57 protein-coding genes (2 of these 57 running past the window's edge) are annotated in these 55,671 nt (G+C 70.3%); 20 read left to right on the top strand and 37 right to left on the bottom strand.

The window, feature by feature from the left end; translation table 11 throughout:
- A protein-coding gene (locus tag ACFZBU_RS28520) for a DUF4232 domain-containing protein (protein WP_391586526.1) crosses the window boundary here: on the bottom strand, positions 1-698 show its 5' portion. Its footprint begins 13 nt before the window's first position; only the first 698 of its 711 coding nucleotides appear in the window; its start codon is at positions 696-698; its stop codon lies beyond the left edge, outside the window.
- Between the two features lie 535 nt (positions 699-1,233).
- On the opposite strand from ACFZBU_RS28520, the gene ACFZBU_RS28515 reads away from it, so the two are divergent.
- Complete coding sequence (locus tag ACFZBU_RS28515) at positions 1,234-1,617, top strand: VOC family protein (RefSeq protein ID WP_391586525.1); 384 nt, start codon at positions 1,234-1,236, stop codon at positions 1,615-1,617.
- Here ACFZBU_RS28515 and ACFZBU_RS28510 read toward each other — a convergent pair.
- The 10 genes from ACFZBU_RS28510 to ACFZBU_RS28465 all read right to left on the bottom strand — a co-directional run bounded on the left by ACFZBU_RS28510 (position 1,512) and on the right by ACFZBU_RS28465 (position 11,480).
- A complete protein-coding gene (locus tag ACFZBU_RS28510) occupies positions 1,512-2,375 on the bottom strand; it encodes an IS5 family transposase (RefSeq protein WP_391586524.1) in 864 nt (287 codons plus the stop codon). The two genes, ACFZBU_RS28515 and ACFZBU_RS28510, sit on opposite strands and share 106 nt — an antisense overlap.
- A gap of 23 nt (positions 2,376-2,398) precedes the next feature.
- Entirely contained in the window at positions 2,399-3,100 is a 702-nt protein-coding gene (locus ACFZBU_RS28505; RefSeq protein ID WP_391586523.1) for a hypothetical protein, read from the bottom strand.
- Positions 3,101-3,259: 159 nt separating this feature from the next.
- Positions 3,260-4,324 carry a hypothetical protein gene (locus tag ACFZBU_RS28500; RefSeq protein WP_391586522.1) on the bottom strand — a complete coding sequence of 355 codons (1,065 nt, stop codon included), beginning with the start codon at positions 4,322-4,324 and terminating at the stop codon, positions 3,260-3,262.
- Between the two features lie 223 nt (positions 4,325-4,547).
- A complete protein-coding gene (locus tag ACFZBU_RS28495; protein ID WP_391586521.1) occupies positions 4,548-5,060 on the bottom strand; it encodes a hypothetical protein in 513 nt (170 codons plus the stop codon).
- 23 nt (positions 5,061-5,083) lie between these two features.
- Positions 5,084-5,335 carry a hypothetical protein gene (locus ACFZBU_RS28490; protein ID WP_391586520.1) on the bottom strand — a complete coding sequence of 84 codons (252 nt, stop codon included), beginning with the start codon at positions 5,333-5,335 and terminating at the stop codon, positions 5,084-5,086.
- A 169-nt stretch (positions 5,336-5,504) separates the two neighbouring features.
- Positions 5,505-6,572: a Zn-dependent alcohol dehydrogenase gene (locus tag ACFZBU_RS28485; protein WP_391586519.1), complete on the bottom strand. Its 1,068-nt coding sequence runs from the start codon at positions 6,570-6,572 to the stop codon at positions 5,505-5,507.
- A 241-nt stretch (positions 6,573-6,813) separates the two neighbouring features.
- Positions 6,814-8,244 carry a hypothetical protein gene (locus ACFZBU_RS28480; protein ID WP_391586518.1) on the bottom strand — a complete coding sequence of 477 codons (1,431 nt, stop codon included), beginning with the start codon at positions 8,242-8,244 and terminating at the stop codon, positions 6,814-6,816.
- Between the two features lie 6 nt (positions 8,245-8,250).
- A complete protein-coding gene (locus tag ACFZBU_RS28475; RefSeq protein ID WP_391586517.1) occupies positions 8,251-9,660 on the bottom strand; it encodes a hypothetical protein in 1,410 nt (469 codons plus the stop codon).
- 84 nt (positions 9,661-9,744) lie between these two features.
- Positions 9,745-10,077 carry a helix-turn-helix transcriptional regulator gene (locus ACFZBU_RS28470; protein WP_391586516.1) on the bottom strand — a complete coding sequence of 111 codons (333 nt, stop codon included), beginning with the start codon at positions 10,075-10,077 and terminating at the stop codon, positions 9,745-9,747.
- 476 nt (positions 10,078-10,553) lie between these two features.
- Positions 10,554-11,480, bottom strand: a complete 927-nt coding sequence (locus ACFZBU_RS28465) for a cyclase family protein (RefSeq protein ID WP_391586515.1) — start codon at positions 11,478-11,480, stop codon at positions 10,554-10,556.
- A 393-nt stretch (positions 11,481-11,873) separates the two neighbouring features.
- Between ACFZBU_RS28465 and ACFZBU_RS28460 the strand changes: the two genes are divergently transcribed.
- The 3 genes from ACFZBU_RS28460 (at position 11,874) to ACFZBU_RS28450 (ending at position 14,860) form a co-directional block, all read left to right on the top strand.
- Complete coding sequence (locus tag ACFZBU_RS28460) at positions 11,874-12,800, top strand: SDR family oxidoreductase (RefSeq protein WP_391586514.1); 927 nt, start codon at positions 11,874-11,876, stop codon at positions 12,798-12,800.
- A 93-nt stretch (positions 12,801-12,893) separates the two neighbouring features.
- A complete protein-coding gene (locus ACFZBU_RS28455) occupies positions 12,894-14,078 on the top strand; it encodes an acyl-CoA dehydrogenase family protein (RefSeq protein ID WP_391586513.1) in 1,185 nt (394 codons plus the stop codon).
- Positions 14,075-14,860 (top strand): SDR family oxidoreductase, encoded by a 786-nt coding sequence (locus ACFZBU_RS28450; RefSeq protein ID WP_391586512.1) that lies wholly within the window; start codon positions 14,075-14,077, stop codon positions 14,858-14,860. Before ACFZBU_RS28455 ends, ACFZBU_RS28450 begins: the two co-directional genes overlap by 4 nt.
- Positions 14,861-15,001: 141 nt before the next feature.
- Here ACFZBU_RS28450 and ACFZBU_RS28445 read toward each other — a convergent pair whose 3' ends face one another.
- Complete coding sequence (locus ACFZBU_RS28445; protein WP_391586511.1) at positions 15,002-15,289, bottom strand: hypothetical protein; 288 nt, start codon at positions 15,287-15,289, stop codon at positions 15,002-15,004.
- A gap of 276 nt (positions 15,290-15,565) precedes the next feature.
- Between ACFZBU_RS28445 and ACFZBU_RS28440 the strand changes: the two genes are divergently transcribed.
- The 6 genes from ACFZBU_RS28440 to ACFZBU_RS28415 all read left to right on the top strand — a co-directional run bounded on the left by ACFZBU_RS28440 (position 15,566) and on the right by ACFZBU_RS28415 (position 21,877).
- A complete protein-coding gene (locus ACFZBU_RS28440) occupies positions 15,566-16,747 on the top strand; it encodes an acyl-CoA dehydrogenase family protein (RefSeq protein WP_391586510.1) in 1,182 nt (393 codons plus the stop codon).
- 13 nt (positions 16,748-16,760) lie between these two features.
- The gene (locus tag ACFZBU_RS28435) at positions 16,761-17,927 is read left to right on the top strand and encodes a CaiB/BaiF CoA transferase family protein (protein WP_391586509.1); all 1,167 of its coding nucleotides are present in this window, start codon (positions 16,761-16,763) and stop codon (positions 17,925-17,927) included.
- Entirely contained in the window at positions 17,924-18,451 is a 528-nt protein-coding gene (locus ACFZBU_RS28430; RefSeq protein ID WP_391586508.1) for a MaoC family dehydratase N-terminal domain-containing protein, read from the top strand. The genes ACFZBU_RS28435 and ACFZBU_RS28430 overlap by 4 nt, the downstream gene beginning before the upstream one ends.
- Complete coding sequence (locus ACFZBU_RS28425) at positions 18,448-18,921, top strand: hypothetical protein (RefSeq protein WP_391586507.1); 474 nt, start codon at positions 18,448-18,450, stop codon at positions 18,919-18,921. The genes ACFZBU_RS28430 and ACFZBU_RS28425 overlap by 4 nt, the downstream gene beginning before the upstream one ends.
- A 12-nt stretch (positions 18,922-18,933) precedes the next feature.
- Positions 18,934-20,073 (top strand): acyl-CoA dehydrogenase family protein, encoded by a 1,140-nt coding sequence (locus tag ACFZBU_RS28420; RefSeq protein WP_391586506.1) that lies wholly within the window; start codon positions 18,934-18,936, stop codon positions 20,071-20,073.
- A 1,057-nt stretch (positions 20,074-21,130) separates the two neighbouring features.
- The gene (locus tag ACFZBU_RS28415; protein ID WP_391586505.1) at positions 21,131-21,877 is read left to right on the top strand and encodes a hypothetical protein; all 747 of its coding nucleotides are present in this window, start codon (positions 21,131-21,133) and stop codon (positions 21,875-21,877) included.
- A 40-nt stretch (positions 21,878-21,917) separates the two neighbouring features.
- On the opposite strand, the gene ACFZBU_RS28410 is transcribed toward ACFZBU_RS28415, so the two are convergent.
- Positions 21,918-22,481, bottom strand: a complete 564-nt coding sequence (locus tag ACFZBU_RS28410; RefSeq protein ID WP_391586504.1) for a dihydrofolate reductase family protein — start codon at positions 22,479-22,481, stop codon at positions 21,918-21,920.
- 264 nt (positions 22,482-22,745) lie between these two features.
- Here ACFZBU_RS28410 and ACFZBU_RS28405 point away from each other — a divergent pair, with 264 nt between their 5' ends.
- The 3 genes from ACFZBU_RS28405 to ACFZBU_RS28395 all read left to right on the top strand — a co-directional run bounded on the left by ACFZBU_RS28405 (position 22,746) and on the right by ACFZBU_RS28395 (position 25,436).
- A complete protein-coding gene (locus tag ACFZBU_RS28405) occupies positions 22,746-23,618 on the top strand; it encodes a GyrI-like domain-containing protein (protein WP_391586503.1) in 873 nt (290 codons plus the stop codon).
- Positions 23,619-24,031: 413 nt separating this feature from the next.
- Positions 24,032-24,763, top strand: coding sequence for a DUF4232 domain-containing protein (locus tag ACFZBU_RS28400; RefSeq protein ID WP_391586502.1), 732 nt, complete (start codon positions 24,032-24,034; stop codon positions 24,761-24,763).
- 100 nt (positions 24,764-24,863) lie between these two features.
- The gene (locus ACFZBU_RS28395) at positions 24,864-25,436 is read left to right on the top strand and encodes a hypothetical protein (RefSeq protein WP_391586501.1); all 573 of its coding nucleotides are present in this window, start codon (positions 24,864-24,866) and stop codon (positions 25,434-25,436) included.
- Between the two features lie 166 nt (positions 25,437-25,602).
- Here the strand turns inward: ACFZBU_RS28395 and ACFZBU_RS28390 are convergent, their stop codons facing one another.
- Both ACFZBU_RS28390 and ACFZBU_RS28385 read right to left on the bottom strand, forming a co-directional pair.
- Positions 25,603-26,172, bottom strand: a complete 570-nt coding sequence (locus tag ACFZBU_RS28390) for a GNAT family N-acetyltransferase (protein ID WP_391586500.1) — start codon at positions 26,170-26,172, stop codon at positions 25,603-25,605.
- A 57-nt stretch (positions 26,173-26,229) separates the two neighbouring features.
- The gene (locus tag ACFZBU_RS28385; protein ID WP_391586499.1) at positions 26,230-27,009 is read right to left on the bottom strand and encodes an SDR family NAD(P)-dependent oxidoreductase; all 780 of its coding nucleotides are present in this window, start codon (positions 27,007-27,009) and stop codon (positions 26,230-26,232) included.
- Between the two features lie 308 nt (positions 27,010-27,317).
- Here ACFZBU_RS28385 and ACFZBU_RS28380 point away from each other — a divergent pair, with 308 nt between their 5' ends.
- On the top strand, positions 27,318-28,103 hold the full coding sequence (locus tag ACFZBU_RS28380) for a hypothetical protein (RefSeq protein ID WP_391586498.1): 786 nt from the start codon (positions 27,318-27,320) through the stop codon (positions 28,101-28,103).
- Between the two features lie 216 nt (positions 28,104-28,319).
- On the opposite strand, the gene ACFZBU_RS28375 is transcribed toward ACFZBU_RS28380, so the two are convergent.
- The 5 genes from ACFZBU_RS28375 to ACFZBU_RS28355 all read right to left on the bottom strand — a co-directional run bounded on the left by ACFZBU_RS28375 (position 28,320) and on the right by ACFZBU_RS28355 (position 34,044).
- Positions 28,320-28,724: a MarR family winged helix-turn-helix transcriptional regulator gene (locus ACFZBU_RS28375; protein WP_391586570.1), complete on the bottom strand. Its 405-nt coding sequence runs from the start codon at positions 28,722-28,724 to the stop codon at positions 28,320-28,322.
- A gap of 473 nt (positions 28,725-29,197) precedes the next feature.
- Positions 29,198-30,184, bottom strand: coding sequence for an acyl-CoA dehydrogenase family protein (locus ACFZBU_RS28370; RefSeq protein WP_391586497.1), 987 nt, complete (start codon positions 30,182-30,184; stop codon positions 29,198-29,200).
- 6 nt (positions 30,185-30,190) lie between these two features.
- On the bottom strand, positions 30,191-31,378 hold the full coding sequence (locus ACFZBU_RS28365) for an acyl-CoA dehydrogenase (RefSeq protein ID WP_391586496.1): 1,188 nt from the start codon (positions 31,376-31,378) through the stop codon (positions 30,191-30,193).
- A gap of 273 nt (positions 31,379-31,651) precedes the next feature.
- The gene (locus ACFZBU_RS28360) at positions 31,652-32,560 is read right to left on the bottom strand and encodes an SDR family oxidoreductase (protein WP_391586495.1); all 909 of its coding nucleotides are present in this window, start codon (positions 32,558-32,560) and stop codon (positions 31,652-31,654) included.
- Between the two features lie 218 nt (positions 32,561-32,778).
- Positions 32,779-34,044, bottom strand: coding sequence for an amidohydrolase family protein (locus ACFZBU_RS28355; RefSeq protein WP_391586494.1), 1,266 nt, complete (start codon positions 34,042-34,044; stop codon positions 32,779-32,781).
- A 99-nt stretch (positions 34,045-34,143) separates the two neighbouring features.
- On the opposite strand from ACFZBU_RS28355, the gene ACFZBU_RS28350 reads away from it, so the two are divergent.
- On the top strand, positions 34,144-34,758 hold the full coding sequence (locus ACFZBU_RS28350; RefSeq protein WP_391586493.1) for an isochorismatase family protein: 615 nt from the start codon (positions 34,144-34,146) through the stop codon (positions 34,756-34,758).
- Between the two features lie 193 nt (positions 34,759-34,951).
- On the opposite strand, the gene ACFZBU_RS28345 is transcribed toward ACFZBU_RS28350, so the two are convergent.
- The gene (locus ACFZBU_RS28345) at positions 34,952-36,514 is read right to left on the bottom strand and encodes a class I adenylate-forming enzyme family protein (RefSeq protein ID WP_391586492.1); all 1,563 of its coding nucleotides are present in this window, start codon (positions 36,512-36,514) and stop codon (positions 34,952-34,954) included.
- Between the two features lie 219 nt (positions 36,515-36,733).
- On the opposite strand from ACFZBU_RS28345, the gene ACFZBU_RS28340 reads away from it, so the two are divergent.
- Positions 36,734-37,126, top strand: a complete 393-nt coding sequence (locus tag ACFZBU_RS28340; RefSeq protein WP_391586491.1) for a Rieske (2Fe-2S) protein — start codon at positions 36,734-36,736, stop codon at positions 37,124-37,126.
- A 203-nt stretch (positions 37,127-37,329) separates the two neighbouring features.
- Here the strand turns inward: ACFZBU_RS28340 and ACFZBU_RS28335 are convergent, their stop codons facing one another.
- The 3 genes from ACFZBU_RS28335 to ACFZBU_RS28325 form a co-directional block, all read right to left on the bottom strand.
- Positions 37,330-37,935, bottom strand: a complete 606-nt coding sequence (locus tag ACFZBU_RS28335) for a TetR/AcrR family transcriptional regulator (RefSeq protein ID WP_391586490.1) — start codon at positions 37,933-37,935, stop codon at positions 37,330-37,332.
- Positions 37,928-38,359, bottom strand: a complete 432-nt coding sequence (locus tag ACFZBU_RS28330) for a DUF4260 family protein (protein ID WP_391586489.1) — start codon at positions 38,357-38,359, stop codon at positions 37,928-37,930. The genes ACFZBU_RS28335 and ACFZBU_RS28330 overlap by 8 nt, the downstream gene beginning before the upstream one ends.
- A 384-nt stretch (positions 38,360-38,743) precedes the next feature.
- Complete coding sequence (locus tag ACFZBU_RS28325; protein ID WP_391586488.1) at positions 38,744-39,589, bottom strand: alpha/beta fold hydrolase; 846 nt, start codon at positions 39,587-39,589, stop codon at positions 38,744-38,746.
- Positions 39,590-39,811: 222 nt separating this feature from the next.
- On the opposite strand from ACFZBU_RS28325, the gene ACFZBU_RS28320 reads away from it, so the two are divergent.
- Entirely contained in the window at positions 39,812-40,315 is a 504-nt protein-coding gene (locus ACFZBU_RS28320) for a MarR family transcriptional regulator (protein ID WP_391586487.1), read from the top strand.
- Between the two features lie 7 nt (positions 40,316-40,322).
- Here ACFZBU_RS28320 and ACFZBU_RS28315 read toward each other — a convergent pair whose 3' ends face one another.
- From ACFZBU_RS28315 to ACFZBU_RS28285, 7 genes are all read right to left on the bottom strand, one after another.
- Positions 40,323-40,943 carry a Uma2 family endonuclease gene (locus tag ACFZBU_RS28315; protein ID WP_391586486.1) on the bottom strand — a complete coding sequence of 207 codons (621 nt, stop codon included), beginning with the start codon at positions 40,941-40,943 and terminating at the stop codon, positions 40,323-40,325.
- Between the two features lie 142 nt (positions 40,944-41,085).
- Positions 41,086-42,084, bottom strand: a complete 999-nt coding sequence (gene hemB, locus ACFZBU_RS28310; RefSeq protein ID WP_391586485.1) for a porphobilinogen synthase — start codon at positions 42,082-42,084, stop codon at positions 41,086-41,088.
- A gap of 212 nt (positions 42,085-42,296) precedes the next feature.
- Positions 42,297-43,904 carry a uroporphyrinogen-III synthase gene (locus ACFZBU_RS28305; protein ID WP_391586484.1) on the bottom strand — a complete coding sequence of 536 codons (1,608 nt, stop codon included), beginning with the start codon at positions 43,902-43,904 and terminating at the stop codon, positions 42,297-42,299.
- Complete coding sequence (gene hemC / locus ACFZBU_RS28300; protein WP_391586483.1) at positions 43,901-44,833, bottom strand: hydroxymethylbilane synthase; 933 nt, start codon at positions 44,831-44,833, stop codon at positions 43,901-43,903. The genes ACFZBU_RS28305 and hemC overlap by 4 nt, the downstream gene beginning before the upstream one ends.
- Positions 44,830-46,158, bottom strand: coding sequence for a glutamyl-tRNA reductase (locus ACFZBU_RS28295; protein WP_391586482.1), 1,329 nt, complete (start codon positions 46,156-46,158; stop codon positions 44,830-44,832). Before ACFZBU_RS28295 ends, hemC begins: the two co-directional genes overlap by 4 nt.
- Positions 46,159-46,216: 58 nt before the next feature.
- A complete protein-coding gene (locus tag ACFZBU_RS28290; protein WP_391586481.1) occupies positions 46,217-46,960 on the bottom strand; it encodes a redox-sensing transcriptional repressor Rex in 744 nt (247 codons plus the stop codon).
- A gap of 278 nt (positions 46,961-47,238) precedes the next feature.
- Positions 47,239-47,508: a glutaredoxin family protein gene (locus tag ACFZBU_RS28285; RefSeq protein ID WP_391586480.1), complete on the bottom strand. Its 270-nt coding sequence runs from the start codon at positions 47,506-47,508 to the stop codon at positions 47,239-47,241.
- A gap of 164 nt (positions 47,509-47,672) precedes the next feature.
- Here ACFZBU_RS28285 and ACFZBU_RS28280 point away from each other — a divergent pair, with 164 nt between their 5' ends.
- From ACFZBU_RS28280 to ACFZBU_RS28270, 3 genes are all read left to right on the top strand, one after another.
- Positions 47,673-48,578: an HAD family hydrolase gene (locus tag ACFZBU_RS28280; RefSeq protein WP_391586479.1), complete on the top strand. Its 906-nt coding sequence runs from the start codon at positions 47,673-47,675 to the stop codon at positions 48,576-48,578.
- Positions 48,579-48,888: 310 nt separating this feature from the next.
- Positions 48,889-49,674, top strand: coding sequence for an ECF subfamily RNA polymerase sigma factor, BldN family (locus ACFZBU_RS28275; protein ID WP_391586478.1), 786 nt, complete (start codon positions 48,889-48,891; stop codon positions 49,672-49,674).
- Positions 49,675-49,819: 145 nt separating this feature from the next.
- On the top strand, positions 49,820-51,061 hold the full coding sequence (locus ACFZBU_RS28270) for a DUF5667 domain-containing protein (protein WP_391586477.1): 1,242 nt from the start codon (positions 49,820-49,822) through the stop codon (positions 51,059-51,061).
- Between the two features lie 118 nt (positions 51,062-51,179).
- On the opposite strand, the gene ACFZBU_RS28265 is transcribed toward ACFZBU_RS28270, so the two are convergent.
- The 6 genes from ACFZBU_RS28265 to ACFZBU_RS28240 all read right to left on the bottom strand — a co-directional run.
- Positions 51,180-52,361, bottom strand: coding sequence for a lysophospholipid acyltransferase family protein (locus tag ACFZBU_RS28265; RefSeq protein ID WP_391586476.1), 1,182 nt, complete (start codon positions 52,359-52,361; stop codon positions 51,180-51,182).
- Entirely contained in the window at positions 52,354-53,388 is a 1,035-nt protein-coding gene (locus ACFZBU_RS28260; protein WP_391586475.1) for an NAD-dependent epimerase/dehydratase family protein, read from the bottom strand. The genes ACFZBU_RS28265 and ACFZBU_RS28260 overlap by 8 nt, the downstream gene beginning before the upstream one ends.
- A 275-nt stretch (positions 53,389-53,663) precedes the next feature.
- Positions 53,664-53,762, bottom strand: a complete 99-nt coding sequence (locus ACFZBU_RS28255) for a 30S ribosomal protein bS22 (protein WP_012854759.1) — start codon at positions 53,760-53,762, stop codon at positions 53,664-53,666.
- 119 nt (positions 53,763-53,881) lie between these two features.
- Positions 53,882-54,085: a helix-turn-helix domain-containing protein gene (locus ACFZBU_RS28250; RefSeq protein ID WP_020549639.1), complete on the bottom strand. Its 204-nt coding sequence runs from the start codon at positions 54,083-54,085 to the stop codon at positions 53,882-53,884.
- Between the two features lie 146 nt (positions 54,086-54,231).
- Positions 54,232-55,050, bottom strand: a complete 819-nt coding sequence (locus tag ACFZBU_RS28245) for a phosphatase (protein WP_391586474.1) — start codon at positions 55,048-55,050, stop codon at positions 54,232-54,234.
- A 54-nt stretch (positions 55,051-55,104) separates the two neighbouring features.
- Positions 55,105-55,671, bottom strand: partial view of an acetoin utilization protein AcuC gene (locus tag ACFZBU_RS28240; protein ID WP_391586473.1) — the final stretch only. 636 nt of this gene lie beyond the right edge of the window; the window shows 567 of its 1,203 coding nt (coding positions 637-1,203); the start codon falls outside the window, past its right edge — the gene reads right to left on this strand; its stop codon occupies positions 55,105-55,107.

Here is a 55,671-nt window from a genome sequence, read left to right as displayed (position 1 = left end):
CCGGCGCTGCCGATCGGGCCGACCTTGACCGGGGAGCCGGCGCCGTCCGTGACGGGCAGCGTGGCGGCGCCCGGCCAGCGCACGGTGATCGACTTGGTCTCTCCGGGCGGGGTCACCAGCAGGCCGGTGATCCGGACGCCGGAGCCGCCGGTGTCGTTGCTCGGGTAGGTGACGCCGAAGGACACCGACGTGTCGCTCTTGAGCGTGAACGGGTCCGCCGGCCGGCCGGTGCGCTTCGCGGACAGCGGCCCCTGGTTGGTCTCCAGGTCGACGCCGGCGAATCCGGACATCGTGCAGTTGTGGCCGATGTTCTTGAACGTCACCGCGACGGTGCGTTCGGCGTCGCCGGTGATGGTGGCGTCCTGCGCGGTGGCCCTGAGGTCGTCGGAGCGGCACTTGCCGATCGAGCCGTTGTCGCCCGCACCCCCGCCACCGCCGCCGGCGGCGGTCGTGCCCTGCCCGCCGGAGCTCTTCCCGGCGGGGGGCTGCGCGGCCGTCCCGCCGCCCTGGTTGCCGCCCGTGGTCGCGGACCCGGGCACTGCGGGCGGAGCGGCTTGGGTGTTGGCCGCCGGAGCAGCGGGCGAGGTGCCTTGACCGGCCTTCGAGTTCGAGTCCGACTCCTGGCACGCCGTCGTCAGCATGGCGCCGCCGACGATGGCTGCGGAGACGAGGAGGGCGGTGCGACGGTTGCCGAACATGAAGAACCCCTTGGTATCAGGTGATTGGAGCCGAAGCGGTTCCGGCTCGTCGGTGCCTGCGTGATCACTATGAAGGGGCTGCGAGCCGATGCGATACGGGAGTCGATGCTCCACGACGCCGCTGTCGCAGTTCGGTGACATGGTCACGAGAAGGAACGAGGACGGGCCCGGCACCCCCCGCTCGACGCCCCGGCGACGCCACGTTTGCCCTGGTCACAGCGTTTCCAGCCCGGCTCGGCGGACAGTGTTACAGGAGTTTCGCCGTCCCACGGTGCACCCCCTGCGCCCACCCCACCGTCGGCGCGGTGTCACGCGGCCCCATCGCACGTGTTTCCCCGCAACCGTCGGCCCGACCGCCGCCAAGCCGCCATGCGGGACCAACACCTCGACGCGTAACAGCCATTCGCTGATCGGATGATCCGAGGGAAGCGACCTGCGGCGCGTATCGGACAGGCCGCCGGAAGACCGAGCCGTGTGCGCGAAGATCGGCGCGACTCGGTGGTGTCGGGCGTGCAGATCGGGAAGGCTCACGCGCATGGTCTCGGTATTGCAGAACGTGGCGATCGACTGTGCGAATGCCTACGAGTTGGCTCGGTTCTGGAGCGGTGTGACGGGCCGTCCGCTGCATCCGGAGGACAGACCGGGTGACCGGGAAACTCAGGTGATGCTTGCGGAGGGCCCGGTGCTGTACTTCAACCAGGTGCCCGAGCCCAAGACGATCAAGAACCGGATCCACCTGTGTTTGCGCCCCGAGACCTCGCGCGATCAGGAGGTGGACCGGCTGCTGGGCCTCGGGGCCACCTTTGTCGCCGATCACCGCAACCCCGACGGTTCGGGCTGGGCAATCCTCGCCGATCCCGAAGGCAACGAATTCTGCGTTCTGCGCAGCGAATCCGACCGAGCGACGATGGAATCCTGAGCTCCCACCACCCCGATCGGTAGCGCATGGCAGCTTGTCACGGCCCGCCTCCGCGGGCCGTGAACACCCGGCCTGGTGCCGCGCCCGGCACCAGGGTCTGTTTGAAAGCAGGTCTTGGTCACAGCCATTCGCCGATGGCGGCGATGGTGACGGTGTTTCCTGCGGTTCCGGATCTGGTCGGCAGGTTCGGGGATGGTGCAGGCGATCCCGCGTCTGCGCAGCAGTGCGCGGTTCGCGCGGGAGCTGTAGGCCTTGTCGTCGCGCACCCGCCCCGGGCGGGTGCGCGGCCTCCCGGGTCCGATCCTGGGGATCCGGATCGCGTCCGGGAGGTTCGCGAACCGCGGTGAGTCGCCGCGCTGTCCGGCGGTGATCAGCAGGGCCGGCGGACGCCGGCCCTGCTCGCAGACCAGGTGGATCTTCGTGGTCGGCCCGCCGCGGGACCGTCCGAGCGCGTGGTCGGACGGCTCGTCGACCACGCCGCCGGGCGGCTCGCGCTGCAGATCCCCCTTTTGCGGGCACCGGCCGCGTGCTGATGCGCCCGCGCGATCGTGGAGTCCCCGTGCGTCCGCGCGGGCCTGCAACTGCTCCAGGACCCGCGCCCGTGTCCCGTCGCGCCGCCGGCGCCGGAACAGGCTGTACGCGGATTCCCACGGCCCGTACCGCTCGGGTATGTCCCGCCACGGCGCACCCGTCCGGGTGCGCCACCGGATCGCGTTCAGCTGGTCCCGCCGCGTGAACGCGGTCGGCCGGGCCGACACAACAGCGCGCCTGGGCAGGGTCCTTAACGCAGGACGGACCTGCCCTCGAACACCGCCTCCCGGATCTTCATGTCGTCGCAAGTGCCGTCCTCTTCGAGGAACTCAGGGAGGACCACCTCCGCCAAGATGTCGACCTTGCCTTCCCCACCGAGGTAGACACCGGCGTTGGCGCCGTCGGAGTACGGGTCGGCCGGCCCGCCCGCACCGGAGTCGGGGCTTGCGACCAAGCGGGCGTCCGGTTTGCCGGCGAAGTAGATACAGCCCTGGCCGCCCATCTCGAGCCAGGTATGGGCAGACACCGGCCCCTTGACCACGAGGGCGCCCGCTTCGGTCAGTGACGTCGCAAGAAGGTTCCGGACGGTCAACGACCGACCGACGAACAGGCAACTGTCCCAGAGGCACACCAGGTCCTGCGCCACGACCGAGCCGGTGACGTAGAGCGTTGTGTAGACATCCATGTTCAGGAAGGTGATGGGACCGCTGACGGTCAGGTCGCCGTCGATGACGTAGACCGTGTCCTCGTCCTCGTCGGGACCGTTGCCCAGCGCCAACGCGCCGCCGATCGCCAGGTCACCGCGGTGGACGTAGAAGTGCTCGGGCTCTTCTCCGAAATAGTCATCGACATCCCAGTCAGGGTTGTTGCTCGCTTCGGCTATGTCGTACCACTCCAGCGCCTCCTCGACCGGCACGGCATCCCAAGTTGCGCCGGGTAGTCCGAGAAACATGCCTCTCCCTTCGACAGCGGGCCCTCGACGGGTGCTCACCGCCGCGGTGTTCGGTAGCTGCCGTGATCATCCCTCCTCGCTGCGACAACGTGCGGGTCGGCCGTCATCATCGTCGCCATCGGCGAATGGCCATGACCAAGACCTGCTTTCAGACAGTCCCTAGTCGCCGTCCGGCCACAGCCGCAGGGGTGCGACCTTGGCCAGGTACGCCTGGGTCTCGGCGCCGTCCAGGAGCGCTTCGAGGGTGAGGTCGCCGGTGATGTGCGGGTAGAAGCGGCCCGCGTTCCAGGTCCGTTCGTACGTCGGCGGGTCCAGTACGAGTACGCGCTCGCCGTCCACGATCGGAATGTCCGCCGGGCAGCCCTCGTTCCAGATCCACGCGCCGTCCGCGCCGGCCAGATTGAACGCGCCGGTCGTCGTCGGCGCCCTGTCCGGGTCGAACGCCGCGTCCCGGGAGGCCGCCACCGCCTCGGCCGACGGCGGGTCGCCCGCGATGTGCCCGCCGCCGACGAGGATGTGCCGTATCAGCGTGTGCAGTTGGAAGTTGTCGCCGATGCGGGTGACCCGCATCCGGTAGCCCGTCTCGGTCGGCCGATGCAGCACGACCAACGGCTCGTCGTCGAACATCTTGAGCAGATAGCGCAGGCACTTGAGGTCCGCGTCGCCGAGCGCGGCCTCCTCGGCCGACGCGACGAGCGTGCCGTCGGCCTGTACCGCCCGGCGTATCTCCTCGTGCGAGAGCATCGCAACGGCCGCCATCTCCCACAGCGGCAACTGCATCCACGCGGACACGGCGGCGAACCGTCCCTCGTCCAGTCCGCCCGCCGAAGCCGCAACGCGTTCGAGTACCTCGCCCAGGGCGAGATGGTCGCGCTCGGGCAGGTCGTCGCCGACCGCCTCCGCCCACAGCGCCGGGAAGCCCGCGACGTCGCGCAGGGCGTCCCGCACACCGGCGAGAACCGGTCCCGAACACGCCTGCGGATCCGCGCCGTTCTCCACACAGGCGCCGATCATGACGGCCAGGATCGCTCCCGCCCCCAGAGGGGTTCGCGGCAACAGGGCGGCCAGTCGCGGCCCCACCTCGGCGCTGCTCTTCGGCTTCGCCTCCTCGAAGGCGTCGCGCAGCTGCCCATACGCCTCGTTCAACAGGACGTCGTCCCGCTCCGCCAAGGCCCGTTCGAGTCGGTCGACCGCCGTGTTCAAGGCACGTCCGGGAAAGATCATCCGCGCAATGTAGCGACCCGCACCGTCATTCCCGTGCGCACGCGGCAATCGGACGATGCGCCTCGCCTCGGCCGGCCTCGGCCGGCTGCCGCCCGGCTGCCTCACCCGGCACCGCGCGCCCGGCGGCAATCGGCACCGGACGCACTCACCCACGGCAAAGCGCCCCACTCGTCGGAAACGATCGGCGCGCCGGGGCACGACGGCGCGCGAGCGAGGAATGAAGTCAGTTGAAGGCGTCGATATACACCGAGCAATTCCCAGGCGCCGCCGGTGTCTGCACCAGCAGCCTGGTGAATCCCTTGCCTTCACGGGAATAGGCCACCGTGGAACCGATATCCGGACGCCAGCCGTGCCTCGTGGCAAAGTCCCGGACGTACCTGTTGTCAACATCATCCACAGCAGTCGGGGCGCCCGGCTTCGCCTCGGCAAGCACGGCCGGAACCGCCCCACAGGGGATCCGATAGGTGAGCGACAAGCTCGTCCCCATCATATTTCCCCCGGCTGAAAAGTGAACATCGACGGCCTCCACCGGAAGGGTGGTTCCGGTCAGCCGCAACGACTTCTTCAGGGAAAAACTGGGATCGCTCCCCGCATCGGCACGCGAATCATGTCGATCCGGGGCCCATGGATGCCAACGATAAATCTGGTACATCCCAATCGTCACGAGGCTCAGAACCAGCATCCCGACCAGAAAAGCGGCACCCAAGAACAAGGCCCGGGAAACGGAATCCTTCACCCTGCGCACCGCACCACCAAGGTTCACGACCCGGGCTGCGGAGCCGCATAGAACGTCGTGCTGCCGACGATATCAAAATCGTGCGCCAGCCCCGTCTCGTTGAGTCGAGCCAAATCGTTCTGAGGCACACCCTTGATATCACCCCGGGGCACGCCGCCCTCCGGATTCCCCCAGTTGTAGCGCTTGTAGATATCCACCCGCACTTGCCCCACCGGTTTCCCGTCGACCATTTTGAAATCGGATCCGACGATCGGTACTGATAACCGTTCAGCCATCACACACCCCCGGTCAGTGCGAAGAGCCGATTGTATCCCGTCGATTGCACAGGGCAACAAAATCCGGTCGATCGGGCGAGGTGCGGACCCCGTACGCCGAAGCGCGCCCCTCGGCGTGAGGAGCGCGCTTCGAACGTCAGGTGAAGGTGATCCAATGAACAATGCTGCGTCAGAAGACGAAGACGCCTCGCGCGATCTTGCCCGCCTCCGCGTCTTCGACCGCGTGGTGGAAGTCGTCCAACGCGTAGGTCCGGGTGACCAGTTCGTCGAGCTTGAGGCCGCCGGTCTTGTACAGGTCGGCGTAGCGCGCGATGTCGTACTGCGGGCGTGAGGAGCCGTAGCGGCAGCCCATGATCGACTTGTCCAGGAACATCGAGGACACGTGGAAGGACGCCTCGGCGTCCGACGGCGCGACGCCCAGGATGATCGCCTGGCCGGCCCGCCCGAGCATGTCGATCGCGTTGCGGATCACCGCGACGTGCCCGACGCACTCGAACGCGTGGTCCACGCCGCCCGGCACCAGGGCCTGGACCGCCTTGACCGAGTCCTCGACCGCACGCGCATCGACGAAGTCGGTCGCGCCGAACTGCCGCGCCACCTCCTCCTTCGCCGGGTTCGCGTCCACGGCCACGATCCGCACCGCGCCCGCGAGCTTCGCGCCCTGGATCACGTTGAGGCCGATGCCGCCGGTGCCGATCACCGCGACGGTGTCGCCGGGCTGTACCTTCGCCCGGTTCAGCACCGCGCCCACGCCGGTCAGCACGCCGCACCCGATCAGCGCGGCGGAGGCGAGCGGGATGTCCTTGGGGATCTTGACCGCCTGGACGCCCTTGACCACGATCTTCTCCGCGAACACCGACAGGCCCGCGAAGTTGTAGACCGGCTTGCCGCCGCGCGTGAACGGCTGGTTGAGCTGGCCGAAGCTCTTGGCACACATGGTCGGCCGGCCACGGTCGCACTCGCGGCACGCACCGCACGAGGCGAGCGTGGACAGCGCCACGTGGTCGCCGGGCTTGACGTGCGACACCAGCTCGCCGACGGCCTCCACGACGCCCGCGCCCTCGTGTCCGAGCACGACCGGAGGCGGGAAGGGGATGGTGCCGTTGATCACCGAGATGTCGCTGTGGCACAGACCGGCCGCACCGATCTTCACCAGGACCTCGTTGGCCCCGGGTGCTCGCACCTCGAGGTCATCGACGATCGAGGCTTCCTTGCCGTCGAAAAGAACGCCCTTCACCGGTTCCTCCTCCATCGGAAATGGGCTGACGAGCCGGGGCGCTCGACGGCTTACCGGCCGGACCGGCTCCGGAGCTCAAGCGCGCACGCGTACCCGCGCGGCACTCTAGCCCGGAACTGATGAGCAGTCAGCCGGTTGTGACAGTCCTCTCGTCACCCCCCGAAACCGCCTCTGAGCAGCCCGTCGATCACACACGTGTCGCATCGACGGACGGTTCACCACCCGTGCCGGCGGGGCGACTTCACCTCCCGCGCGGCACCCCGGCGGCATCCAGGATCCGATGCATCACCTCGACCGGCAGCGCCGGATTGCGCGCCGCGTACGGCCCGAGTTCGGGATCGTCCAGCAGCACAAGCAACCGATCCACCGGCACCGCCGGATGCCGAGCGAGCGCGGCCCGCACAGACCGCTCCGGATCCGCGAGCAACCCGACCACCACATCCACCGGCGCGTCCGGATCACGCACGACAAGCTCCCGCATGCCGCTATCCGAATCACCCGCGAACCGCGCGAGCCCGTACGTCGGAAAGCCGGGACGCCAGGTCAGCTGCCTCCGATGGCAACCACGGAAGTCCCGATACGCACCCAACAGCGACTCCGGCGCGACACCCGCCTGGTGGCGACTGGTCAGCACCCGCACCCCGAGGTCGGGATCCACTGCCAAGGCATCGCGCCGCTCCGCCGAAAGCCCGCCCGAGCACGCCGCGATCCGCCGCAGCCCGGGATGCGCCGAGCGCGCCCACTCGTCCGGCGTACCCGCGAGGGGACGTGGCACGTACCGAATCGCGTCGTCCAGATCCTCCATCGGCGGCACCGCGTAGTCGATCGCCGCCCGCTGTTGCTCCGTCAACTCCGCCCGGATCGACACCGCGTAGCGAACGCGCGGATCGGGATCCCGGGCGAGACAGGCAACCAGATCGGCCGGGAGATGCGGGTTCCCGGCGGCGTAGTACCGGTAGTGCGGCGGCGCTTCACCCCGAACGATCCGCTCGGCGTCGGCGCGCGTGAGCGGGCTTCGGGAGATGGCCGACGCACTGCCTCGGTTGGTCGGTGCCCAGTCGATGTCGGTCAGGCATCGGCGTACCTCGATCGCTCCCCTTCTGGCCCGTCCACGGACCTTGCGCACCGGGTCGAGCGTCAGTGCCACCCGATCGGCAAAGGGGAGGTGCTCCCACCATTGGCACGCCGTCAACCGCAGTTCGGGCTCCGGCCGGACAACAAACGATCGGTATATGTGCTGCGGCGTGTCCCCGGAGGACAAGAGCAACTGCAGCACGTCGTCGCGAGTCAACATCTGATCGCCAAAAGCGCTCTCCGCCGACATCGCATGCGAAAGAAACCGCGCGTAGCCGTCATCCGGCAGCGGACGCGGATCCCCGTCCGGATGGCGTTTGCCGTCGACCGTACGGGTAGCCACCACCCGGTCCGGATCGGCGACCAACCGCGCCCGCTGCACCGGATCCACATGCGGATTACCGCCCAACGCCATCCGCACCCGGCGATCGGGATGCCCGACCATCACCTCGATCACGTCCTGCGGCAAGGCCGTCGCCTCGGCAAGCCCGTTGCAGGCCACCCGCCCCAACTCACCCGTCAACGCCCGTAACAAAACCTCCCCCGGCACCGCCGGATTCCCGAGCACACCCGCAACCAGCCCATCGATCCCCGACATCGCCCGTCACCCCCGGCCCGGAACGCCCGTCGCGTCCAGGATTCGGTGCATCGCCTCGATCGGGAGGGACGGGTTGCGGGCGGCGTACGGCGCGAGTTCGGGATCGTCCAGCATCGTGAGCAGGCGTTCGACCGGCACCGCCGGATGTCGCGCAAGTGTGGTGCGTACGCATCGCTCCGGGTCGGCGAGCAACCCGGCCACCACTACGGCCGGCGCCTGCGGGTCGAGCACGACGAGTTCGCGCATGGCCGGGTCCGGGTCGGCCGCGAACCGGGCGAGCCCGTGGGCGGGAAAGCCCGGCCGGTAGGTCAGCCGCCACCGATGGCGACCGCGAAACTCCCGATACGCGCGCAACAGGTCCTCGGCGGGCACGCCGATCTGGTGACGGCACGTCAGAACCCGTACGCCCGGGTCCGGGTCGGCCAGCAGCCCGTCCCGCACCTCGTCCGGCAGTCCCGGCGCACACGCCGCCTGCCGCCGCCGCACCGGGTGGGCGGAGCGCGCGTAGTCGACGGGCGATTGGGATCGGGCCAGGTACGGATACCACGCGACCTCGTCGAGGTCGGTCAACTCCGGCACCCGATAGTCGATCGCGGCGCGCTCCTCCTCGGTCAGCTCGGGCCGAAGCGAGACCCTGTCCCGGACGTACGGATCCTCGTCCCGAGCCAGGACGGCCACCAGGTCCGGCGGCAGGTGCGGGTTCCCGGCCAGGGCGCTGCGGTAGTGGTCCGGGCAGTCCTCCCCTCGAACCACCCGCTCCATCGCCTCCCGTTCCACGCGTCGACTGCCGAAGACCCAACTGTGGCCCCAGTTCTCGGGATCCCAATCGATATCGATCCCGGCGTAGACCTCCGCGTCGTCCCCGGCCACCTCCCGAGCCTCCGCGCGCACGTCCGGGTCCGGGTCGGTCAGCAGCGCGGCCCGATCCTCGGCCGACAGGCCGCCCACGAACCGGGCCGCGAACCGGCGCAGCCCCGGCTGGGGATGCCGGGCGAGAGCCTGTCGCAACCGATGCGGCATGCTTGCGCACCGATTCATCGCCTCCAACAGCCGCAGTTCATCCCAGGGTTGGTCCTCGCGCGCGGCGTTCGCCCACTGCCGAGCGGCGAAGAACGCCTCGTAGGCGGCATCCGGCAGCGGTCTCGGCTCGCCGTCGGGGTGCGTGCGGTATCCGAAGAGATTCGCGAGCACCACCCTGCGCCGATCGTGCACCAGCCGACCTCGTTGCTCGGCGTCGATGTACGGATTCGCGGCGACCGCGGCCCGCACAGCCTGCTCCGGGTGCACGAGCATCACCTCCACCACGTCCCGGGGCAGGCCCGGGGCGTCGCGAAAGGCCCGTCGCAATGGTTCGTCCTCGGCGCTCAGCAGCACCCGAAGCAGCACCGCACTCGGTACCGCCGGATTCTCGATCACGCATTCCGCAAGAGATCGTGCCCCGACCATTCAGTCCCCCATCGCCCCACCAGCCGAAGGAACAACCTGCCGGCTCGGGCCGCCTCAAGCGGCGTGCGGCGTGAAGACGACCGTCGATGTGTCCTCGTCCAGGGAGATGTTCAACGATGCGTCGAGCGCCTTCGCCAGGCGGGCGAGCAGCGGGAGGGTCGGCACCGTGCCGCCGAGTTCGAGCTGGGAGATCTGCGGCTGGGTCATGTCCGCCCGCTTGCCGAGCTCGCTCTGCGAGATGCCCAGCTCGGTCCGCCGATCCCGAACCGCTCGGCCGAGCACCGAAGCCATGCGGATCTCCGCGCGCATGGACCGGACCTCGGGCGATTCGATGTCGCCGGCCACAAGCCTCCAGTCCCGAGTGAGCTTCCAGCGCGTGTGGCTCATGAGGATCCTCCTTCGCGCAAGGATCATTCGGATACAAGTGTATAGCCAGGCATCCGAGGCCCGGCGGCCTCGCGCGGCAGCCGCGGAGAGGGCGACCTCCGCGAGTGGCGGTGCGCCGTCCGAGTCCGGTGGAGGCGTGGCGTCGCCGTGGCGCGGTGGCGGATGTACGGACGAATCGTGATCGGGGAAGGGAAATCGGTGCCCACAGGATATTGACGCCTCGTCCGACACTGATCACCCTGAGTGTGGCGGTCGTTCGCGAGGGGACGACGAGGCGCCCGGGAAGTGCCCCGGGTTTCCTCGACGAAGTGGGACCGTCATCGTTCCGGGCCTCGTCGCGGTGCCCGGAGCGCACGCGGGCCCCGGGACAGGACGATCCTGTCCGGGGCCCGCATGCCGTCCGGTCTACGCGTGTTCGAGGGCCGCGCCCGACCCGGGCCGGACGCCGACCCGACGCACGCCGCCGCTTCCCGGGGCTACTTGATCGCCACCGGGTTCACCGGTGTGCCGACGCCGCCCACGAAGGGCTCCGGCGAGGCCTCCAGGAAGAACTCGTACACGCCGTCCGCGGCGCAGTCCTCGGACAGCTCCTCCAGGTTCCAGTTCTGCCCCTGGAGCATGCCCATCTCCACCAGGTGCAGCGCGTGCACGGCCATGAAGCAGTCCTCGATCTCCGGCGGGAAGACCTCGAACGTCACGGTGTCGTTGGCCACCGCCGCGACATCGCGCGCGTGGAACCACTCGGGCGTGCGCACCGACAGGCCCGGGCCGTAGAAGTACATGTCCTTCTCGCCCGCGAAGTACTGCCGGATCTGCCCGGTGCGCACCAGCACGATGTCGCCCGCGCGCACCTTCACGTTGCCGAACTCCTCGGCCGCCTCCAGGTCCGCGGGGGTCACCGCGTACTCCGGCGGCAGGATGTCCACGCCCTTGGCCCGGGCCACGTCCAGCAGCACGCCGCGCGAGACCAGCGTCTTCACGTTGTGGATGCCGAGCCGGCGGGCACCCTCCTCCGCGGTGACCGTCTCCTTGGCCGAGTGGCCGTTGTACAGCCGGTCGTCGTAGGTCGCGTGGGTCAGCCCGTCCCAGTGCGTGCCCGCCTGGATGCCCATCACCACCGAGTCGTCGCTGGTGGCCACCGTGCCGGGGCCGAACACCTCGTGATTGACCAGGAACGTGGTGCGCTTGGGGTTGTCCCGGCCCGGGATCATCCCGTTCTGGATCCCGTCCTCGCGCAGCTCCACGGCCAGCGAGAAGCGCTTGCCGGTACGCACGCAGCCCGCCGCGGCCTTGACCACCTCGGCCGTGATCAGGTTCACCGTCCCGATCTCGTCCTCCTGGCCCCACCGGCCCCAGTTGTTCACGCGTGCGGCCAGTTCATGGAACTCGGGGGGCAGCGACATAGGGGAGCCTCCTCCAGGCGGTGGTGACACGTGCCGATGAGCACGAATACCGACAAGCGCACTCTCGGAATCCGACGACCGCGCTGTCAAGTGTTGTCAAGAACTGTGCATGGTGCTGTGTGCTGCGGCACTCTACCCAGGAAAACTAACGGATCGTCAGATAATGTCGAGAGGGCGTTCTCACAGGCCGCGCACCTTGCGTCCGCAAGGCGGCAAGGCCGCGACGCCGCGCACGCCTGCCCGGGTCCCGCCCGCGCAGGCGCGCGAAGCAGAGCGGTCGAAGCGGCCCGGGTCGCACCGACCGCGGAGCGCGCCACGACCGACCCGACCTGGGCCTCGGCCCTCGATTTCCGGGGCCTACCGACGAGGCCACCGACAAGGAGCGGACAACACATGGGTGACTTCCTCACGGGCAAGGTAATCGCGGTCACCGGCGCCGGCCGGGGCATCGGCCGCGCCGTCGCCCTCGCCGCCGCCGCGCACGGCGCCAAGGTGGTCGTGAACGACTACGGCGTCGCGATGGACGGCAGCGAGCCGACCAGCGAGGTCGCCGACGCCGTGGTGAAGGAGATCGAGGCGCTCGGCGGCGAGGCCGTCGCCGTCGCCGACTCCGTGGCCACGATGGAGGGCGGCGCCCGCATCGTGCAGGCCGGCGTCGAGAAGTGGGGCCGGATCGACGGTGTCGTCACCGTCGCGGGCAACCTGCGCGAGCGCATGCTCTTCAACATGACCGAGGACGAGTGGGACAGCGTCATCGCGACCCACCTCAAGGGCACCTTCACCGTCGTACAGGCCGCGTCCAAGGTGATGAAGACCCAGGGCTTCGGCTCGATCGTCGGCTTCACCTCCGGCGTGTACGCGCTCGGCTCGGTCGCCCAGGCCAACTACGCCGCGGCCAAGGGCGGCATCGTTTCGTTCGTGCGCTCCGCCGCGCTGGGCCTGAACAAGTACGGCGTCAACGCCAACTGCGTCGCGCCGGTGGCCCGGACCCGGATGTCCGAGGGCGTCCCGCAGACGCTCAAGGAGATCGGCGACCCCGAGGACGTCGCCGAGCTGGTGGTCTTCCTGCTCTCCGACCACGCCAAGAACATCACCGGTCAGGTGTACACGACCGCGGGCCCCAAGATCGCGCTGTGGGACCAGCCGCACGAGATCAAGACGATGTACGCGGCCGACCGCTGGACGGCCGAGGAGATCGCCGAGAAGCTGCCCACCCAGATCGGCCAGGACCCGATGCCGGTGCTCGCCCAGCTCAAGGAGTACGCGGCCGCCGCGGCGAAGAAGAAGGCCGCCGAGGCCGCTGCCGCCGCCGGCAACTGACCCAGCCCTCGGCAGGCGTCACCCGCGCGGGGTCCGGTGTCCCCGGACCCCGCGCGTGGCCGCCGACCCTCGGAAGACGAGATTGGACACGCTGTGGATTTCCGGTACAGCGCCGAGGACGAGGAGTTCCGGGCCGAGGTCCGCGAGTGGCTCCGGGAGAACCTCTCCGGTGAGTTCGCCGCGGCCGTCGGTACCGGCGGTCCCGGCAGCGAGCACGAGCACTTCGAGATCCGTCGGGCCTGGGAACTGCGCCTGGGCGAGGGCGGCTGGATCGGCCTGGACTGGCCCAGGCAGTACGGGGGGCGCGAGGCGTCCCTGATGCAGCAGGTGATCTTCGGCGAGGAGTACGCCCGCGCCCAGGCGCCCGGTCGGGTCAACCACATGGGCGAGAACCTGCTCGGCCCGACCGTGCTCGCGTTCGGCACCGACGAGCAGAAGGCCCGCTTCCTGCCCGCCATCGCGCGCGGCGAGGAACTGTGGTGCCAGGGCTACTCCGAGCCGGGCGCCGGCTCCGACCTGGCCAACCTGCGCACCACCGCGACCGTCGACCCGGAGACCGGCGACTGGCTGATCACCGGTCAGAAGGTGTGGACCTCGCTCGCGCACGAGGCGAACTGGTGCTTCGTGCTGGCCCGCACCGATCCCGCGTCGCAGCGGCACAAGGGCATCACCTTCCTGCTCGCGCCGATGGACCAGCCCGGCATCGAGATCCGCCCGATCGTCCAGCTCACCGGCACCAGCGAGTTCAACGAGGTGTTCTTCGACAACGCCCGGGCCGGCGCCGAGCACGTGGTCGGCGAGGTCGGCGCGGGCTGGGGCGTGGCGATGGGCCTGCTCGCGTTCGAGCGCGGGGTGTCCACGCTGGCCCAGCAGATCGGCTTCGAGATCGAGTTGGACCGGGTGGTCGCCCAGGCCAAGGCCAACGGCGCGATCGAGGACCCGGCACTGCGCGATCGGCTGTTGCAGAGCTGGATCGACCTGAAGGTGCTGCGCTGCAACGCGCTGCGCACGCTCGGCTCGCCCGACCCCGGCGCAGCGTCGGTGGCCAAGCTGGTGTGGGCCGGTTGGCATCAGCGCCTGGGCACGCTCGCGATGGACGTGGCCGGCGTCGAGGCCACCCTGGCCGCCGAGGCCCCGTACGAACTGTCCGCCGCACAGCGCCTGTTCCTGTTCACCAAGTCCGACACCATCTACGGCGGGTCGAACGAGGTGCAGCGCAACATCATCGCCGAGCGCGTCCTCGGCATGCCCCGTGAACCGCGAGGAGACGCCAAGTGAGCCCCACCCCCGCCCCCGCCTACGTCGAGGGCCACGGCCTGCTGGCCGGCAAGACCGTGCTGATCACCGCCGCGGCGGGCACCGGGATCGGCTTCGCGGCGGCCAAGCGCGCCGCCGAGGAGGGCGCCGTGATCGCGATCAGCGACAAGCACGAGCGCCGACTCGGCGAGGCCGCCGACGAACTCGCCAAACTGATCGGGACCCGGCCGCTCGCCGTCCCGTGCGACGTCACGGTCGAGGAGGACGTGCAGAACCTGATCGACACGGCCGCGCGCGAACTCGGCGGCATCGACGTGCTGATCAACAACGCCGGGCTCGGTGGCGAGGCCAACCTCGTCGACATGACCGACGCGCAGTGGGACCTGGTCATGAACGTGACCCTGAACGGCACGTTCCGCTGCACCCGGGCGGCGCTGCGGCACATGCAGCCGCGCGGCAAGGGTGTGATCGTCAACAACGCCTCGGTGCTGGGTTGGCGGGCGCAGAAGGGCCAGGCGCACTATGCCGCGGCCAAGGCCGGCGTGATGGCGCTGACCCGCTGCTCCGCCGTGGAGGCGGCCGAGTTCGGTGTACGGGTCAACGCGGTCGCGCCGAGCATCGCGATGCACGCGTTCCTGGCCAAGGCCTCATCCGAGGAGTTGCTCGAAGAGCTCTCCTCGCGCGAGGCGTTCGGCCGCGCGGCCGAGCCGTGGGAGGTCGCGAACGTGATGGTCTTCCTCGCCTCGGACTACTCCTCGTACATGACCGGCGAGGTCGTCTCGGTCAGCTCGCAACGCGCCTGACGGCACGACGGGGCCCGACCATCCCACGCTCTCGCCTGACGACCCGTCATCTCACCGACATCGAACGCCACAACGCATCCTGACGACACGTCACCTCGCGCGGCGATCCATCGCACCGCGCGCGGCCGCGCTGACGCGTCGTCAATAGCGGCGCCTGGGCCCGGGTATCAGTCCCCGCAGGGACCGGCCCGGGCTTTCGCGCGCGCCGGCCCGATCCGGACCGTGCACACCGGCCCGATCCGGCCCGCGGCTGCCGCGGGCGAGGAAGTCGAGGATGTCGGGCAGCAGTTCGCCGACCCGATACGGCGGCCCGCCGGCCTCGCCGTCGACCGGTTCCGGGCGGTCCGCGTCATCCGGCCCGTAGGCCGACCACTCGACCTCGCACCATGGGTGTTCCCGACCACATTGCGGGCAAGCATTTCCGCTCATGTCCACCCACGATAGGTGGTCGATCGCGGACGCGCCGTAACTTTTCCGGACTTGTCCAGAACCGGTCCGTCGGTCGCGCCCGGATCACGCCCGGCGCGCACGCGGGAGCGGGCCGCGAGCGAGACGGGGCCCACACATCTATTGCCGACCGCCACTCGAAATGAACCCTGGCCGGTGTTACTTTGATCTGACTATCCGTCAGGTTCTGTGCCGGCTGCCTCACCTGCACGTACACAGGTGAGGCTGCCGGCATGGGCGCGCCCCGAAAGGCGACCCGTGGACTTCGACTTCTCCCCCGACCAGACCGCGTTCAGCGAGACGGTCGAGCGGTTTCTCGACGCCAATCCCGACCCTGAAGTGTTCGATGTCACCCGGGAGAACATGGCCCAGGTCGTCGACACCCCCGCCCGCCGCGCCTACATGCGCAAGATGGCCGACCAAGGCTGGCTCGGCATCACCTGGCCCGAGGAATGGGGCGGCCAGGATGGCGACGGGGTCTACGAATACCTGCTCAACGAAGCCCTCGCCGGGCGCGGTGGACCGCAGATCGGCAAGGGCGTCGGCATCATCGGCAAGACCCTGCTCGCGCACGGCAGCGACAAGCTCAAGGCCGAGTTCCTGCCCAAGATCCTCAAGAACGAGGTCGAGTTCGCGGTCGGCTACAGCGAGCCGGAAGCCGGCTCCGACGCCGCCTCGATGAAGCTGCGCGCGGTCCGCGACGGCGAGGGCTGGCGGCTCAACGGCCAGAAGACCTGGACCACCTCCGCGCACTTCGCCGAGTGGTACTGGGTCGGCGCGCGCACCGACCCCGACGCGCCCAAGCACCACGGCATCACCCTGTTCCTGGTGCCGATGGACCACCCGGGCATCACCGTCCGGGGCATCTGGACGATGGGCGACGAGCGCACCAACGACGTCTTCTTCGACGACGTGTGGGTCTCCGACGAATACGTGGTCGGCGAGCTGAACAAGGGCTTCCAGTACATCTCCCAGGCACTGGACCTGGAACGCTTCACGATGTTCTCGTTCGCCCCGATCCAGCAGCGGCTGAACGTGCTCACCGAGTACGTCAAGGAGGCCACCCGCGACGACGAGCCGCTGCGCGAGGACCCGATCGTGCGCAAGCAGCTCGCCACGCTGGTCACCGAGGCCGCCGTCGCCCGCCTGCTCGGCCTGCGCGTGGTGGCCGCCGCGGCCGGTGGCGGAAAACCGCCCACGGTCGAGGCGTCCGGCTACAAGCTGTACGCCACCGAGCTGTCCAAGCGGCTCGCGAACGCGTCGATGGACATCGCCTCGCCGGGCACCCAGCTGCGGGTGGGCACCGAGGACGCGCCGATGACCGGTCGCGCCGACTCGACCTACCGCTACACCGTGCTCGACACCATCGGCGGCGGCACCTCCGAGGTGCAGAAGAACATCATCGCCCGCCGCGGTCTCGGCCTTCCCAAGAACTTCTGACGGGGCCGCGGTCATGTCCGGAGAGTTCCTGGAAGGCGTCACGGTGTTGGACCTCGCGAGCGTGGGCCCCGCCGCCCGCGCCTCGCGCTGGTTGGCGGACTACGGGGCCGAGGTGATCAAGGTCGGCCCGGTCCCGGCCAAGAGCGGCGTGCAGATCGCGCCGCCCTACTACTCGTACAGCGCGCATCGGCGGATGAAGCGCGTGCTGGTCGACATGAAGGCGCCCGAGGGCCGCGAGGCGTTCCTGACCCTGGTCGAGGGCGCCGACGTGGTGATCGAGAGCTTCCGCCCGGGTGTGGTGGACCGGCTGGGCATCGGTCCGGAGGCGGTCGCGGCGCGCAATCCGTCCATCGTCTACTGCTCGACGTCCGGCTTCGGTCAGGACGGCCCGCACGCCCAGCAGGCCGGGCACGACCTGAACTACCTGGGCGTGGGCGGCTTCCTGCACATGTCCGGCCCCGGCCCGGACGGCGGTCCGCCGATCCCGGGCGCGACCGTGGCGGACAGCGCGGGCGGCGGGATGCACGCGGTGATCGCGATCATGGGCGCGCTGTTCCGCCGGCAGCGCACCGGCGAGGGCGCCCGCCTGGACGTCTCGGTGGCCGACGGCATGCTCGCGCTGATGGCGTTGGGCGTGGACGAATACCTGGCCACCGGCGTCGAACCGGAGCCCCGGCACGGCATCCTGACCGGCCGCTACGCGTGCTACGACACCTATCGCGCGCGGGACGGCAAGTGGCTGGCGGTGGCCGCGATCGAGGGCCGCTTCTGGGCGAACCTGTGCCGGTTGACCGGGCTGGACAAGTGGGCCCCGCGTCAGCTCGACGACGACGCCCAGGACGCGATCCGAGCCGATCTGGCGGCGGCCTTCGCCACCCGCGACCGGGACGACTGGGTGGCCGAGCTGGCCCCCGCCGACACCTGCGTGTCGGCGGTGCTGTCCGTACCGGAACTGCTGGCGGACCCGCAGTACCTGGCCCGCGGCGCGTTCGCCACCGCCGAGCACCCGGTCCAGGGCGAGTTCCGCCAGGTGGGGCCGGTGCTGGCCGGCCAGCAGGCGCCCACGGACCCGTACCCGGTGCGGGACTCCGGGATCACCGACACCGACGAGCTGCTCGCCGCGGCCGGGCTGGGCCCGCACCGCATCGCCGAGCTTCGCGCTTCAGGAGTGGTCGCATGACGGCACAAGACACCGCGCTGCCCGAGGACGTGGCGGCGCTCATCGGCAAGGTCCAGTACGAGAAGCGGGGTGACTTCCCCGCCGAGCGCGGCTACATCTGGACCTCGTGCGCATCGGTGCAGAACGGCAACCCGCTGTTCTGGGACGAGGCGGTCGCCGAGGAACTGACCGGCGGCCCGATCGCCCCGCTGAGCCTGCTGTCCGCATGGGCCCGGCCGCACTACTGGGCGCCCGGCGCGGAGGGCGAGCAACTCTCCCTCCAAGTGCACTTCGACCTCAAGATCCGCTTCGAACTGCCCGAGGCGATCATGACCGACAACACCAACGTGTTCTACGAACCGGTGCGCCTCGGTGACATCGTGACGTCGCGTCAGGTGCTGAAGTCGGTGAGTCCGGAAAAGCGCACCAAGCTCGGGATCGGCCGCTTCTGGGTGATCGACGTCGAGTACCACAACCAGGACGGCGCCCTGTTGGGCACCGAGTCCTACACGGGCTACGGCTACCGGCGGGAGGCCACCGGATGAGCGACCTGACCCTCGATCAGCTGGCCAAGGGCGACACACTGCCCACGTTCGGCGTGGACGTCACCGCGACCACGGTCATCCTGGGCGCACTGGCCAGCCGCGACTGGCGGCCGATGCACCACGACCACAAGTTCGCGGTCGAGCGCCAGGGCGTGCAGGACATCTTCCTGAACACCCCGAACCAGGCCGCCTGGTTCGAGCGCTACCTCAACGACTGGACCGGCCCGAAGGGCCGGATCGGCCGGATGGTGTTCCGGATGACCAAGCCGGTCTTCCCGGGCGACCACATGCTGCTCACCGGCACGGTGGACGACGTCTCGGTGGACGAGGCCGGTTGCGGCTGGGTCCGCGCCGAGATCTCGCTGACCGTGGACGGCGCGGCCCGCACCACGGCCACCGCGCGAATCGCGTTGCCCACCACCCCCGACGACAACCCGTGGGACCGGCGCGGCGAGCGCTGGAAGCCCTAGAGGAGACGCGCGATGGACCTCGATTTCACCCAGGAACAGGACATCCTCCGGGAGACCGTGCGCGGCCTGACGGCCCGGCACGCCGACCTCGGTGTCGTTCGCGAGTTGGAGAACGACCCGGTCGGGTACCCTGCGGAGTTCTGGAAGAAGCTCGGCGAGTCCGGCCTGACCGGCCTGACGCTGCCCGAGAAGTGGGGCGGGTCGGAGATGACCACGCTCGACGCGGCCGTGGTCTACCAGGAGTTCGGGCGTTCGCTCGCGCCGACTCCGCACTTCGTCAGCTCGGTCCTGGTCGGCGGCGTCCTCGCCGCGGCCGGATCCGACGACCAGCGGCAGAAGTACCTGCCCGGCATCGCGGCCGGCACCACCATCGCGAGCGTGGCGTGGCTGGAGCCGGACCGCGGCTACGGCGGCAAGGGCGTCGCCCTGGCCGCCCGCGCGGACGGCGACGCATACCTGCTGTCCGGCACCAAGCGGCACGTCGCATACGCGTCGGCGGCCGACGTGCTGCTCGTGCTCGCCCGTACCGGCACCGCGGGCACCCCGGGCGATCCGGCCCAGGGCATCTCGCTGTTCCTGGTCGACCCGAAGGCGTCGGGGGTGACCCTCACCCAGCAGCAGACGATCGCCTCGGACACCCAGTACCGGGTCGACCTGGCGGACGTACGCGGCGAGTTGGTCGGCTCGGCCGGAGCCGGCTGGCCGATCTGGTCGGACGTGCTGCACGACGGCCTGATCCTGCTCGCGGCCCAGGCCGTCGGCGGCGCCAAGCGCGCACTGGAGATCACCGTCGAATACGCCAAGCACCGCAAGCAGTTCGACAAGCCGCTCGGCGCCTTCCAGGCGATCGCGCACAACCTGGCCGACGCCTCGACCGCCGTGGACGGCGCCGAGACCCTGGTCTGGGAGGCCGCCTGGTCCCGGGACAAGGGCCGCGACACCGCGCGCCTGGCCCCGATGGCCAAGCTCTTCGCCGCCCGCACCTACCGCGAGGTCACCGACCTGGCGGTGCACGTGCACGGCGGCATGGGCTTCACCCTGGAGTGCGACGTACAGCTGTACTTCCGCCGGGCCAAGTCGCTCCAGCTCAACTGGTGGGACGACCGCTACCTGGAGGAACTGATCGCAGCCGACGTCCTCGACAAGGGCTGAACCCCGCGCCGGGGCCCACCGCAACGCCACGACACACCCCCTCCCCGGCAACACCGCACCATCCGAAGGCGGCCCCCGACCCACACCGGGGGCCGCCTTCGTCGTGGGGACGCCGCGGCACACCGCCGTGCGCAGGCGCGACAAACCGCTGCCCAAGTCGCATCTCACGCGGCACACCCGCCCACCCCGCCCCACCCCCACGCAATCCGACCCACCACCCGCGCCGCCCGCACAGCGCATCGCACACACCCCACGGTCACGGATCACTCGAAAGTGGGGTTTCGAAGCATTCGTCCGAGTGTGTCGCCCGTCGTCGTCACCCTGATGCCATGGGCAACCTTCGGCGTTCGGCTCGACGTGCGGCTCGACGTGCCGCTCGGTGTCTGCTGGTGGCGTGTGTCGGCCTGCCGGCCGTGGCCGGTTGCGGCGAAGCCTTCGCCGACGAACGCATCACGGTAACCGTGGAAACCGGCCCCGGCCCCGGCCCTGGCCTTGGCCCCTGTCCAGGTCCGGCCGAACCCGCGGGCCCACGTACGGAGGTGCACACCGGCCGGGTGCACGTGGTGTACCACCCCGGGGTGGTGACCTCCGTCCGGCTCGGCGACGACGTCGCGGTGACCGTGCGTCCCGGCTGCGGATGCCCGACCGAACCGCCACCGCCCACGGCCACCCGACCGCCCCCACCGCCATCACCACCGCCGTCGCGGCCCCGGCCGTCGGCCCCCGCGCCGGCGGTGACCAAGGCGACCGAACGCGCCCACGTCGCCCCGCCCCCGACCCGGCCGCCTCCGGCCGCGCCTGCCCGCCCGTACATCCCAGTCGTCCTGATCAGGCCGGTCGTCCCGGTCGTCCCGCTGCCCCAGCCGCCGAGTCCCCCCGCATCGGTGGGCGAACGGCCGCCCACGCCAAGGCCGGTACGGATCGCCGCCGCGCCGCCGGACGACGATCCGTCACCCCCCGGCTTCGCGGACGGGATCGGACCGGCCCTGATCGTGTCGATCCTCCCCGCCGCGCTCGCGGCACTGCTGCCCCATCCCGGCAGACGAGGAGCGCGCTCGTGATCACCTGGGTTCTCGGTGCCCTGGTCGGCGCCGGCATCGCAGCGGGAGCCCTCGTCCTCCTCAGCCGCAGCGAGCACGCCAAGGCGAGCGGAGTCGACGGTCAACTGCTGTCCTTCTGCGGCGGAGCCGTGCTGTCCTCCTTCGTATTGCTGACGAGCTTTCAGATCGTCGGGGCGTGGGAACTCCAGTCCACGGTCCGCCAACACGCGAGCGACGAGGCCCGCGTACTGACCAAGACCTACGCGGCGGCGGGCAGGCTTCCGGCGCCGGACCGCGATGCGGTTCGCGCCGGGCTGCGCGACTACACCCGCACGGTGATCGACAAGGAATGGCCGGCGATGGCCGACAAGCACGACAGCCCGCTCGCGTGGCGACAGCTCGACGTGATCGCGGCCCGCGTCGCCGCCGCCTCCGCCACGGCGCACGACACGGCCGCCGACACCGAGGCGGCCGTGGCCGACCTGTACGTCAAACGCCATGCACGGCTCGCCGATCCGGCCGCCGTCGCACCGTTCGTGCTACCGGTCGCCATGGTCGTCGCCGGCGTGTTCGCGATCGTCTTCCCGGCCCTGGTCGGCCCGACCACCGATCGCCGCCACGTCGTCGCACTCGCCTTCGTCGGCGCGATCGTCGCCTTCGGCATCCTGTTCGTCCTGCAACTGCGCAGCCCGTACACCGACCCACTCGCCGTACACCCGAGCGCCTTCCGCGCCGCTCTGACCCGCTACACCCAACTGGGCTGACCCACGACGCCCGCCCGGCGCCTCGCCCGCCCCGCCGGGCCTATCGCCGCGCCGCGTAGTGCAAAAGCACGACCCCGTTACCGAAGCCCCGGGTCTCCGCGAGCCGCAGATCGGTCGTCCCCTCCATCGGCCGGAACATCGGCCTGCCGCGTCCGATCAGCACGGGATGCACGTAGACCCGGTACTCGTCGATCAGGTCGAGCCGCCTGAAGGTCGCGGCCAGGTCGGCGCCCCCGAGCACCAGATCCCCGCCCGGCTCGGCCTGCAACGCCCTGATCTCCTCGACCATTACGTCCCGCTTGATCGTGGTGTTCCAGTCCGCGCGCTCCAGGGTCCGCGAGAACACGATCTTCGGCATGTCCCGCCAGATCCCGGCGAATTCGACCATGGCCGCCGTACTCGCCGGATCGGCGTCCGCCGTCGGCCAGAAGTCCGCCATGAGCTGATGGGTGACCCGCCCGCTGAGAAACGCACCCATCGTGCCGAGCCACTCGTTGAAGTGCAGATGCAGCTCCTCGTCGACGCGATGCCAGTCGATGTCGTGGTTCGGCCCCTCCATGAAGCCGTCCAGGGACACCGACATGGAGTAGACGATCTTCCGCATCACACGCACCTCATCGAACTCGTCCGAGACCGGGCGGCCTCCCCGAGCGACTCCCCACGGCCCGCACCGGTTATGCCGACCGCGGTCGCAGCGCCCCGGGGTCGCAGGTGAACCGCAGTCGCAGGGCCCCGCGGCAGACGACCCGCGGTCGCACGTGACCTGCGGTGGCGCCCGTCCACCCGACCGAACCGGGCACAGAATGTCGGGTCCGGCAGGCGTGCCCCTTCCTAACGTGGTGCTCGCAAGCGAGGGAAGGAGTCCGTGGTGCTGGAACGGCTGAACCGGGCACTGGATCACATCGAGGCGCACCTCCACGAACAGCTCGACATCGGCGAGGCGGCCCGGATCGCGGCGACGTCGGAGTACCACTTCCGCCGGCTGTTCTCCGCCCTGGCCGGGATGCCGCTGTCGGAGTATGTGCGACGCAGGCGGCTCACACTGGCCGGCGCCGAGGTACTCGCCGGCGAGCGGACCCTGCTGGAGATCGCGGTGCGTTACGGCTACACCTCGGGCGAGGCGTTCGCCCGAGCGTTCCGCACGGTGCACGGCGTGGGTCCCGGTGAGGTCCGACAGAGCGGTGCGGCGCTGTACTCCCAGCCACGGATGTCCTTCCGCCTCATCGTGGAAGGAAGCAGCAGCATGCAGTATCGGATCGTACGCAAGGACGCGTTCCACGTGGTCGGCAAAAAGGCCCGTGTCCCCCTCGTCCACGAGGGTGTGAACCCGGCGATCGCCGAGTTCGTCCGGGGCATCGCCCGGGAGACGACCGACCGCATCAAGTCCCTGTCCGACCAGGACCCGGACGGGATCGTCGCGGTCACCGACGACATCGACCCCAGCCGCGCCGAGGGCACCGAACTCGACTACTACCACGGGGTGGTGACGGGCACTCAGGTCCCCGTACCCGAGGACCTCGACACACTGACCGTCCCGGCCGGCGCCTGGGCGGTGTTCGAGAACTCCGGCCCCTATCCGCAGGCGCTCCAATACCTGTGGCGCGACATCTTCACCCAGTGGTTCCCGTCCAACCCGTACCAGAGCCGCCCGGGCCCGGAGATCCTTCGGGTCCGCCCGTCGGCCGACGGCACCACGGCGGACGCGGCGCTGTGGATCCCGGTGGAACCGACCGCGCCCTGACGCGAGTTCGGGCATCGAAACGCGGGAGCGATGCCGAGGTCCGCCGACCCGAAGCCTCTCCGCGTCGCTCACCCCGTCGACGTGGAGAGGCTCCTCGCGCGGGGCGGCGTGTTACCGGGCCGTGGGTGGGCCGGCGGCTGCGCCGCAGGGCCGCCAGACTGTTGTAACACTGTCCGTCGGGTCGAGTAGTGGTGGCTGCGACCAGGGCAAACGTCGTGTTGACGGGGGCGCCGGGCGGGGGGTCGGGGCGGTTCTCGTTTCTTCTCGTGACCATGTCACCGGTCTGCGACAGCGGTGTCGTGGTGCGACGACTCGGGTATCGCCGGTGCCGGCGGCTCGGCCAAGGTGGTCGAGCAGGCACCGAGGGGCCGAGAGTGTTTCGGCTCCAACCACCGGATACCAAGGGGTCGTTCATGTTCCGCAACCGTCGCACCGCCCTCCTCGTCTCCGCGGCCGTCCTCGGCGGCGCGATGTTGACGACGGCGTGCCAGGACACGGACTCGAACTCGAACGCGGGGGCCGCGCAGGGCTCTTCACCCGTCGCCCCGCCGGCCGCCCCGCCCGGGGCGTCGACCACCGGCGGCAACGGAGGCGGCAACCCGGGAGGCAGCGGGGGCGGCGGCGGGACCAAACCCGCCGGGAAGGTCACCCCCGGGAAGGACTCCGCCGGGAAGAGCTCCGGCGGACAGGGCACGACCACCGGCGGCGGCGGCGGCGACGACAGCTCGATCGGCAAGTGCCGCACCGACGACCTCAGGGCCACCGCGCAGGACGCCACCATCACCGGCGACAACGAACTCACCGTCGCCGTGACGTTCGAGAACATCGGCCACAACTGCACGATGTCCGGATTCGCGGGCGTCGACCTCCAGACCGCCAAGGGGCCCCTGTCCGCGAAGCGCGTGGGCGCCCCGGCCGACCCGTTCACCCTCAAGAGCGACACGTCGGTGTCCTTCGGCATCACCTACCCCTCCGGTGCCACCGGCGACCACGGCGTCAAGATCACGGGGCTGGAGGTCACCCCGCCCGGAGAGACCAAGGCCATCACCCTGCGCCGGCCCGGCACCCCCACCCTGCCGGTCGTCGACGGCGCCGGCTCCCCGGTCGACGTCGGCCCCATCGGCAGCGCCGGCCAGGGCGGCTGACCACACGACTCGACAGACCGATGAAGAGCTTCGGGCGCGGCCCCACCACGTGAGCGGTGGGGCCGCGCCGGCACGCCGCCGGTGTGGTTACGCTGCTCTGATGAAGCCGGATCGGGTCCACCGGAGCAACGCGCTGACCGCAGCTGGGACCGTATTCGCCGCGACTGCGGCTTGGGCGACGTTGAGGACTCTGCGATATCAGCGGCAACAGCTCGACGAGCAGCGGTCGTTCGTGGCCGAGCAAACCCGCGTCCTACAGCTCCAACAAGACCAACTGCTGGCGTATGCCAGAGACCGAACCGATCAGGCCCGCCGCATCACGATCGACAGCGAGTTCGCCGACGTGCCCGGTGATCCTGCTGCCGACGGCAATGGGTCCCGCACCGTCACGGTCACCAACCCGACCGACTATCCGATACGCGGCGTTCGCGTGGACTTCGGTGGCAATGGCAGTCCGGAGTGGGCGACCATTCAGCTCGAAGGACAGTACGGAGCCACGCGATCGACGTATCCGATCGACGTCCTGGCCTCGAGAAGTGTGGCCGTCTTTTACAGCGGCGTATGGCCCGCCAACGACATCTTCTACAACCCGCCCCAGGTTACGTTCACCGATTCCCTGGGGCAGCAGTGGAAGGTGAACGAAAACGGGCAGCGGTGGCTCGTCACGGGCTGAGGCCGCAGCAGCGCAGCACATGGCTATGCCCCCCGGAGCGGGGTGGGCACGGGATGCGGATGCCGGTGGTCGCCCCTGGCAACGCGAAGTGCCGCCACGAGCCCGGGAAGAGGCCGTCTCGTTCGAAGCCGAAGGGACGGGAACCGAGCCCGATGGGTCCGGAAATTCAGGGGCCGGGCGTGCCGTCGACGGGCGGCGCGGGGCGGTACAGCCGCCAGATCACGTCGATCCCGCGGCCCGAGGGCGCTGTGGGCGTCCTCCCCTGTTCACGTCGAACTTCGCTGAAGCCCAACCGGCGCGGTATCGCGGCGCTGGAGGTGTTGGCCAGGTCGTGCGAGATTTCCAGGTACTCCACATCCGGCAGGGTGAACATCTCGGCGACCAACGCCGCCGTCGCCCTCGTGGCGATGCCCCGGCCGGTCGCGGCAGGGTGCAGCCAGTATCCGATGCGCCGGCCCCGAGGCTCGGCCCCGCGGGAGGACTGGCACATGCCGACGGGAGTGCCGTCCTTGGTGATGGCGTAGTTGTACACCTCGCCGGTGTCCCACCGCGCCTCGAACTTCGCGAGGAGTTCCCGGGTGTTCTCCTCGCTGTGACCGGCAACCCACAGCTCCCAAGGGCGCAGGTGGTGCACGGACTCCTCGATCAACGCGAATGCCGGAGCGAAATCCTGCTGCCCCTCCCAGCGTCGCAGGACGAAGTCTCCGCATTCGATGAGCCGCCTCGGTTGCGCCATGACGGCCATGATCGTTCGCAGCACGGCACTGCGCAACGACGTACAGGCGGCCGGTCGTCAGACGCCGTAGCCGCCGTCCACATCCAGCTTCTGCCCGCTGATGAAGCCCGCCCGGTCGGAGGCCAGGAAGCAGACCGCCTCGGCGATGTCCGCCGCCCGGCCGAATCGCCGGAGCGGGATGTTGCGCCGCGCGACGTCCAGCGCGCGCTCGTCCAGGTCGCCGCTGTCGATCAGCCGCGCGGCCATGCCGTCGGTGAGCATGCCCGGCCCGACACTGTTCGCGCGAACCCCGAATCGGCCCTCCTCGGCCGCGATGCCGCGCACGATCGCCTCGACCGCGCTCTTCGTACAGGACGACAGGCCGTCCCGGACCGGGAACCGGCTCGTCGCGGCCGTCGTGACCGCGACCAGACTGCCGTTGCCCGCCGCGCGCAGGTGCGGCAGCGACGGGTGCACCAGGTTGAAGAACGCGGCGGCGTCGCCGTCGAGTTGCTCGCGGTACTGGGCCGGTGTGACCCGACTCAGGTGCACCATCGGTACGTGCGGCCCGGACGCGTACACAACCGTGTGCACGCCGCCGAACTCCGCCGCCGCCGCGTCCACGAAGGCCGCCACGGCGTCCGCGTCGGTGAGATCGACCTGCCATGCCCGGGCCCGCCGGCCGTGCTCGGACCGGGCCTGCTCGGCAACCGCCTCGGTCGCGGCGGCTCCCTTGCGATAGGTGACCGCCAGGTCCGCACCGCGCTCGGCGAACATCCGACAGATCGCGGCACCGATCCCGCCCCCGGCCCCGACGACCACGACCGCCCCGGCCCGACTCTCGAAGTCGCGCTCCATGACTGGCTCCCTGCTGCTGCCCGAGCTGATCTGACGACCAGTCAGGAATATCCCCAGAGCGGGGAACTGTCAATGGACAACCACTCTCATCAGCGCAAACACCCAAACTGGTTGACCTGCATCACGCAACTCACCGCCCTGCGAAGCCGGCACGCCCACAACCCACCCGAGGGGACGATCGGGCCCTACCGAACCGGGACATGAACCGACTGGGATGCTGAACCACCGCCTGTCGCCTGCGGCCGGTCATCCGTCGTTCGTTGCCTGTTGCCCATCACCCGTTGCCGCTCTCAGCGGAGGTCCCCGCCTTGGCACGTCCCCGCACCCGCCCCTCGCTCGGCCTGCTCGCGGCCGCCCTGCTCGCCACCACAACCGCATGCTCGAAGGCCGCCGAGGTGAGCACGGCCGGCCCCGCACCGGCCCCGCCCACCACGGCCACCACGGCCGACTCCGCAACGAAGCCCACCCCCACCGCACCGGCGTCGCCCCGCACCGCGCCCTACCTGTCGAGCGACGAACTGAAACGGGCACTGCTCCCGAAAATGGACATGCCGGAGAGCTGGACCACATACGTGGACACGGATCCGGTACCGGAGGGCAAAGACGCCGCCGGCGACTGTGCACGGCTCACGGCCATGTTGAATCCCTCCTCCGGGGTGTTCCCGGTCAAGGGCGCGGCGTCGATCACGGCCAGGGATCCGGCGCCCGGTGGCAAGTCATACGCGATCTTCGGCGTCACGTTGACTTCCCTCACCCCCGGCGACGCGGAGGGCCTCATCCTCAAGGCCCGGGAACTCGTGCCCCGTTGCCCGACCGAGCGATTCAGCCAAGAGGGACTCACGGGCCGACTGACCACCCGAGAGATCGCAGACCCCAAGCTCGGCGACGCGAGCATGACCGCCGAGGTCGTGACGCGGTTGGACAACGGCCAGGGATGGGCGCACTCCATCGTCCTGATCCGCGTGGGCACCACCCTGATCCGGGTAACCCACGTCAACCTCACCGAGCCGACACCCCACCACCCCGACGAGAGCCTGGTACGCAAGCAACTCGACCAGGTCACAGCGGCGATGCGCGCAGGCGGCACCGGCTGACACACAGCCCACATCCCACGCCGCGCGGCGGGCCTCGGCCCCGGTCCGAATGCGAGCCTAGGCCTAGGCCGACACGACACGAACACACGAGACGTCGAGAGGCGGATACGTCAAGACATGGATACGTCCAGCGTCGAGACGCCGGAGCCTCCACGCCCGCCACGGTCCGTCCGTGGGGGCCATGCAAACACGAGGCCCCAGCCAGGCACCGACCCGTCACTCCTCCGGCGCGTGACCCAACGCCTCGCCGAACTCGGCGAGCAGGTCGGCGAGTCGGTCGACCTTCTCGGCCGGCCAATCGGCGAGGACCTCACTCATCAGGCCGGCCCATTGGGCACGGATCCCGTCGGCCAGACGCCGTCCCCGCCGAGTCGCCCGAAGCAGGTGCGCGCGACCGTCCGTCGGGTCGACCGACCGCTCGACGAATCCGCCCCGGACGAGTACGTCCACCTGACGGCTCGTCGTGGACCGGTCGCTGTCCAGGAGTTCGGCCAGAGCCGACGCCCGCACCGGACCGAACTTCACCACCCGCGTAAGCGTCTGGGCCTCGCCACGAGTGAGTTCCCCGCCCGCCCGGCGAGCAAGCTCGCGATGCCGACGCCCGCTCCGCGCCCCGGCCATGACCACTTCGAGGCCGGCCTGCAACCGCCCGAATGCCTGCCCCCGCGCGACCGCGTCATCCTCACCCCGAGTCACGCCCCGCGCCACCTTCCCCCACCCCAGCCGGCACCCACAGCGTGCGTCCGTCCAGCGTACTGAGCCGACGCGCCCGGTCCCCTGGGACGAACCGCCCCCGATTCCCGCCTTTCCACGGGCACCCGCCCACCCTCGTCGAAGCCCGAGCGGGGCTGATTCGCATCGGCGACTTCGGGAACGGCCCGACCCTCGACACCGGCAAAGCCTCCGGTGGCCCACCCGGCCTCGCACCCGACCGGCGCCCGAGGCCGTTCGGCCCGGCCGGCGTTTGAGGCCAACCCAAGGCAACCCGCGCCCAACGGCGGACCACTCCACCCAGCCCGGCCCGCGCTCGAGACCGACCTCGGAAGCCCTTGCGGCCGGCGCGACCGGCCAGGGCGCCCGGCCAGAGCGCCCGGCTACAGCGTCCCCGCCAACGCCTCCTCGTTCTCCTCCGCCCCGCCGAACTGCGTCGAGTGCACCCAGGCCCGCTTCAGGTAGAGATGCACATCCACCTCCCAGGTGAACCCCATCCCCCCGTGCACCTGCGTGGCGTCCTTGCCGTTGCGCGTCGCCGCGTCGTCACCCATGACCTTCGCCGTGAGCACCGCGACCTCCGGATCGCCCACCGCCGGGTCGTCCAGCGTCACGGCCGCCGCGTACACCGCCGCCCGCGCCAGCTCGGTCCGCACCAGCATGTCCGCGCACAGGTGCTTGACCGCCTGGAAGCCGCCGATCACCCGCCCGAACTGCTCCCGCTCCTTGGCGTACTGCGTGGCCAACTCGGTGAGCCGACCCGCGATCCCCAGTTGAAGCGCCCCCGTGAGCACCGCTCCGATTCGGCGCCACTGCTCCGCAACGAGAGCGTCGGCCACCAACTCACCCACCGGCAGCTCGTCCACCGACGTCACCGGCGTGAACGGATCCACCGGATGCGCCACCCGCACCCCCTGCACGGCGGCCGGGTCGACGCGTCGAACGCCCTCACCCGTCAGCACCAACAAACAATCCAACGCGTCCAGGTGCTCCACGAGCAGCGGCCACGAGTCGCCCTCGATCAGCCCGACCACCGCATCACCCGCGGCGGCCTTCGCCCCCAGATCCCCGGGCAGCGACGCCGCCAGGTGCGTGGCCACCAGCGGCCCGGGCAACAGCACCCGACCCGCCTCCTCGTACACCAGCGCCGCCTCGGCCACCCCGAGCCCGACGCCGCCCGCCTCCTCGGCGATCCGCAGCGAGAAGAAGCCGGTGTCGGCCAGTTCGCGCCACAACCCTCGGTCCACCATGCCGGGCACCGGCGCGGTGTCCACCAGGGCCCGCATGCGATCCCGACCGAACCGTCCCTCGCAGAACTCCCGTACCCCGGACCGCAGATCGCGCTGGTCCTCGCTCAGCTGGAAATCCATGCCCGATCACCGTTCCTTCGGCAGGCCGAGAATGCGCTCGCCCACGATGTTGCGCTGGATCTGCGACGTGCCCGCCGCGATCGTGTACGACAGCGACGACAGCCGTTCGTCCATCAACGAGCCACTGGGCAGCCCCGCCACGTCGTCCACGGCGAGCGCGGCCCGACCGAGCAGCCGATGTGCCAGGTCGTACACCTTCTGCTTCGTCTCGGAGAACCGCAGCTTGAACACCGAACCACCCACGCCCGGCACCCCGGAACGCTGCGCCTCGGACACGTTCCACTTGGTCAACGCCCACAGCGCCTCGAACTCGGCGGTCAGGTGTCCGAGTTCGCGCCGCAGCGCCAAATCGTCCCAGGCGCTCGCCTGACGTCGTGTCACCTTCCGCGCCAGCGCCGCGAGTTCGCGCAGCAGACGTTGGCAGGCGACCACTTCGCTGACGAACGCCGTACCGCGCTCGAACGACAGCGTGACCATGGTGACCCGCCAGCCGTCGTTCTCCTCGCCGACCCGGTTGGCCACCGGCACCCGCACGTCGTCGAAGAACACCTCGGCGAACTCCGAGGTGCCCATCACCGTCTCCAGCGGACGAATGGTGATGCCCGGCGTGTCCATCGGCACGATCAGCCAGGTGATCCCCTTGTGCTTCGGGGCGTCCGGGTCGGTGCGTACCAACATCTCGCAGTAGTCCGCGACTTCCGCGTGCGAGGTCCAGATCTTCGAGCCGTTGACAACGTAGTCGTCACCGTCCCGGACCGCCCGGGTCCGCAGCGAGGCGAGGTCGCTGCCCGCACCCGGCTCGGAGAAGCCCTGGCACCACACGTCGTCGCCGCGCAGGATGCCCGGCAGATACCGGCGCCGCTGCTCGTCGGTGCCGGCCGCGTCGATGGTCGGTCCCGCGTGCAGCAGGCCGACGAAGTTCGCCCCCACGTACGGCGCGCCGGCCCGCTCGGTCTCCTCCAGGAAGATCAGATGCTCGGTCGGCGTGGCCCCCTTGCCGCCCGCCTCGACCGACCAGTGCAGGCCCGCATAGCCGGCCTCGAACAACAACCGCTGCCAGGCCGTGTCGTAGGCCCGTCGACCCGGCCAGTCGTTGCGGTCGGGCTTGGCCGGCAACAACGGAATGGCCCGGTCGAGCCACGCGCGCAGTTCCGCGCGAAAGCTCTCCTCGGCCTCGGTATACCGGAGGTCCATGGTTCTCGACTCCCTGTCGAACGAAAGGTCGAATGCTCGGGCAACCGAACGGCCTGCCGACCGGCAGGCCCCGGACCGGACGCCCGTGGAAACCAACCGAGCCGGAGCCCGAAGAACAAGCGCAAATCACGCAACCCGAAGGACGAAGCACAAAGGGCCGAGCCCGGAGCCCGGAACCCGAAGGACGAAGGACGGAGCCCAGGACACGAAGCACGGGACACCAAGCACCAAGCACCAAGCCGAAGTGCTCCGCCCGAGGAACGAGGACCGAACTCAGGCCCCGTACACCGGCGTCGGCACAGGCGCCTCGTCCAGCAGCTTCGCCACCACCGGACCGAGTTCGGCCGGCTCCCAGCGACGACCCGCGCTCGCCTCCGGACCGTGCTGCCAGCCCGTCGCCACCGAGACCTTGTCGCCCTCGACCTCGAACACCCGCCCGGTGACCTCGCGCGACTCGGCCGAGCCGAGCCAGACCACCAGCGGCGAGATGTTCGCCGGGTCGTAGAAGTCGAAGCTGCCGTCCTCGGGCTTGCGCACCATGTCGGGCATCGCCTCCTCGGTCATCCGGGTGCGCGCGGCGGGCGCGATCGCGTTGGCGGTCACGCCGTACCGGCCCATCTCCACCGCGGCGATCTGGGTCAGGCACGTGATGCCGGCCTTGGCCGCGGCGTAGTTGCCCTGTCCGACCGAACCCATCAACCCCGCACCGGACGTGGTGTTGATCAGCCGCGCGTCGATCGTGTTGCCCGCCTTGGCCTGCGCGCGCCAGTACGCACCCGCGTGGCGCATCACCGCGAAGTGCCCCTTGAGGTGCACCCGGATCACCGCGTCGAACTCGTCCTCGCCGAGCGAGACCAGCATCCGGTCGCGCAGGAAGCCCGCGTTGTTGACCACCACGTCCAACCGGCCGAACGCGTCGATGGCGGTCTGTACCAGCCGCTCCGCGCCCGCCCAGTCGGCCACGTCGTCCGCGTTGACGACGGCCTTGCCGCCCAGCGCCTCGATGTCGGCCACGACCTGCTGGGCCGGCCCGAGCGAACGCCCGTCGCCCTGGCGCGAGGCGCCGATGTCGTTGACCACCACGTGCGCGCCCTCACGCGCGAACGCCAGCGCGTGCTCGCGCCCGATGCCGCCGCCGGCACCGGTGACGATGACGACGCGCCCCTCGCAGATCCCACTCATTCCAGGCCCCTCCGGTGTGCTGACGACGTGTGCCGACGCGAGTCGGAATACCTCGGAAGCGGCCCGCCGGGAACCCGACGAGCCGCCCCTTGCCGCTGAACCAATGAACCGAGCCCCACAAACTCGGAGCCCCACAACCCGAAGCCGCGAAGCCCCCGGCCCCGCCGAACCCGACGAGCCGCCGAACCCGCCGCCGAGAATCCGACGAGGCCGCCGGGTCAGACCGCGTCCGCGGCCACCCGGTCCTTGTCGAAGTCGAGGTCGAGCATCCGGATCGCATTGCCCCGGATGATCTTGTAGACCGTCTCCTCACCCAGTCCGGCGAGGTGCTCCTCGGCGATCTTCTTGGTGTGCGGCCACGTGGAGTCGACGTGCGGGTAGTCGGTCTCGAACGTGACGTTGTCCTCGCCGATCACGTCGAGCGAGTTCACCCCGTGCCGGTCCCGGAAGAAGCACGCGAACATGTTCCGCCGGAAGTAGTACGACGGCGCCTCGGGCAGCACCTCGCCGGTGACCGCCCATGCGCGGTGCTCCAGCCAGACGTCGTCCATGCGCTCCAGGGCGTACGGGATCCAGCCCATCTGACCCTCGGAGTAGGCCAGCTTGATCTTCGGGAACCGCGCCGGAACGCCCGCGAAGATGAAGTCGGCCATCGAGGCCATCGCATTGTTGAAGCTCAGCGACGCCTGGACCGCCGCGGGGGCGTCCGGCGAGGCGGCGGGCATCGTCGAGGACGAGCCGATGTGCATGTTGATCGTCACGCCGAGGTCCGCACAGACCTGGAAGAACGGGTCCCAGTAGCCGGTGTGGATGCTGGGCAGTCCCAGGAACGCGGGAATCTCGCTGAAGCACACGGCGGTGACGCCGCGCGCGCGATTGCGTTTGATCTCCTCGACCGCGAGCTGCACGTCCCACAGCGGGATGATGATCAACGGGATCAGCCGGCCCCCGGAGTCGCCGCACCACTCCTCGACCATCCAGTCGTTGTAGGCGCGCACGCATGCGAGCGCGACCTCCTTGTCCGCGGCCTCCGAGAAGGTCTGACCGCAGAACCGCGGGAAGGTCGGGAAGCACAGCGAGGCCTCGACATGGTTGACGTCCATGTCCTTGAGCCGCTCAGCCGGGTCGTACAGCCCGGGGCGCATCTCGCCGCGGGTGATGCCTTCGAGGGTCATCTCGTCGCGACTGAAGCCGACGGCGGCGATGTTGCGCTTGTACGGGAAGCGCAGGTCCTCGTAGAACCACCAGTCGGCGGGCGGGCCGTCCGGGTCGGTGGTGATCTTGTAGCTCGCGCCGGTGTACTCGAGCGTGCCGATGCCGGTGGTCACCGGCTTGGGTCCGCGCTCGTGGTACTTCTTCGGCAACCAGCGCTCGAACAGGTGTGCCGGCTCGATGACATGGTCATCGACGCTGATGATCTTCGGCAGTTCACCGAAGGAGTTTCCGGACTGCGTGGCAGCCTGTCCGGGCTGGTTGGTGCTCATCGGCCCCTCCCGCTCACTGAAATCTGATGGACCGTCAGATTTAGCGTAATCTCTGGGCCGAGGGAACCACAAGCTGACTCAACGTCAGGAGAATCACGGATGGCCCTGCATCTCGAAGAACTGATCGCCCCCGCACACACCGCGTTGGTCACCCAGGAATGTCAGAACGGGGTGATCGGCGCCCAGGCGGTATTCCCCGCACTGACCGAGCACACCCGAGAGCTGATTCCGGCCGTCGACCGACTCGCCAAGGCCGCCCGCCGGGCCCGACTGCCGGTCGTGCACTGCCTCGCGGTGCGCCGGCCGGACGGTCTGGGTGCGAACGCCAACGCCCGGATGTTCGGCGCCGCGGCCAAGTCGCCGATCCTTCTGGAGCCGGGCTCGCCCGCCGCGGCGGTGGCCGACGGAATCACCGTCGAGCCCTCCGACCTGGTGCTTTCCCGCTATCACGGGCTCGGCCCGATGGCCGACACCGGACTGGCCGCCGTCCTGCGGAACCTGGGCGTGCGCACCGTCGTGGGCGTCGGCGTCTCGCTCAACGTCGGCATGCTCAACTTCGCGATGGACGCGGTCAACGCCGGATTCCAGTTCGTCGTACCCCGCGAGGCGGTGGCCGGATTCCCGCCCGAATACGCCGAGGCGGTGCTCGCGAACACCTTCAACGCGATCGCCACGATCACCACGGTGGACGCCGTGCTGGCCGCCTGGAGCTGAAACCTGATGCCCCGTCACCGCATCGCTGACGGGGCATCAACGCAGCTTCGACCGGCCTCCGGCCGCAGCGAAATTCCCGCGAACCGGCGAACCGGTGGACCCGCGAACGGCGAATCGGTGAACCCGCGGACCGGTGAACCGGCGAACCGACCGACGACGCAGCCGAAATCGCAGCGGCTGCGTCGACCGACCGTCAGCGAGCGGGCGTCCAGGGCTTCTTGTCGTATTCCTCGCGAAGCTTGAACTTCAGCACCTTGCGCAGCGTCTCGTTCCGAGGCAGCGCGTCGACCAGTTCCAACTGCTCCGGGATCTTCTGCGTCATCAGACCGGACTCGCGCAGATACCCGACCATCTCGGCGAATTCCAGGTCGGCCTCACCGGGTTGCCGCTCGACCACGGCGCAGACCCGCTCGCCGCGCTCGCGGTCGATCAGACCGATCACCGCCGCGTCGGCGACCTTCGGGTGGGCGAAGAGCAGGTCCTCGATCTCGCGCGCCGAAATGTTTTCACCCTTTCGGATGATCACGTCCTTGAGCCGACCGGTGAGCGAGAGGTGCCCGTCGGTCCGCAACCGGCCCAGGTCACCGGTACGGAAGAAGCCGTCCTCGTCGAACGCGTCGGCGGTGAGCGCCGGATCGGTGTACCCCTTGAACACCATCGGCCCGCGCAGCCGGACCTCGCCCTCCTCGCCGGCGTCCGCGACCGTCCCGTCGGCCCGGGCGATGCGCACCTCGATGCCGCTGACCGGCTTGCCCTCGGTGTACGAGCGCTGGTCCTCGGAATCGTGCGGGCCGCCCTGGGCGATCATCGGGACCTCGGTCATCCCGTACCCGTGGCACAGGATCGCCTGCATCTCGTCGCGCACCTCGGCGACCAGCTCGGGCGGCTTGGGCGCTCCGCCGCCGGAGACGATCCGCAGGGTCGGAATGATCTTCTCGCCCGGCTGCTTGCGCTGCTCGTTCAGGAACGCCACATAGAACGCGGTCGAGCCGCCGACCATGGTGACGCCGAGCCGCTTGTACACGGGCACCACGCCCGCCGGGTCGAAGTTCTCCACGATCACGGCCGGGAAGCCGGAGGCGAGCACCGTGACGATGTAGTCCGGGCCGGCGATGTGCGCGTACGGAAAGGCGATCGAACCGACGTCGGTCTGCGACATGTCGAGCGCGACGGCCAGGCCCTTGCCGCCCGCGAGCAGCGTCGAGTCGCTGTGCTGGACGCCCTTCGGGTCGGACGTGGTCCCGGACGTGTAGTAGAGCCAGCGCACCTCGTCGCCGTCGGTCGGCGCGGGCGGCAGATCCGCCGGGTCGCCCTCGGGCAGCTCGTCGTACGCCACGAGCACCAGCGGCGGCTTCGCCAGGTCCTTCGCGAGCGCCTCGCCCATCGCGAGGAACTCGAAGCCCTTCCAGCTGCGCGGGCACAGGAAGAACTCGGCGTCGGTCTGCCGCAGACAGAAGCCGACCTCCTTCTCCCGGTAGAACGGGATGATCGGATTCTGCACCGCGCCGAGCCGGGCCAGCGCGAACGAGACCACGATGGACTCGATCCGCGTGGTCAACTGCCAGGTCACACGGGTGCCGGCGGAGACGCCGAGCGCGTGATAGCCCGCGGCCACGCGCTCCGCCCACGCCTTGAACTCACCGAAGGTGACCGTACGGTCCTCCGGGTCGAGCAACATGGGCACATCGGGAGTCGCCGCCGCGCGGCGCTCCACCAGCTCCCAGAGAGTGGTGGCGTCGTAGATCGGGTCAGACACGTGTCCTCCGCGCGGGAAGCCGGGGCCGGGGTGCGGCGCCGGGGCATGGCAAAGCCAGAGCCCAGGCGCTGACCTGACGGTACGTCAGAAGCTTTGCGGGAAGAAAGACTTCGCGTGGTCACGCGCATCACAAACGGGTCGTTCGCCACCTCGGACGGCGCTGGCCAAGCAAGGCAGGACTGCCTAACCTGGGTCGGTACCACCAACCCCGGGGGCCACATGTCGCCATTTCGCCGGGAGCGCCCACCGGTCTGCCTGGGCCCGCTCACGAGCTTCCCCGAGGACGTCCCGAAGCGGATCGGCAACAGCCCGCCGCTCGCGATCCTGCGCCACGGCGACACGGTCCACGTCTTCGAGGACCGCTGCCCACACGCCGGCGCCATCCTCTCCCGAGGCACCCTGACCGGCGAACACCTGACCTGCCCGGCCCACGCAGCCACCTTCGAGATCGCCACGGGCCGCTCGCTCGGCCCCCTCGGCTGCCGCCCGCTACGCACCTACACCGCCTGGCTCGAAGACGGCCTCCTCTACCGCTCCCCCACCCCCCGCCCCACCCGCAAGGCCCACCGCACCCCCTGCCCAACCCCGCAACAAATCCCGGACCCCGGCTAGGTCGCACCACCGGAGCCCCTCGTCGATCGGCTCGGGTGGCACGTGCGACCGAATCGGCCCGACCCGCGTTCGAGGCCCACTCGGTCCGGCCGGGGCACGACGCCACGCAGCCCGGCCGGCGCATGGGGCCGCCCCAGCGGACCCACCGCCGGACGTCGGCCGAACACACGCCGGCCCGGCCGGCGTGTGCGCCGATCGACGGCTCAACCCGAAGCCCGCACCGCCGAAAAGGCCCCGCAGCCCTGGGCCCACGCCCCCGACAGATCCGCCTCCGGCGGAAACCGCCCGGCCAACTCCAGCGTGACCATGCCATGCGCAAACCCCCAGACGGCCCGCGCAGCGTCCGTATCCCCACCCACAGCCCGCACGAGCGGCCCCGCAGCCCGGTCCTCCAGGCCCGCCGGCAACGCCGCGCGATCCAACGGCTGCCCACTCATCAGCCGATACAGATGCGGATGCGCCAGCGCATAGGCCCGATACGCCCCCGCCAAGGCGACGATCGCCCCTTCTCCCCGCACCACATCGGCCACGCCTCCCCCGCCCGGCGCAACCCTCGCGGTCGGCGCGACACCCGCCTCGACCGCCTCCAGCGCCTCGGCCAGTTCGGCCATCCCCTGCGCGATCAGCGCGTTCTCCACCGCGGACTTGTCCGAAAAGTGCTTGTACAACGACGGGGCCTTGATGCCGATCCGCTCCGCGATCCTCCGCATCGACACCGCTTCCGGACCCTCCATCTCCAGCAAATCCCGCGCGGCACCGACGATTTCACGGGCCCTGGCGCTGATCGGAGGTGACGACACGTCAGTCATGCTTGCGGAATCCTTCCGGAGTGCGCAGTCCGTACCCGGCGGCACGGTCAATCGCGATGTGGGTGAACCAGCCGAGACCGGCGGCGAACAGGGGCGGCCACACGATCGGCGTGACGGTGTACCCGACCAGGAGGATCAGCGGGACCCAGGCTCGGTGCAGCGCGTTGTAGAACGGCACCGCCCGCGGCTGAAGCCGACCCGGCTCGTGCGTACCGTCCCGCGCCGCGTCCTTGGCGCCGATGAACATGGTCAGGTCGGGCAACACGAAGAAGAGCAACGCCGCCGCCGAGGTCGCGAATCCGTACTTGACGCTCTCGAACACCGCGAAGGCGGCCGGCAACAACGTCAGTACGACCCACGCCCCGCGTCGCATCCACCGAACCGCGGCCGAGCCGCCGATTCCCGCGTACTCGATGGTGCTCATGCCGCCGCCTCCGCCCGCCTGTGGCTAACAATGTTAGCCGCCTGGGCATCATCATCCGGCTAACAGCGTTAGCCGTCAAGCCCGCCGACGCACCCGACCCCAATCCCCGATTCCCCCAACCCCCCCCCACCCTCGTTCAACACCGGCGGCCTCGGCGCAGACCGCTCGGGCGCCGGCGGACGGGCGGCCGAGGGGGTCGCGGAACGGTCGGCTTCGCCACCCCGCCCACAATCAAAGCGTCCCGGCAGGCGCAATCCACCGCATCGGCTGCCCGGTCACCTTGGCGATCGCATCAAAGTCGGCGTCGTAATGCAGAACCGTCAACCCATGAAACCGGGCACACGCCGCAATCAACCCGTGCGGCCTTCCCACCTCTCGAACCCGTCACCCGATCGCGCCACCCAACACCTCGCGAAGGCGCCTCGCGAAGGCGCGTGGGTGGGTCAGGTTGCCGTTGTGGCCGCCGGGGAATTCCGCCGCGTCGACCCCCACGAGCGCCTCCAGCGCCACGGCGCAGCGGCGGGTGAACACGCGATGCAACGTGGTGGCACCCCGGCCGGGAACGATGCGGGTCGTCGTGGAGCGCAGCGCCGTGAGCGGCAGCGTGTCGTCGACCACCGCGGGGAACTCCCGGCCGATGAAGAAGTCGAAGTTGGCCATCCGCCGCTCGTTCATCGGCTGCGGGGTCAGGTCCGGCTCGCGCTCCTCGACCCCCGGCTCGATGCCCAGGTGAGCCGTGATCGCGGGAAACGCGGCGCCCATCCCGCCGCGCCCGTGCATCTCCCGAATCGCCGTCAACTCGCCGCGGTGCGCGTCGCGTTCGGAAGCGGAGAGCAGCCAGGGCGCGACCGGTTCGTGCGCGATCAACGTATGCAGCGCGTCCGGGCGGGTCGCGGCCACGCGCAGCCCGATCAAGGCGCCCATGCTCAGCCCCAGCATCATCGCGGGCCGATCGGTGAGTTCGGCCAGCAGCCGTGCCACGTCGTCGGCGTGGTCCTCGACGGTCACCGGCGCGGCGGGGTCGGCCAACGTGCTGCGGGAGAGCCCGCGCCGGTCGTACGTCACCACGGTGTAGTCCGCGACCAGCCGATCGACCATGTCGACGCTGCGCCCGGCGTCGCCCTCGCCGCTCTCCCCGATCAGCAACAGCGGCCCGGAGCCGCGCACTTCGTAGTACAACTCGGCACCCGGCACGGACAGCGTGGCACCGGCAGTGAGATTCGCGGCCATGAGATTCCCCCGAGAGGTCGATCAGCGTCGTGCGGAGTCGTGCGGAGTCGTGCGGAGCCATTCCGACGCGTTCGCGCCATACCGACTCTTCGAGTCGCCCCGAACCACCCCGAGCCTGCCGAGCGGCCCGGCGCGGACCCGGGTCGGTCCGACGACCACCACCATAATCCATCGAATTCGATACATCAATAAGGATGCATCTATTTCGATGTATCATCGGGCATGACCTCGCCCACGCCGCCGCCCAAGGCCACCCCCCTGACCCCCGTCGAGCTCTTCCTCCTCGGCCGCACCCTCATGAAGATCGGCGAGGACGCGCTCCCCACCCCCCGGGTCCGCGCAGACGGCACCGACCGCCACCCCGGGGGTGTGCGCTCCGTGCTGATCACCCTGAGCGACATCGTCGCCCATCCCGACAGCGCCATCGGCGAGATCGCCCGCCGTACCGGCCTGCCGCAGAGTCAGGTCTCCACCGCCGTCGCCCGCCTCAAGGAGACCGGCTCGGTCGAAACCACCCAGGACCCCACCGACCGCCGCCGCCTCCTGGTCCGCGCGGCCGACGCCCCGTCCCCCAGGGTCACCGAGGTCCGAGCGGCGGGTATCGAGGAAGCATTGGCGCAAGCAATGGGTACGACCGACGAGAAGATCATCGTCGAAGTCGCCGAAGCCTTGACGCTGCTCGCCCGACGCCTGCCACCCGTGGCCCTGGCCCGGCTACGGTCCTGATTGCGGATCAGCGGGCGGTGATCGCCGGTCCGATCGCAAAGCCCTTCAGCGGCCCGTCCGGAATGGTGGCCACAGTTCCGTAGGCCGCCCGAGTCGCCATCCCGTACTCGCCCTTGGTTGCATCCGGGTTGCTCAGCACCGTCACGACCCCGTCCTCATCGAAGTCGTCGATGATCACGTAGACATCGATGCCGGCTTCGGCATAGGCACGACGCTTACGGTCTCGATCGCGTGCCCCGGCCTCCCGCCCGGGTGACACGATCTCGGCGACCAGGAGCACGCCCGATGCGGAGACCCCAAGCCCATCGGGATCCGGCGCCTCGTCCACATCCTCGGGAGCCACGAAGACATCGGGGATGTAGACCTTGCGGCGACAAATCACGTTGATGTCCTGGTAGGCCGCGAGTGAATCGTCCGCGTCCAAGTGATCCTTGAGTGCGTCGCGCAGACGGTTCGCAACCTTTCCATGGCGCCGGGACCCGGTGGGAGACACCTCGATGGCTCCTTCAATGATCTCGGCGCGCAGTCCCTCGGGCAGCGTCATCTCGCTCCACGCCTGCCAGAGCACGTCGTCGAGCGCATCGAAGCCGGAAGCAGTCACATGAAACTCATGCGTCGCGATCACCATCGGAAAACACCTCCCGACCCCAGTCTGGGCCACGGTCGCCGGTAGCGGACAAGCTTCCGCTCGACCGTAACCTGCTCCATGCCGCCGTCAGGCCGGATCGCTGCCGATCATCCGATCGAGTGACAACGGCGCATGGACCCCATCAACGCAACTTCCGCGCCACCTCGGTCGCCCAGTACGTCAGAATCGACGACGCCCCCGCGCGCTTGATCGAGGTGAGCGTCTCCAGCATCACCCGGTCCCGGTCGATCCAGCCGTTCGCCGCCGCCGCCTCGACCATCGCGTACTCGCCGCTGACCTGGTAGGCCGCCACCGGCACGTGCACCTCGTCGGCGATCCGCCGGACGATGTCCAGGTATGACATCGCGGGCTTGACCATCACCAGGTCCGCGCCCTCGGCCACGTCCAACAGGACCTCGCGCACGGACTCCTCGGCGTTGGCCGGGTCCTGCTGATAGGTCATCCGGTCGCCCTGGAGCGAGGATTCGACCGCCTCGCGGAACGGACCGAAGAAGCCCGACGCGTACTTCGCGCTGTACGCCAGGATCGACACGTCCAGGTATCCCGCGTCGTCCAACGCCCGTCGGATCACCCCGACCTGACCGTCCATCATGCCGCTCGGCCCGACCATGTGCACGCCCGCGTCGGCCTGTACGACGGCCATCCGCGCATACGCGTCCAACGTCGCGTCGTTGTCGACCGAGCCGTCCGCGGCCAGCACGCCGCAGTGCCCGTGGTCGGTGAACTCGTCCAGGCACAGGTCGGACATCACCACCGCGTCGGCGCCCACCTCGGCCACCACGTCGCGGATGGCGACCTGGAGCACACCCTCGGGGTCGAAGCCCGCCGAGCCGAGCGCGTCCTTGACCGTCGGGATGCCGAACAACATCAGCCCGCCGACCCCCGCCGCGACCGCGTCGTGCGCGGCCTTGCGCAGCGAGTCGCGGGTGTGCTGGACGACGCCCGGCATCGAGGAGATCGGCACCGGCTCACGCGCGCCCTCGCGCACGAACAGCGGCAGGATCAGGTCGGCGGGATGCAGTCGGGTCTCCGCGACCAGGCGGCGCACCGCCGGGGACGTGCGCAACCGCCGGGGGCGGTGCGCGGGAAACCCTGACGATGCGTCAGCCTGGTACGACATCGGAACTCCACGGCCCTTCTCGCCGGAAACATCCCGCGTCCCGGAACAACCGAGACCCGGAGCCATCCCGAGCCTCGACGACTTCCGGGGCCCGGAGCCATCCCGAGCCCCGGAAACATCCGGAGCCCGGGAACATCCCGAGCCTCGGAAACACCCGAGGCCCGGAGCCATCCCGAACCCGGAAACTCCCGGGACCCGGCAACACCTGAGACCTACTTGGCCTTCCTTCGCGACCCCGGCCGCCGCTCGCTCGGGCGGGTGACCGGGTCACCCGCCTCGACCATGGCCGCGCGCCGCGCCGTACCGAACTCCGCGAGCGCCTCGGCCAGCGCCGACACCGACGGCTCGGGAGCCATCACGTCCACGCGTAGACCGTGTTCCTCGGCGGTCTTCGCGGTCGCCGAGCCGATACACGCGATCACCGTCACCGCGTGCGGCTTGCCCGCGATGCCGACCAGGTTGCGCACCGTCGAGGACGACGTGAACAGGACCGCGTCGAAGCCGCCGCCCTTGATCGCCTCGCGAGTGTCCGCCGGCGGCGGCGCCGCGCGCACCGTGCGGTACGCGGTGACGTCGTCGACCTCCCAGCCCAGCTCGACCAGCCCGGCCACCAGCGTCTCGGTGGCGATGTCCGCACGCGGCAGGAACACCCGGTCGATCGGGTCGAAGACCGGGTCGTACGGCGGCCAGTCCTCCAGCAATCCGGCGGCGGACTGCTCGCCCGACGGCACCAGGTCCGGCTTGACGCCGAACTCGACCAGTGCCCGCGCGGTCGCCTCGCCGACGGCCGCGACCTTGATGCCCGCGAAGGCCCGGGCGTCCAGGCCGTAGTCCTCGAACCGCTCGCGCACCGCACGCACGGCGTTGACCGACGTGAACGCGATCCACTCGTAGCGGCCGGTGACCAGGCCCTTGATCGCCCGCTCCATCTGCTGCGGCGTGCGCGGGGGCTCGACCGCGATGGTCGGCACCTCGTGCGGCACCGCGCCGTACGAACGCAGCTGCTCGGAGAGCGTGACCGCCTGCTCCTTGGTGCGCGGAACCAGCACCTTCCAGCCGAACAGCGGCTTGGTCTCGAACCACGACAGAGTGTCGCGCTGGGCGACCACCTCGCCGACGACCACCACGGCAGGCAGCGTGATCTTCGCGGACCGCACGTCGGAGGCCACCTGAGCGAGCGTGCTCACCAGGGTGCGCTGCTCGGTGGTGGTGCCGTTGACGGTGACCGCGACCGGCGTGGCCGGCTTGCGACCCCCGGCGACCAGTTCCTGGGCGATCTCGGCGATCGAGTCGAGCGCACCGCGCAACACGAGCGTGCCGTCGACGGAGCCGACCGTGGCCCAGTCGATCGAGGCCTCGGCCATGTCGAGGACGCGCACGCCACCGCTGCCCTTGGCCGCGTGCAGCGGGATGCCCGCGTACGCGGGAACGGCCGTGCTGACCGGGACACCCGGGACGACCTCGAAGACGATCTTCGCCTTCGCCACGGCCGTGACCTCGTCCGTGACCGACTGGTCCACGCACGGGTCACCCGCCACGGCCCGGACGACCTGCTTGCCCGATCGCGCGGCGGCCACGACGACCTTGGCCCGGGCAACGGCCGACAGGAGTTCCCCGTCGTCACCGGTCACCGGGTCGAGGACCTCGACGCCGCTCTTGCAGTGGAACAGGACCTGGCGCAGCGTCGCCTCGTCGGCGACCACCACATCGGCCTCGGCCAGCACCTCGATGGCCCGCAGTGTGAGCAGTCGTGGGTCGCCGGGACCGGCACCCACAAAGGTCACGATGCCGCTGGGCTTCTTCTTCGCTCTGGGGCTCAAGGGACGCGCTCCCCCATCAAACCGGAGGCCCCTCGGGCGAGCAGTTCGGTCGCGAGTTCGCGACCGATCTTCTGCGCCTCGTCGAGGGTTCCGGTGGCGGACAACCGTACGCTGTCGGTGCCGTCGACATTTGCGACTACGGCCCGCAGGTACAGCTCGGTGACCTGCTCGCCCTCGGCGACCTCACAGAGGGCGCCGACCGGAGCCGAACATCCGGCTTCCAACACGGCGAGCAGCGTGCGCTCGGCCAGTACGGCGGCTCGGGTGTCCGAGTCGTCCAAACCGGTGAGCAATTCGACGAGGGCGGCATCGTGTGCCGCACACTCGACGGCCAATGCCCCTTGACCCGGGGCAGGCAGCATGTGGAGCGGATCGAAGGTCTCGGTGACCTCCTCCGCACGGCCCAGGCGGCCGAGGCCGGCCTTGGCCAGGACGACGGCGTCGAGTTCGCCGGACGTCACGAAGCCGATCCGGGTGTCGACGTTGCCGCGGATCGGCACGATCTCGTGGCCGAGCCCGAGCAGCGACAACTGTGCGGCGCGGCGCGGCGAACCGGTCCCGATCCGGGATCCGGCCGGCAACTCGGCGAGCGCGAGCCCGTCCCGGGCCACCAGCGCGTCGCGCGGATCGTGCCGGGGCGGAACCGCCACCAGGGTGATGCCCTCGGGGTCGGTCGTCGGCAGGTCCTTGAGCGAATGCACGACGAAGTCGACCTCGCCGGCCAGCAGCGCGTCGCGCAGGGCGTTGACGAAGACGCCGGTGCCGCCGATCTGCGTGAGCTGCTCGCGCGAGGTGTCGCCCTGCGTGGTGATCTCCACGAGTTCGACGGCCCGGCCGGTCAGCTTCGTGACGGCCGCGGCGACGTGCCCCGACTGGGCCATCGCCAGCTTGCTGCGCCGGGTGCCCAGTCGCAACGGTGCTTCGGTCACGCCACACCTTCCACTGCGTCGGGGGCGTCCGCCCGGCGGACCACCTCGGGGGTGCCGGGGTCGAGATCGAACAACATCCGCAGCGCGTCGGCGTACGACGAGCCGCCGGGCTCGCCGGCCAACTGCTTGACCCGCACCGTCGGCGCGTGCAGCAGCTTGTCCACCACGCGCCGGACGGTCTGCTCGACCTCGGCGCGCACCCGGTCGTCCATCTCCGGGACCCGACCGCCGAGTCGGTCCAGCTCGGCCCGGACCACGTCCGAGCCCATGCTGCGCAGCGCCACCACGGTCGGCGCGACCTGCTGGGCCTGCTGGGCGGTCGCGAACGCCGCGACCTCCTCGCAGACGATCTTGCGCACCAGGTCCACGTCGGCCTCGCCGGCCGAACCGGCGGAGACCTCGGCGAGCCGTTCCAGGTCGATCAGCACGACGCCGTCGAGGTCGCGCACGCGCGGGTCGATGTCGCGCGGCAGCGCCAGGTCGATCAGCACGAGCGGCTGTTCGACCCCGCGCTCGCGGCGAGCCGCGAGCACCGCCTCGATCTCGTCCCGGCCGATCACCAGACCGGCCGCCCCCGTGCAGGAGACCACCAGGTCGACCGAGGCCAGCGCGTCCGGCAGGGCGGACATCGGCACGGCCCGACCGGCCACCGACTCGGCCAGGTGTTCGGCCCGCTCGTAGGTGCGGTTCGCCACCACGATGTGCCCGACGCCCTCGCGGTGCAGCGTCTTGGCGGCCAGCGCGCTCATCGAACCCGCGCCCACCACGAGCGCCCGGCACCCCTCGACCGGGCCCATCGACTGCTCCGCCTGGGCCAGCCCCACGGTCATCAGCGAGCGACCGGCCTGGTCGATGCCGGTCTCGGTGTGCGCCCGCTTGCCCACCCGCAGGGCCTGCTGGGTGAGTTCGTTGAGCACCCGACCGGCGGTGCCGTGGGTCTGCGCGAGCGCCAGCGCGGCCTTTATCTGGCCGAGGATCTGTCCTTCGCCGACGACCATCGAGTCGAGTCCGCAGGCGACCGAGAACAGGTGCTGGACGGCGCGGTCCTCGTAGTGCACGTACAGGCACGGGGTCAGCTCGGACACCGGCACGCCGGTGTGCCGCGACAGCAGGTTGCCCAGCTCGGTGACCCCGCCGTGGAAGCGGTCCACGTCCGCGTAGACCTCGACCCGGTTGCAGGTCGACAGCAGCACGGCCTCGCCCACCGGTTCGGCCGCGATCAGGTCGCGCAGCAGCGCCTCCTGGGCCGTCCCGGTGACCGCGACCCGCTCCAGGAGACCGACCTCGGCCGTGCGGTGACTCAGACCGACCGCCAGGACACTCATGGTGTCTTCCTACCGTTGTTCGCCGTGTTCGCGGGCGCGACACCCACGCGACAGCCGGTCACGCGGGCATCACCTCGGGAAGGTCGCCGCGGTCCCCCGGCTTCGAGGGTCGCGCCGGAACCGGTCCCGCGACGGGATCGAGACCGGATTTGCGCTGTTCGTGGAAGGCCAGGATCTGCAGTTCGATGGACAGATCCACCTTGCGCACGTCCACGCCCTCGGGAACCGAGAGCACGGTCGGCGCGAAGTTCAGGATGCTGGTGATCCCGGCGGCGACCAGTCGGTCGCACACCTCCTGCGCGGCCGGCGCGGGCGTGGTGATCACGCCGATCGACACGTGGTCCTCGCGCACGATCTGCTCGAGGTCGTCCATGTGCCGCACCGCCATGCCCGCGATCCGCTGACCGGTGACCGCCCGATCGGCGTCCAGGAGCGCCGCGACGCGGAACCCGCGCGAGGCGAACCCGCCGTAGTTGGCCAGGGCGTGACCCAGATTTCCTATGCCGATGATGGCGACCGGCCAGTCTTGGGTGAGCCCGAGTTCACGCGAGATTTGGTACACGAGATACTCGACGTCGTAACCGACACCACGGGTGCCGTAGGAGCCGAGATACGACAGGTCCTTGCGCAGCTTCGCCGAATTCACCCCGGCGGCAGCGGCGAGTTCCTCGGACGAGACCGTGGGAACACCCCGCTCCGACAGCGCACTGAGCGCCCGGAGGTACAGCGGAAGCCGCGCCACCGTCGCCTCGGGGATGCCACGTCCCCGCTGCGCCGGTCGCTCGGTACGCCCTGTAGCCACGCTGCTCCTGTGGGTGGGACCTGGGATTTCGATTGCCAGGTTAGGCTTTTGTGAACGTACGCACAAAGTAGGTGTCCGATTTGAGCGCCTGTCGTGATGCTCATCACGCCTTGGTTCCGATTCGGAGCGTGAACTCGCTCACAAGAGGTGACGTTCGGGTGGTCCATGCGTAGTCGTGATGTCCGACCGCGCACGACCCCTTACCGTACGTGTCGGCGAGATTCCCTCCCCCGGCCCCCTCGCCCCGCGCTCGGCCGCGGCCGAGGAGCGCTACCCGTTCAGCCGCCCAGGGCTCGGCGCAGCCGCCGCTCGTCCACCCGCCAGAAGTCGTGTTGTTTCCCGTCCACCAGGGTCACCGGGATCTGTTCCCAGTATTTGTGCTGGAGCTCGGCGTCCTGGGTGATGTCGACCTCCGTCCAGGTCGCGCCCAGTTCGCCGGTCACCCGTTCGATGACGACACGGGCGTCGTCACACAGGTGACAACCGGGCTTGCTGAGCAGCGTCACGGTGCGGGTCGCGGCGTCGGGGCGGCGGCGGAAGAGATTCACGTCCTCGATTGTCACCCGTCGGGGGCGCCGGCCAGAAGGCCGCTTCCGGCCCGGGTCGATCCGGTCGCGGCACCGCACCGACCGCACCGCGCTTCACCGACACGGCGCGGCACCGCAAGACAGCCGCCACACACCTGCAATACGCGCCTACTACGCTCGGCCACATGGTTCTCTTGCGCCGGCGATCGACGACCAAGAACACCAACGACCGTGCCGTGCGGGCGGGCGAGGCTGCGGCGGCGGCCGCCCACGCGAGCGCCCCGCCACGCGCCCCCGGCGAGGACGGCCTGCCCCCGCGGATCGGCGCCGCGTTCTTCGACCTGGACAACACCGTGATGCGCGGCGCGTCGATCTTCCACCTGGCCCGCGGCCTGTACGCCCGCCGGTTCTTCGGTGCCCGCGACATCGCCCGGTTCGGCTGGCAGCAGGCCCGGTTCCGGCTCGGCGGCGAGCACATGGGGCACGTGGGCGACGCCCAGGAGGCCGCGCTGTCGTTCGCGCGGGGCCACACGGTCGAGGAGATCCGGGTGATCGGCGAGGAGATCTTCGACGAGTGCATGGCGGACAAGATCTGGCCGGGCACCCGAGGATTGGCCCAGATGCACCTGGACGCGGGCCGTCAGGTGTGGCTGGTCACCGCCGCACCGATCGAGATCGCCACCACGATCGCCGGCCGACTGGGCCTGACCGGCGCACTGGGCACCGTCTCGGAGACCCGGGACGGGGTCTACACCGGCCGTCTGGTCGGCGAACTGCTGCACGGCGAGGCCAAGGCGGAGGCCGTGCGCGCCCTCGCGGACCGTGAGGGCCTGGATCTGACCGACTGTTCGGCCTACAGCGACTCGGCCAACGACATCCCGATGTTGACCCTCGTGGGCGATCCGTGCGCGGTCAATCCGGACGCCCGGCTGCGCCGCCACGCCCGGGCGTACGGGTGGCGCGTGAAGGACTACCGCACCGGTCGCAAGGCCGCCCGGATCGGCCTGCCGGCCGCCGCCGGGGTGGGTGCGGTCGCGGGCGCGCTGGTGGCCGGCACCGCGGTGCGACGCCGGGTGCCCGGCCGGATCTGAGCCGACCGGCAATATCCCCGCGCACCCCCTGCGACCTGCGACGAGGGGGTCGTTTCGGGCTGCCCGGGGCGCCCGGGCGACGGCAAGTTGTCCGCATATAGCACACCCGACCCGGGACAACCCGGCAAACACGCAAAGAGCACACAACAGCGGTCCATCCCGGTAGCTTCACAACGCCGATGGGCACACTTGGTATCCCTTCCTTTACTAAGCGTTATTCTCGATCGGCGCACAGCGGTGTCCAGGTTCCCTACTATGGGTGATCGATTCCGCACCGAACGTAATTACCGCTGAAGCAACAGGGAGTCCCGTGCACCGAATCGTCCGGGTTGACGTGTCCGGGCTGGCGACACTGCGTGCGGCGGTGTGCGCGAGCTTTGCCCCCCCGTCCGTAGGCTTCGCCGCCACCGCCGGTTACGGAGCCGGGGTCTGTTACGCGACCCCGGCCCAGCCCGTGGGCTTCGCCCTCGCGTCGCGCGCCGGCACCACCGAACCGACCCGTCCGACCCGAGGCTCCGGATACACCCGGGGGCCGGGTCCGGACGGCGAGGCCCGCCGCATCATGGCCCTCGTCGAACTCGCCCAGGACGGCGACGGCGACGCGTTCGCCCAGCTGTACGACAACTACTTCGACACCGTCTACCGGTACATCTACTACCGGGTCGGCGGCCGTGCCGTCGCCGAGGACCTGACCAGCGAGACCTTCCTGCGCGCGCTGCGCCGGATCGGCACCTTCACCTGGCAGGGCCGCGACTTCGGCGCGTGGCTGGTGACCATCGCCCGCAACCTGGTCGCCGACCACTTCAAGTCCAGCCGGTTCCGCCTCGAAGTCACCACCGGGGAGATGCTCGACGCCAACGAGGTCGAGTCCAGCCCCGAGGACTGCGTGCTGGAATCGTTGTCCAACGCAGCCCTCCTGGACGCCGTGCACAAGCTCAACCCCCAGCAGCAGGAGTGCGTGACCCTGCGCTTCCTGCAGGGACTCTCGGTCGCGGAGACCGCACAGATCATGGGTAAGAACGAGGGGGCGATCAAGACGTTGCAATACCGCGCCGTACGGACGCTCGCAAGGCTCCTGCCCGAGGACGTGCGGTGAATCACACTTCCGTAACCTTCGGGGTCTGCGGCTCGTTCTCCCCGATAGCGACCCCCTTCGGGGATCGTTGCGGCGGGGAGCCGCCCTGTGGCCCCCGACCCGGAGACTTCCCTGGACGGACATCCGGGGAGAGGAGGTGCGGCCTGTGAGCATTGCGGCCCTGGATCGGCGACCCGCGAACGCCTTCGCGCGAGCCCTCGACGAGAACGACCGCAACAACCGATCGGCAGAGCCTCTGCCCGCGCTGGTCCCGCTGTTGCGGACCGCCGAGCTGCTGCGCGATCGGTCCGAGTCGGCACCCGTACCGAGCACGGACTTTCGAGCCGCGCTACGGCAACGACTGCTGGACGAGGCCGCGGCGCTGCCCGCGACCGAGGGCGCGGCCACCGTGCCCGCTCCCCGGGGCGCGCATCGCCGCAAGGAGCTCGCCGCCCCGCCGCGCACCGTGCGCTGGCGTCGGCGCGCGGCCATCGCGGGCGCGTTCGTGGTGGCCGGCGGCGGCGGCCTCGGCGGGGTGGCCTATGCCAGCACCGACGCACTGCCCGGCGACATGACGTACGGCGTCAAGCGCACGGTCGAAGACTTCAAGATCTCGCTCGCGGACAACGACCACGAGCGCGGCGAGCGCTACCTACAGCAGGCCGAGACCCGGATGGGCGAGGCCGAACAGCTGCTCCGGCGGGCCGGACGCACGCCCACCGACAAGGCGACGGTGCGGCACCTGCGGCAGGTGCTCGACGACTGGCGCGACGAGGCCGACAAGGGTCGTGAGCTGCTCACCGACCACTTCCGCAAGAGCGGCAGCGACGGCTCGATGCGGAACCTGGCCGACTTCGCCCGCGCCGGCCACGAGCGCATGGACCGGATCGGCGACCGGTTGCCGCCGGAACTCTCCTCCGAACGCGACCGGGTCCGCACCCTGCTCACCGCGATCAACGAGCAGGTCGCCCCGATCGCGGGCACCGCCGGCAAAACCTCGTCCGGGCCCGCCGACGGTGGGCGCACCGGCGGCTCCCCGGCCGCTCCCGGCGCCCACCCGGGCGGCGGCGGCGCACCCGGCACCGGATCGCAACCGCTCGCCCCGCAACCCCCGGGCCCGGGCGGCACCGCGGCGAACGGCGCACCGCAGCCGAACGGCTCGGCGGCGCCGGGTGATTCCGCACCGCGGCAACAACCGCAACAAAACGGCGGCCTGCTTCCGGGGCTGAACATCCCGCTCCTCGGCGACGCACCCGCGGAGAGTCCCGCCGCCCGATCCGGCGGCGCGGACACCACCCCGACCCCGGCGAAGACGCCCAAGGGTCAGATCCTCCCGCCGCTGCTGCCCGGCCTGCCGGGCATCGGGCTCAACCTGCTCGGCCCCGCCGAGGAGGATCCGCCCGGCTGAGCCGGCACCCCGGCTCGACCACCGGCGACGACGCGAGCAGCTCGTGGACACCCGTCCACGAGCCGCTCGCGTCGTCGTGCGCCAAAAGCCTCGCTCCCGGCCCGCAACGCCCCTGGGCCTAGAAGAAGACCGACCGACGCTGCATCAACAGCCGGTAGATGGTGTGCTGGATGGTCTCGCGCACCTCGTCGGTGAGGTTGAAGACCACCATCGGGTCGTCCGCCGCCTCCTGCGCGTACGTGTCGGTGCGGATCGGCGCGCCGAACTCGATCCGCCACCGGGTCGGCAGCGGCACCAGGCCGAGCGGGCCCAGCAGCGGGAAGGTCGGGGTGATCGGGAAGTAGGGCAGGTTCAGCAACCGGGCGAGCGTTCGCACGTTGCCCACCATCGGAAAGATCTCCTCGGCGCCCACGATCGAGCACGGCACGATCGGCACCCCGGTGCGCAGCGCCGCCGAGACGAAACCGCCCCGCCCGAAGCGCTGCAACTTGTACCGCTCGCTGAACGGCTTGCCCAGGCCCTTGTAGCCCTCGGGCCACACGCCGACCAATTCGCCCTTCGCGAGCAGGCGTTCGGCGTCGGCGTGGCAGGCCAGGGTGTGCCCGCTCTTGCGCGCCACCGACCCCACCAGGGGCAGCTGGAAGACCAGGTCGGCGGCGAGCAGCCGCAGATTGCGCCGGCCGGGGTGGTGGTCGTGCACCGCGACCTGGGTCATCAGCGCGTCCACGGGCAGCGTGCCGGAGTGGTTCGCGACGATCAGCGCGCCGCCCTCGGCCGGGATGTTCTCCAGGCCGCTGACCTCGATCCGGAAGTACTGCTCGTAGACCACCCGCAGCGCGGCCATCAGCTTGTCGTTGAGCTCGGGGTCGAAGCCGAACTCGTCCACCTCGTAGTCGCCGGCGATCCGCCGGCGAAGGAAGGCGAGCCCGTCCGCGGCCTTGTCCTCCCAGCCCGGTCCGGCCACGCCGTCCAGCAGCCCGGCGGCGGCACCGCCCACGACCCCGCCGACCGCACCCGCGAGCGACCCGAGCAACGAGCGACCGCTCCCCGGTGCCCGCCTGGGCCCCGGGCCCGCGCCTTCCGCACGCTCGCGAACCGGCCGCTCCCCGGTCGGTTGCTCGTCGGCCGAACGCTCCCCGGTCGGGCGCCCGTCGATCGACCGCACCGGCACCTCGCCCTCGACCGGCTCGGGCACCCGGACCGCCCGCGCGGGTCGGGTGGGCCGTCGCCCCGACCGGGGCGCGGGGGTCCGCGCACCGGAAGCGGCACCGTCGAAGGGAATGATCCGGGCGTCACCCATCGGGGCTCCTCCTGGTGAGCAGCAACGTGGCGAGTCGATCGGGCACCTGGGCCAGGCGCCTCGGGTCGAACAAGCCGGCCGAATGTCGACCCCAGGCGTAGTCGGCGAACGTCTCGGCCGTGTTCCTGGCGGCGACGAAGCCCAGTTTCTCCCGGGCACGCGTGGGGTCGACCACACGCCCGTGGGTGAGCAGCCGCACCTGCTCGGCGGACAGGTGCACCGAACCCGCGCGGCGCAAACCCTGATTGACCAGACCGATCGCGGCGGCCGGGAAGGGCATCACCGGTCGGCCCAGCCGACGGGCGGCCTGGGACAGGAACAGCACGCCCTCGGCGGCGATGTTGTAGGTGCCCGGCCGATCGGCCAGCACGGCGATCCGCAGCGCCTCCAGCAGGTCGTCCTCGTGCACGAACTGCAGGCGCGGGTCGTAGCCGAGCACGGTCGGCAACACCGGGAGCCCGAAGTAGGAGCCCATCGGCGAATCGGTGCGCGGCCCGAGCTGCGGCGCGAACCGCAGCACCGTGACCGCGACATCCGGCCGGCGCCGGGCGAAGCCGCGCACGTAGCCCTCGATCTCGACGGCGTCCTTGGCCCAGCCCGCGGAGGGCTGCACGCGCGGTTCGGTGTCCTCCGCGAACAGCGCGGGATCGCGCGGCGAACCGCCGTAGACGGCGGTGGTCGAGCGCACCACGAGGCGGCGGATCGACGGCGCCTTCTGGCAGGCGGCGAGCAGCTGCATGGTGCCGATGACGTTGGTCTCCTTGACCGAGACCGCGCCGCCCTGGGTCGCCGGCACCTCGCTGGGGCTCAGGTGCACCACGGTGTCCACCGCCGCCGATGCGACCACCTTGGCGATCATCGGGTTGCGGATGTCGGCGAGCACGAAGTCCACGCCGTCGGGTTTGGTCGCGGGCTCGACCATGTCGACCCCGATCACCCGATCGACGCCGGGCTCGTCGCGGATCATCCGCACGAAATCGGCCCCCGGGTCGCCGGCTACACCGGTGACCATGACGACACGTCCCATGCTGTGCCTGCCCCCGCCCATGTTTGCTCGCCAGGTGATCGCCATGCAGCCGAATGGTTACGGAACGCATACGCGAGACGACAAGTTCCAACGTATCCGTCCCGACTACCCACCGGGCGCGCGTTTACGAGGCGTTCACACCGACTCCGTCCATCCGGGTGCCGGGACATCCGCTCGCCACGCCCCGAAACGCACGACGACCGCCCGACGCGTCCCCCGAAGGGAACACGACGGGCGGTCGCCCAAGGCTTCAGCGGCATACGCCGGTGGGATGCCTACTTCTTGTTGCGACGCTGCACACGCGTCTTCTTGAGAAGCTTGCGGTGCTTCTTCTTCGCCATGCGCTTGCGACGCTTCTTGATGACAGAGCCCACCGACAACCCTCGCTCACGTGACGTTCCTACCGCGCGGAGCCGGATCAGCCCGCACAACTGGGGGCCAGCCTACTCGCCGCCCCGGCCCACCTCTAAACGAGGCGGTCCGTAATGCCCCCCTACGCTGTTTCCACGTAGGAGTCTCGCAGGTAGTCGTGGACGGCCTGCTCCGGAACTCGGAAGGACCGACCAACCCTGATGGCCGGCATCTCGCCACTGTGGACCAGGCGATACACCGTCATCTTGGACACCCGCATCACCGCGGCCACCTCGGCCACAGTCAAGAAGTTGACCTCGTTGAGAGGCCTCTCTCCAGAAGCCATGACGCACCGAACCATTCAGCACGCGTCGGGCGCCGGCTTCCCCTCCGGCGACTGCCACACGCACGTGCGTCCCTCCAGAGTAGTGGCGTGTGGTACCAGTGGGGAAGAGGAGTAGTTATCCCACCTGAATCGCCCATCAGGCTGTTTTATGGATTGATTCCGGACAGTCCGGACCGGTCGAGCAGATAGGCCATGAGCGGTTCGTACAGGTGTGGCGCGACGTTGTCGTCGAGCGGGACGACCACCTCGACCCGGCCCTCCTCCGCCGCCACGAACAGCGCGGGGTCGTTGCAATCCGCGAAGCCGATCGTGGAAACACCCGCCTGACCTGCACCTCCGGCCCAGCCGTGGTCACCGATCAGCAGATCCGGGAGCGGCTCGCGCGCAGCCGCCAACTCGGCCAGCATCGCCCGGACGCCGCGCGCGGAGTGGGTGTGCCGGAAGTCTCCCTCGTCGTCGACGACCATCGCCACATCGCCCCGGTAGCGGATCGTGCGACCCTGCCCGCCCTCGGCGGTGGGCGTGCGATAGGCCCATCCGGCGGCGGGGCGCAGGAGCGTACACCCGGCGCCGCGCAGCACACGCGCCAGTGTGCCGTACCACTCCTGTAGCCCTTTCGGGTGACCCGTGGCCACGATCACCCGCTCGCGGCGCTCGGCGGCCAGCGCCACCCGGTCCGCGTACGCGTCCAGGGCGGCGATGGTCAGATCCGGGTCGATGGTGTCCTGGCCGTTGCGGTGCGCCGGGTCGGCGACCACTCCGCAGCGACGCACCATCAGGGCCAGCACGTCGTCCGCGTTCCACCGACCGTCCGGTTCGAGGCCGAACAGGTGCCCGGGGTGCCGCTCGCTCATCAGTCGGTAGTGCCGGAGGTTGTTCTCCCTCGTGGTCGCCACGTCGCCGGCGATCCGGCCGCGCACGAGGTGGGAGCGAAGCTCCGCGGGGGTGGGAACCGCAACGGTCACGCACAGCTCCTTGGGTCACGGGTCGAGGTCACGGCAGGCGTCGGGGGCGCCGGATCACAGGTCGAACATCGGGTCGAGACCGTGCGCCGGGAAGACCGCCCGCCGAGTGGCCAGAATTGATTGGTCGGTCCGGTCCGCCGGGTCGTAGCCCGTAGAGAACGGCCGAAAATCGCCGGTCCCGCCGTCGGTCATCCGCTGTGGTCCCGTCTCGCGGGTCAACATCCGGACCTCCTCGCGCCAGTCGAGCGGCACGTCCCGGGCGGGATCGATGGGGTGCCCGGCCGCCTCGGCCACCAGGTGGGTCCAGGTGCGCGGGACCACGTCCACCGCCGCGTAGCCCCCGCCGCCGGTGGCGATCCAGCGCCCGCCGGCGTGTGCGTGCGCGAGTGCGTGCAGCGCGGCGTGCGCCGTGCGCTGCGCGTCCACGCTCAGCGCGAGGTGGGCGAGTGGGTCCTCCACGTGGGTGTCCGCGCCGTGCTGGCTGACCAACACGTCCGGGCGAAAGGCGGCGAGCAGCGGCGGCACCACGGCGTCGAACGTGCGCAGCCAGGCCGCGTCGGCGATCCCGGGCGGGAGCGCGACGTTGACCGCGAAGCCCTCGGCGTCCGGGCCGCCGATCTC

It is taken from the genome of Embleya sp. NPDC008237 (genome assembly GCF_042956465.1).
GTDB lineage: Bacteria > Actinomycetota > Actinomycetes > Streptomycetales > Streptomycetaceae > Embleya.
The sequence above is the reverse complement of the archived record's forward strand: the minus strand, read 5'-3'. Positions and strand labels throughout refer to the sequence as shown.

Excerpts from the sequence above, each read along its gene's own strand:
- ACFZBU_RS28515 (WP_391586525.1), top strand. The coding sequence starts at position 1,234 with ATGGTCTCGGTATTGCAGAACGTGGCGATCGACTGTGCGAATGCCTAC.
- ACFZBU_RS28505 (WP_391586523.1), bottom strand. The coding sequence starts at position 3,100 with ATGTTTCTCGGACTACCCGGCGCAACTTGGGATGCCGTGCCGGTCGAG.
- ACFZBU_RS28500 (WP_391586522.1), bottom strand. The coding sequence starts at position 4,324 with ATGATCTTTCCCGGACGTGCCTTGAACACGGCGGTCGACCGACTCGAA.
- ACFZBU_RS28490 (WP_391586520.1), bottom strand. The coding sequence starts at position 5,335 with ATGGCTGAACGGTTATCAGTACCGATCGTCGGATCCGATTTCAAAATG.
- ACFZBU_RS28480 (WP_391586518.1), bottom strand. The coding sequence starts at position 8,244 with ATGTCGGGGATCGATGGGCTGGTTGCGGGTGTGCTCGGGAATCCGGCG.
- ACFZBU_RS28470 (WP_391586516.1), bottom strand. The coding sequence starts at position 10,077 with ATGAGCCACACGCGCTGGAAGCTCACTCGGGACTGGAGGCTTGTGGCC.
- ACFZBU_RS28465 (WP_391586515.1), bottom strand. The coding sequence starts at position 11,480 with ATGTCGCTGCCCCCCGAGTTCCATGAACTGGCCGCACGCGTGAACAAC.
- ACFZBU_RS28460 (WP_391586514.1), top strand. The coding sequence starts at position 11,874 with ATGGGTGACTTCCTCACGGGCAAGGTAATCGCGGTCACCGGCGCCGGC.
- ACFZBU_RS28445 (WP_391586511.1), bottom strand. The coding sequence starts at position 15,289 with ATGAGCGGAAATGCTTGCCCGCAATGTGGTCGGGAACACCCATGGTGC.
- ACFZBU_RS28435 (WP_391586509.1), top strand. The coding sequence starts at position 16,761 with ATGTCCGGAGAGTTCCTGGAAGGCGTCACGGTGTTGGACCTCGCGAGC.
- ACFZBU_RS28430 (WP_391586508.1), top strand. The coding sequence starts at position 17,924 with ATGACGGCACAAGACACCGCGCTGCCCGAGGACGTGGCGGCGCTCATC.
- ACFZBU_RS28425 (WP_391586507.1), top strand. The coding sequence starts at position 18,448 with ATGAGCGACCTGACCCTCGATCAGCTGGCCAAGGGCGACACACTGCCC.
- ACFZBU_RS28420 (WP_391586506.1), top strand. The coding sequence starts at position 18,934 with ATGGACCTCGATTTCACCCAGGAACAGGACATCCTCCGGGAGACCGTG.
- ACFZBU_RS28410 (WP_391586504.1), bottom strand. The coding sequence starts at position 22,481 with ATGCGGAAGATCGTCTACTCCATGTCGGTGTCCCTGGACGGCTTCATG.
- ACFZBU_RS28400 (WP_391586502.1), top strand. The coding sequence starts at position 24,032 with ATGTTCCGCAACCGTCGCACCGCCCTCCTCGTCTCCGCGGCCGTCCTC.
- ACFZBU_RS28395 (WP_391586501.1), top strand. The coding sequence starts at position 24,864 with ATGAAGCCGGATCGGGTCCACCGGAGCAACGCGCTGACCGCAGCTGGG.
- ACFZBU_RS28390 (WP_391586500.1), bottom strand. The coding sequence starts at position 26,172 with ATGGCGCAACCGAGGCGGCTCATCGAATGCGGAGACTTCGTCCTGCGA.
- ACFZBU_RS28385 (WP_391586499.1), bottom strand. The coding sequence starts at position 27,009 with ATGGAGCGCGACTTCGAGAGTCGGGCCGGGGCGGTCGTGGTCGTCGGG.
- ACFZBU_RS28375 (WP_391586570.1), bottom strand. The coding sequence starts at position 28,724 with ATGGCCGGGGCGCGGAGCGGGCGTCGGCATCGCGAGCTTGCTCGCCGG.
- ACFZBU_RS28370 (WP_391586497.1), bottom strand. The coding sequence starts at position 30,184 with ATGGATTTCCAGCTGAGCGAGGACCAGCGCGATCTGCGGTCCGGGGTA.
- ACFZBU_RS28365 (WP_391586496.1), bottom strand. The coding sequence starts at position 31,378 with ATGGACCTCCGGTATACCGAGGCCGAGGAGAGCTTTCGCGCGGAACTG.
- ACFZBU_RS28360 (WP_391586495.1), bottom strand. The coding sequence starts at position 32,560 with ATGAGTGGGATCTGCGAGGGGCGCGTCGTCATCGTCACCGGTGCCGGC.
- ACFZBU_RS28355 (WP_391586494.1), bottom strand. The coding sequence starts at position 34,044 with ATGAGCACCAACCAGCCCGGACAGGCTGCCACGCAGTCCGGAAACTCC.
- ACFZBU_RS28350 (WP_391586493.1), top strand. The coding sequence starts at position 34,144 with ATGGCCCTGCATCTCGAAGAACTGATCGCCCCCGCACACACCGCGTTG.
- ACFZBU_RS28340 (WP_391586491.1), top strand. The coding sequence starts at position 36,734 with ATGTCGCCATTTCGCCGGGAGCGCCCACCGGTCTGCCTGGGCCCGCTC.
- ACFZBU_RS28335 (WP_391586490.1), bottom strand. The coding sequence starts at position 37,935 with ATGACTGACGTGTCGTCACCTCCGATCAGCGCCAGGGCCCGTGAAATC.
- ACFZBU_RS28330 (WP_391586489.1), bottom strand. The coding sequence starts at position 38,359 with ATGAGCACCATCGAGTACGCGGGAATCGGCGGCTCGGCCGCGGTTCGG.
- ACFZBU_RS28325 (WP_391586488.1), bottom strand. The coding sequence starts at position 39,589 with ATGGCCGCGAATCTCACTGCCGGTGCCACGCTGTCCGTGCCGGGTGCC.
- ACFZBU_RS28320 (WP_391586487.1), top strand. The coding sequence starts at position 39,812 with ATGACCTCGCCCACGCCGCCGCCCAAGGCCACCCCCCTGACCCCCGTC.
- ACFZBU_RS28315 (WP_391586486.1), bottom strand. The coding sequence starts at position 40,943 with ATGGTGATCGCGACGCATGAGTTTCATGTGACTGCTTCCGGCTTCGAT.
- hemB (WP_391586485.1), bottom strand. The coding sequence starts at position 42,084 with ATGTCGTACCAGGCTGACGCATCGTCAGGGTTTCCCGCGCACCGCCCC.
- ACFZBU_RS28295 (WP_391586482.1), bottom strand. The coding sequence starts at position 46,158 with ATGAGTGTCCTGGCGGTCGGTCTGAGTCACCGCACGGCCGAGGTCGGT.
- ACFZBU_RS28280 (WP_391586479.1), top strand. The coding sequence starts at position 47,673 with ATGGTTCTCTTGCGCCGGCGATCGACGACCAAGAACACCAACGACCGT.
- ACFZBU_RS28265 (WP_391586476.1), bottom strand. The coding sequence starts at position 52,361 with ATGGGTGACGCCCGGATCATTCCCTTCGACGGTGCCGCTTCCGGTGCG.
- ACFZBU_RS28260 (WP_391586475.1), bottom strand. The coding sequence starts at position 53,388 with ATGGGACGTGTCGTCATGGTCACCGGTGTAGCCGGCGACCCGGGGGCC.
- ACFZBU_RS28250 (WP_020549639.1), bottom strand. The coding sequence starts at position 54,085 with ATGGCTTCTGGAGAGAGGCCTCTCAACGAGGTCAACTTCTTGACTGTG.